The following is a 44,109-nucleotide window of genomic DNA, read 5'->3' as shown; positions in this document are numbered from 1 at the left end:
GCCCGGCTCTCCTTCACCGGCGCCACCAAGGAGCTGACCGGTGGTCAGTTCCCCTCCCCCTACCTGGTCTTCGACCTCGGCGGCGGCAAGCACGGCCGCACCGGGCGCCTCGGCGCCCCGGCGGCTGACCAGCAGCAGGTGCTCGGCGCCGCGGCCGGCCAGCCAGCGGGCCACGTGGCCGCCGAGGGCCCCGGTGCCGCCGGTGATCAGCGTGGTGCCGCTCGGCCGCCACGGCTGCTCGGGCGCTCCGGCCGGGGCGGCGGTGACCAGGCGCCGGGCGAGGACCCCGGCGGGGCGCAGCGCGAGCTCCACCTCGCGGTCGGCGGAGGTGTCGGCCAGCAGGGCGGCCAGCTGCTGCCAGGTGCGGGCGTCCGGTTCGGCCGGCAGGTCGGCCAACCCGCCGTGCAGGCCGGGGAGTTCGGCGGCCAGGATGGCGCCGAAGCCCCAGACCAGGGCCTGCTGCGGGTCGGTCACCGGATCGGCCGGGCCGGTGGAGACCGCGCCCCGGGTCAGGTACCAGAGCGGGCTGTGGGCAGCCGCGTCCTCCAGGGCCTGGGCGAGGGTGACCTCGGCGGCGTAGGCCCACGGCACGGCGGGGTGCTCGGGGTGGGCGCCGCCGCGCAGCTGGAGCAGGGAGACCACGCCGTCGAACGGCCCGGCGGCGGTCAGGGTCTCGGCCAGCGCGGCCCGGTCCGTGCCGCCCGGCAGCACCACGGGCACGGCGCCGTGCGCCGCGAGCGTCTCGGCGAGGGCGGCCACCCAGGGGTGGCCGGTCTGCTCGCCGGGGGTGACGATCAGCCAGGTGCCCCGGAGCGTCCCTGCACCGGCCGGGGTGACGGGGCGCCAGGTGATCCGGTGGCGCCAGCCGTCGGCGACGGTGGCCGCCCGCTGCCGGTCCCACCAGGAGGCCAGGGCCGGCAGCACGGGGGCGAGCCGCTCGCCGTCCAGGCCGATGGCCTCGCCGAGTCGCCCGGCGTCGCCCTCGGCCACCAGGCCCCAGAAGGCCTCGTCGGGGGCGCCGCCGGTGCCGGTGAGCTGCTCGGGCGAGCGGCTGGCGTCCAGCCAGTACCGCTGCCGCTGGAACGGGTAGGTGGGCAGCTCGGCGTGGTGCGGGCGGGTGCCGGCGAAGGCGGCCGTCCAGTCCACCGGGACGCCCCGGACGTGGAGTTCGGCCACCGAGGCCAGCCAGCGCTCCCGGCCGCCGTGCTCGCGGCGCAGCGAACCGGCCACCACGGGGTCGGCCATGCCGGCCGCGTCCAGGGTGTCCTCGATCGCGCCGGTGAGCACCGGGTGCGGGCTGACCTCGACGAAGACGGTGTGCCCGTCCTCGGCCAGGCGGCGGGTGGCCTGCTCGAAGCGGACGGTGGAGCGCAGGTTGCGGTACCAGTACTCGGCGTCCAGGGCTGCGGTGTCCTGCCAGTCCCCGGTGACAGTGGAGAGCAGCGGCACCTGCCCGGCGCGCGGGGCGACGGGGGCGAGCAGCTCCAGCAGTTCCTCGCGCAGGGCCTCGGTCTGCACCGAGTGGGAGGCGTAGTCGATGTTGACCGGGCGGGTGCGGACGCCCTCGGCCTCGTACGCGGCGGCCAGTTCGGCCAGTGCGTCCAGGTCGCCGGAGACCACGGTGGACAGCGGGCCGTTGACCACGCCGATCGACAGGCGGCCGGGCCGGGCGGCGATCCGGGCCTCCACCTCGGCGAGCGGCCGGGCCACCGAGAGCATGCCGCCCTTGCCGGAGAGGGTGGCCAGCGCCTGGGCACGGCGGGCCACGATCCGGGCCGCGTCGGCCAGCGTGAGGCCGCCGGCCACGTAGGCGGCCGCCACCTCGCCCTGGCTGTGGCCGACCACGGCGTCGGGGTGCACCCCGTAGGACTTCCAGAGCTCGGCCAGGGCCACCATGACGGCCCAGAGGGTGGGTTGGACCACGTCGACCCGGTCCGGGTCCGGTCCGCCCGGCACTCCGCGCACCACGTCCAGCAGCGACCAGTCGGTGTGCGGGGCGAGCGCCTCGGCGGCCTCGGTGAGCGCGGCGGCGAACACCGGCTCGGCGTCGAGCAGTCCGGCAGCCATGCCGGTCCACTGGGAGCCCTGGCCGGGGAAGACGAAGACCACCCGGCCGGGGGTGGCGGCCCGGCCACGCACCACCTGGGGGGCGGTCAGGTCGGTGAGGGCGTCCGGGCCGCCGATGGCGACGGCGCGCTCCTCCAGGTGGGCCCGGCCGGTGGCCAGGGTGTGGGCCAGGTCCAGCGGTGCGACCCGGTCGACGGTGCGTGCGAGGCGGGCGGCCTGGGCCTCCAGCGCCTCGGGTGTGCGGGCGGAGAGGAGGTAGGGCAGCACCTCGGGCGCCTCGGTGCCGGACTCCCCCGTCTCCTCCTCGGGGGCCTGCTCGACGATGACGTGCGCATTGGTGCCGGAGACGCCGAAGGCGGAGACGGCGGCGCGGCGCGGGCGGTCCAGGGCCGGCCAGTCCTGACGCTCGGTCAGCAGCCGGACGGTGCCCTCGGACCAGTCGACGTGCGGGGAGGGCTCGTCCACGTGCAGGGTGCGCGGGAGCACGCCGTGGCGGATCGCCAGTACCGACTTGATCACGCCGGCCACCCCGGCGGCGGCCTGGGTGTGGCCGATGTTCGACTTCAACGAGCCCAGCCAGAGCGGCCGTTCGGCGTCGTGGGCCTGCCCGTAGGTGGCGATCAGGGCCTGCGCCTCGATCGGGTCGCCCAGGCGGGTGCCGGTGCCGTGCGCCTCGACCAGGTCGACGTCGGCCGGGGTGATCCCGGCGGAGGCCAGCGCCTGGCGGATGACGCGCTGCTGGGAGGTGCCGCTCGGGGCGGTGAGCTGGCTGCTGCGGCCGTCCTGGTTGACGGCCGAGCCGCTGAGCACGGCCAGCACCCGGTGGCCGTTGCGACGGGCGTCGGAGAGCTTCTCCAGCACCAGCAGCCCGGCGCCCTCGCCCCAGCCGGTCCCGTCGGCGGCGGACGCGAAGGCCTTGCAGCGGCCGTCGGGCGCCAGGCCGCGCTGGCGGCTGAACTCGATGAACAGGCCGGGCGCGGAGAGCACGGTGGCACCGCCAGCCAGGGCCAGCGAGCACTCGCCGGAGCGCAGCGCGCTCGCGGCCAGGTGGACCGCGACCAGGGAGGAGGAGCAGGCGGTGTCGACGGTGACGGCCGGTCCCTCCAGGCCCAGGGTGTAGGCGATCCGGCCGGAGGCGACCGAGGTGGTGGTGCCGGTGAGCACGTAGCCGTCGGTCTGCTCGGCGGGCAGGTGGTGCATGGAGGGGCCGTACTCCTGCGCGATGACGCCCGCGAAGACTCCGGTACGGCTGCCGCGCAGCGACTCCGGGTCGATCGCGGCGTGCTCCAGCGCCTCCCATGCCGTCTCCAGCAGCAGGCGCTGCTGGGGCTCGGCGGCGAGCGCCTCGCGCGGCGAGACGCCGAAGAACGCGGCGTCGAACTCGCCCGCCTCGTAGAGGAATCCGCCCTCGCGGGCGTAGCTGCGGCCGGGCCGGTCCGGGTCCGGGTCGTACAGGTGGTCCAGGTCCCAGCCCCGGTCGGAGGGGAAGGGGCCGACCACGTCGCGCTCCTCGGCGACCAGCTGCCACAGGGCGTCCGGGGTGTCGGCACCGCCGGGGAAGCGGCAGGCCATGCCGACGATGGCGATCGGCTCCTCCGGCCCGTCGTCGGACGCGGCCGCGCGGGCCTCGGCGTCCTTCAGTCGCTGGCGGGTCTGGTGCAGCTCGGTGGCCACCTTGTTGAGGTAGTCGCGGAGCTTCTGCTCGTTGCTGCTCATCTCTGCGTTCGCCTCTCAGGAAATTCCGAGCTCGTTGTCGATGAAGTCGAAGATGTCGTCGTTGCTGACTTCGCTGATCCGGTCCGCGATCCCGTCGTCCGCGGCGGTGGCCGCCGAGGCGCCGCCGAGGGTGGCCAGCAGGGCCGCCACCCGGGCTGCCGCATCGGCCCGGCTGCCCGCACCGAGGGCTCCCAGCGAGCGCTCCAGACGGTCGAACTCGGCTTCCAGGTCGAGCGGTTCGGGCTTGGAGGCCGGTTCGACGGGGGCCAACCGCTCCCGCAGGTGCGCGGCCAGGGCGACCGGGGTCGGGTGGTCGAAGACGGCGGTGGTGGGCAGGCGCAGGCCGGTGGCGGCGTTGATCCGGTTCCGCAGCTCGATCACGCCGAGCGAGTCGAAGCCGATGTCCATGAAGCCGCCGACCGGTCCGACCGCCTCCGGGCCCGGGTGGCCGAGCACGGCGGCCGCGGTGGAGCGGACCAGGGTGAGCAGGATCCGCTCCTGCTCACCGGCCGCCTTGCCCGCCAACTGTCCGGCCAGTGCCGCCGGTTCGCCGCTCGCGGCCGGGCGGGGACGGTGCCGGACCAGGCTGCGCAGCACCGGCGACAGCCGGTCCGCGGGCACGGCGGCGGCGTCGATCCGGGCCGCCGCGAGGGCAGCGTACGGGGTGCCGAGGCCGCCGAGCGCGGCGTCGAACAGGGCCAGGCCCTGTTCGTCCGTCATCGGCGCCAGACCGGTCGCGGCCAGCCGCTCGCTCTCCGCCGCGCCGAGCCCGGCCGCCATCCCGCCGCCCTCGGCCCAGACTCCCCAGGCCAGCGAGGCCGCGGGCAGACCGCGCACCCGGCGGTGCTGGGCCAGCGCGTCCAACTGCGCGTTGGCGGCGGCGTAGTTGGCCTGTCCCGGGTTGCCGAGCAGGGCGACGGCCGAGGAGAAGAGCACGAAGGCGGCCAGCTCCAGGTGTTCGGTGGCGCGGTGCAGGTGCCAGGCGCCCTCCGCCTTGGGCCGGGCCACGGTGCGCAGCCGCTCGGGGGTGAGCGAGGTCAGCACCGTGTCGTCCAGCACGCCGGCGGTGTGCACCACCGCGGTCAGCGGGTGCTCCGCCGGGACGGCGGCGACCAGGGCCTCGACCGCCGCCGGGTCGCCGATGTCGGCGGACGTGGCGGTGGCCACGGCTCCCAGGCGGGCGAGCTCGGCCAGCAGCTCCGGCGCGCCGGGGGCGTGGACGCCCTGACGGCTCGCCAGCAGCAGGTGCCGGACGCCGTGGTGGGTGACCAGCCGCCGGGCCACCAGCGCGCCGAGCGCCCCGGTGCCGCCGGTGACCAGCACCGTGCCCTGCTCGGCGAGCGGGCGCGGCAGGGTGAGCGCCAGCTTGCCGGTGTGCCTGGCCTGGCTGAGCCGGCGCAGCGCCTGCGGTGCCTGCCGGACGTCCTGGCTCAGCACCGGCAGCGGGGTCAACTCACCTGCGGCGAAGCGCCCTTCCAGCTCGGCGAAGATCTCGGCGATCCGGTCCGGGTGCACGTCGAACAGGTCGAAGGCCAGGTAGGCGGCCCCGTTGTGCTCGGCGGCCACGGTGGCCGGGTCGCGCTGGTCGGTCTTGCCCATCTCGACGAACCGCCCGCCCGGGGCGAGCAGCCGCAGCGAGGCGTCGGTGAACTCACCCGCGAGGGCGTTGAGCACCACGTCCACGCCGCGCCCCTCCGTCGCGGAGCGGAAGGCCGCCTCGAAGTCCAGCGTCCGGCTGGAGGCGATCCGGGCCTCCTCGACGCCGAGGCCGCGCAGCACCTCCCACTTGGCCGGGCTCGCCGTGCCGTGCACCACCGCACCGCCCTGGCGGGCGAGTTGGACGGCCGCCTGGCCGACGCCGCCGGTGGCGGCGTGCACCAGCACGCTCTCGCCCCGCTTCAGCGCGGCCAGGCCGTACAGCCCGTGGTGCGCGGTGAGGAAGGCCACCGGGACGGTGGCCGCCTCGGCGTCGCTCCAGCCCCGGGGCACCTTGACCAGCAGGCGGTGGTCGGTGACCGCCACCGGCCCGAGGGTGCCCTGCACCAGACCGGCCACCCGGTCGCCGACGGCCAGCCGGGTCACGCCCGGGCCGGTCTCCACGACCGTACCGGCCGCCTCGGCGCCGATCCGGGCGCCGCCCGGGTACATCCCGAGGGTGATCAGCACGTCCCGGAAGTTCAGCCCGGCGGCGCGGACGGCGAGGCGCACCTCGCCCTCGGCGAGCGGGCGCTCCGCCTCGGGAGCGGGCAGCAGCGCCAGGCTCTCCAGGCTGCCGGGGTTAGCGGTGTCCAGCCGCCACGGGCCGTCCGGCACCGCCAGGGTGTCGGCGGGGCGGACCTTGGCGAGCCTGGGGGCCAGGATCTCCCCGGCGCGCAGCGCGAGTTGGGGATCGTCGGCGGCGAGGGCCGCGGAGACCGCCTCCGCCGAGGCCGGGGTGCCGTCCAGGTCCAGCAGCACCAGGCGGCCGGGCTGCTCGGTCTGCGCGGTGCGGACCAGGCCCCAGACGGCCGCGGCGGCCGGGTCCGGGACGTCCTCTCCGGGGTGGGTGGCGACGGCCCGCTCGGTGGCCAGGGCCAGCGTGCCGCCCTCCCCCGCGAGCCAGGCCTGGATCAGGTCGAGCGCCTGCTCGGCGTCCTGGACCGGCGCGAGCGCGTTCTGACCGGCGGCCACCTCCGCAACCGAGGCGAGCACCGGCCATCCGGGCGTCAGGCGCCCGCTGTCCAGCGCGGCCCAGGGCTGACCGTCCGTCGGGCGGCCCGCTCCGTCGGCGGCCGTCAGGGGCTGCCAGTCCAGGCGGTACAGCGAGTCGGCTCCGGCGGTCGCTGCGACGGCCCGCAGGGTGAGCGCGCCGACGGTGGCGACCGGCAGGCCGGCCGGGTCCGTCACCGCCAGGGCGACGGTGTCGGGGCCGGTCGGGGTGATCCGGGCGCGCAGGGCGGTGGGGCCCGGACGATGGACCGTCACCTCCCGCCAGGCGAACGGCAGCACGGTGCGCTCGGCGTCCAGGACCACCGCGTGCAGCACCGCGTCCAGCAGCGCCGGATGCAGCGCGTACTCCGCGCCGTCCGCCGCCGGGGCGACCTCGGCGTACAGCTCCTCACCGACCCGCCAGGCGGCCGTCAGCCCCTGGAAGGCGGGCCCGTAGCGGTAGCCCTGCTCGGCCAGCCGCCCGTACAGACCGTCGAGGTCCACCGTCTGCGCGCCCCGCGGCGGCCACTCGGCAGCCTCGAAGGAGATCTCCGCCGAGGGGTGCACGAGCACGCCGGCGGCGTGCCGGGTCCACTCCTCGTCGCCCTGCTCGGCCTGCGAGCGGATCTGCACCGACCGCCGGCCCTCGCTGTCCTCCCCGCCGACCAGGACCTGGAGCCGGACCCCGCCGCGCTCGGGCAGGATCAGCGGCGCTTCCAGGTCCAGCGACTCCACGGTGCCAGCCCCGGCCCGCGCCGCCGCCTGCGCGGCCAGCTCCAGGAAGGCCGTGCCGGGCAGCAGCACCGAGCCGCCGACGGCGTGCCCGGCCAGCCACGGGTGGGTCCGCAGCGAGATCCGGCCGGCGAGCAACCAGCCCTCCCCGTCGGGGAGTTCGGTGGCACCGGAGAGCAGCGGGTGCCCGGTGGCGGCCAGGCCGCCCGCTCCCGCGTCCGCCGTCCCGGCCGCCTGCTCCAGCCAGTACCGCCGTCGCTCGAAGGGGTAGGTGGGCAGCTCGACCAATCCGGCCGGGCCGGGCAGAGCCGCGTTCCAGTCCACCTCGACGCCGTGCACGTGCAGCCGGGCCAGCGCCTCGGTCAGCGTCTCCCGCTCGGGCCGCCCGGCCCGCAGCACCGCCGCCAGCGCGCGCGGGGTCTCGCCCACGCCGTCCAGGCTCTCCTCGGCCAGCGCGGTGAGCACCGGCCCGGGGCCGAGCTCCAGGTAGGCGGTGACACCGAGTCCGTCCAGCGCCAGCACCCCGTCATGGAACCGGACCGCCTCGCGGATGTGCCGCACCCAGTACTCGGGATCGGTCAGCTCCCCTGCGGTGGCGGGTGCTCCGGTCAGGTTGGAGATCACCGACAGCTGCGGCTCGGCGTAGTCGATCCGCTCCGCCACCGCCCGGAAGTCCGCCAGCACGGCGTCCATCTGCGGCGAGTGGAAGGCCCGGCCGACCGTGAGCAGCTTGGTCCGCCGCCCCTCGGCCCGCCAGCGCTCCGCCAGCCGTCGTACCTCCTCGCCGTCGCCCGAAACCACCACCGAGCGCGGCCCGTTGACGGCCGCGACCGACACCCCGTCACCCAGCTCGGGCAGCACCTCCGCCTCGGTGGCCTGCACGGCGGCCATCGCACCGCCCGCCGGCAGGGCCTCCATCAGCCGCCCGCGCGCCGCGACCAGCCGTACCGCGTCCGCCAGCGAGAACACCCCCGCGAGGTGGGCAGCACTCAACTCGCCCACCGAGTGGCCGATCAGGTGGTCCGGCCGCACCCCGCGCGCTTCGGCGAGGCGGTGCAGCGCCACGTGCAGGGTGAAGAGGGCAGGCTGGGTGTACGCGGTGGTGTCCAGCAGCTCGACCTCCGCGCTGCCCGGCTCGGCGAACAGCACCTGCTTCAGCGGCACGCCGAGCTCGGCGTCGAAGAGCGCCGCGATCTCGTCCACCGCAGCGGCGAACTCCGGTTCCCGCTCGTACAGTTCGTACCCGGCCCCGGCCCGCTGGCTGCCCTGGCCGGAGTACAGGAAGGCCGTCCTGGCCCCTCGCACGGCCGTGCCGCGCAGCACCTCGGGCGTCTCGCGGCCCTCGGCCAGCGCGCGCAGGCCCTCGGTGTGGCCACCGAGCACGGCGGCCCGCTGCTCGAAGTGGGTCCGGCCGGTGGCCAGCGCCTTGGCCAGACCCGACCGGCCTGCCACCTCCGCCAGGTGACCGGCCTGGGCCCGAAGCGCCGGCTCGCTCCGCGCCGAGAGCAGCAGCGGTCCGTGCTCCTCCTCCGCAACGGGCGCCTGCGGCTCCTCGGCCGGCGGCGCCTCCAGGATCAGGTGGGCGTTGGTGCCGCTGATGCCGAAGGAGGAGACGGCGGCCCGGCGCGGGCGGCCGGTCTCCGGCCAGACCGTGGTGCCGGTCGGCACCCGCACCGAGCCCGCGCTCCAGTCCACGTGCGGGGTCGGCGCGTCCAGGTGCAGGGTGCCGGGCAGCTCGCCGTACCGGAAGGCCTGCACCAGCTTGATCACGCCGGTGACCCCGGCGGCGGCCTGGGTGTGGCCGATGTTGGACTTCAACGAGCCGAGCAGCAGCGGCTCCTGACGCCCCTTCCCGTAGGTGGCGATCAGGGCCTGCGCCTCGATCGGGTCGCCGAGCGCGGTGCCGGTGCCGTGCGCCTCCACCGCGTCCACCTCGTGCGCGGCCAGCCCGGCCTGGGCCAGCGCCTGCCGGATCACCCGCTCCTGGGCCGGGCCGTTGGGCGCGGTCAGGCCGTTGGAGGCGCCGTCCTGGTTGACGGCGCTGCCGCGCAGCACCGCCAGCACCCGGTGCCCGTTGCGCCGGGCGTCGGAGAGCCGCTCCAGCAGCACCAGCCCGACGCCCTCGGCCCAGGCGGTGCCGTCGGCGCCCCGCGCGAACGGCTTGCACCGGCCGTCGGCGGCCAAGCCGCGCTGGCGGCTGAACTCGGTGAACATCCCCGGCGTGGACATCACCGTCACACCGCCGGCCAGCGCCAGGTCGCTCTCGCCCGCCCGCAGCGACTGGGCGGCCAGGTGGATCGCCACCAGGGAGGAGGAGCAGGCGGTGTCCACGGTGATGGCCGGGCCTTCGAGGCCCAGCGCGTACGCCAGCCGCCCGCTGGCGACGGAGCCGAGCGTGCCGGTCAGGGCGTGGCCCTCGTAGCCGCTGGGGGTCTCGTGCAGGCGCGGCCCGTACTCCTGCTGCATCGCGCCGACGAAGACGCCGGTGCGGGTGCCCCGCAGGGTGGCCGGGACGATCCCGGCCCGCTCGGTCAGCTCCCAGGCGGACTCCAGCAGCAGGCGCTGCTGCGGGTCCATCGCGGCGGCCTCGCGCGGGGCCAGCCCGAAGAAGGCGCCGTCGAAGGTGTCGGCGTCGTGCAGGAAGCCGCCCTGGCGGGTGTACGAGGTGCCCGGGCGCTCGCCCTCGGGGTCGTAGAGCGCCTCCAGGTCCCAGCCGCGGTTGTCCGGGAACGGACCGATGGCGTCCCGCCCCTCGCGCAGCAGGTCCCAGAGCCGCTCGGGGCTGTCCGCCCCGCCCGGCCACCGGCCGCTGAGGGCGACCACGACCACCGGGTCGTCGTCGACGCCGCCGCGCACGGCTGCTGACGGCGCCTCGGGCTCGCCGGCACCGGCCAGGTAGGCGGCGACCGCGCCGGGGGTCGGCCGGTCGTAGGTGAGGGTGGCGGGCAGGCTCAGGCCGGTGGCCCCGGCCAGCCGGTCGCGGAACTCGACGGCGGCGACCGAGTCGAAGCCCAGCTCCTTGAAGGTGTGCGCCGGGTCGACCGCCTCCGGGCCGCGCTGCCCGAGCACCAGCGCGGCGGCCGAGCGGACGGCGGCCAGCGCCTCGGCCTCGGTCAGCCCACCGGTGGCCTGCTCCACCTCGGCCTCCACCACCGCCCGTTCGGGCAGCGGCGCGGTGGTGCCGTCCAACCAGAGCCGCCGGCGCTGGAAGGCGTAGGTGGGCAGCGCCAGGTGTCCGTCGCCCGGCCCGTACAGCGCGGCCCAGTCCACCGTGCCGCCCCGGACGTGGAGTTCGGCCAGCGAGGTGCGGAACTGCTCCAGCCCGCCGTGGTCGCGGCGCAGCGTGCCGGTGACGGCGGCGTCCGTCCCCTCGGTGGTCTGGCCGAGGCCCAGGGTCAGCACCGGGTGGGCACTGCTCTCCACGAAGCTGCGGTGCCCGTCGGCCAGGGCGGCGCGGACCGCCTGCTCCAGCTGCACGGTGGAGCGCAGGTTGCGGTACCAGTAGGCGGCGGTCAGCTCGGTGGTGTCCAGCCGGCCGCCGGTGACGGTGGAGTAGAAGACGGTGTCGGTGGGGCGCGGACTGATCGCGGCCAGCAGCTCCGGCAGGCGCTCCGCGAGCGGCTCGACCTGAGGCGAGTGCGAGGCGTAGTCCACCGGCACCAGCCGGGCCCGGACCTCGCGCTCCCGGTAGCGCTCGACCAGCTCGGCCACCGCCGCGCGGTCTCCCGAGACCACCGTCGAGGCGGGCCCGTTGACGGCCGCGACACTGATCTTCCCGTCTCCCCTTGCCAGTTCGGCGGCCACCTCGGCGGCGGGCAGCGGCACCGCCGCCATCGCGCCCTGCCCGCTGGTGCCGAGCCCGGCGATGGCCTGCGAACGCAGGGCGACCACGGCGGCGGCGTCCTCCAGCGAGAGCGCCCCGGCGGCGTACGCGGCGGCGATCTCGCCCTGGGAGTGACCGATCACCGCGTCCGGCCGCACGCCCGAGGCGCGCCAGAGCGCGGCCAGGGCGACGTTGACGGCGAACAGCGCGGGCTGCACCACGTCGACCCGCTCCAGGTCGGCCGCGCCGCGCTCGCCGCGCAGCACGTCCGTCAGCTTCCAGTCCACGTACGGCGCGAGTGCCCGCTCCACCGCGGCGATCTCGGCGGCGAACGCCGGTGCGGTGTCCAGCAGTTCGCGGGCCATGCCCTCCCACTGCGACCCCTGGCCGGGGAACACCAGCACGGTGCCACCGCCTCGGTGGGCCCGACCCTGCACCAGGCCGGTGGCCTGCTCCCCGCCCTCCAACGCCGCGAGGGCGGTGAGCAGTTCGGACCGGTCCGCACCGCTGACCACGGCACGGTGTTCGAAGTGGCTGCGGGTGGTGGCCAGCGCCCGGCCGACCACCGACGGGTGCGCCCCGTGCTCGTCCTGCGCGAACTCCCGCAGCCGGGCGGCCTGCTGACGCAGCGCCGCGGCCGAGCGGGCGGACAGCGGCCAGAAGCCCCGCCCGTCCCCACCCTCCGGCCGGTCCGCCCGCAGGGGCGCGGCCCCGAGCACCACGTGCGCGTTGGTTCCGCCGACGCCGAAGGAGCTGACACCCGCCAGTGGTGCGTCCTCGGGCCAGGCGGCGGCCTCGACGGCGACCGCGAGGCCGAGCCGCTCGAACGGGATGTCGGGGTTCGGCGTCTCGAAGTCGAGGCTGGCGGGCACCGTCCGGTGGTGCACCGCGAGCACGGTCTTGAGCAGGCCGACGATGCCGGCCGCGCCCTCCAGGTGGCCGACGTTGGTCTTGGCCGAGCCGACCAGCAACGGGGCGCCCTCCGGCCGGCCGGCCCCGAGCGCCGCGCCGAGCCCGGCCGCCTCGATCGGGTCGCCGACCCTGGTCCCGGTGCCGTGCAGCTCGACGTACCCGATCCGCCCGGGGGCGACGCCCGCCCGCCGCACCGCCTTCCGGACCACCTCGGCCTGGGCTCCGGCACTCGGAACGGTCAGGCCCTCGGTGGCGCCGTCGCTGTTCACCGCGCTGCCGTGCAGCACCGCGTAGACCCGGTCCCCGTCCGCGAGCGCCCGCACCAGGGGCTTGAGCACCAGCAGCACGCCGCCCTCGCCGCGCGCGTAGCCGTTGGCCCGGGCGTCGAAGGTGAAGCAGCGGTCGTCCGGCGAGAGGGCGCCGAAGCGCTCGACGGTGAGGGTGGAGTCCGGCGCCAGGTTGAGGTTCACCCCGGCGGCCAGGGCGTACTCCGACTCGCCCGACCGCAGGCTCTCCACCGCCAGGTGGACGGCCACCAGGGAGGAGGACTGCGCGGTGTCCACGGTCAGGCTCGGGCCGCGCAGGTCGAGCGCGTAGGAGACCCGGTTGGCGATGACGCCCTTGTTGAGGCCGGTCAGGGTGTGCCGGGAGACCTCGCCGGTCCGGGCCACCAGGGCCGCGTAGTCGGCGCCGATCGCGCCGACGAACACCCCGGTCCGGGTGCCGCCGAGCGCGGCGGGCAGCACGCCGGCGTCCTCCAGCGCCTCCCAGGCGAGTTCCAGCACCAGGCGCTGCTGCGGGTCGGCGGCGGCCGCCTCCGCGGGCGAGATGCCGAAGAACTCCGGGTCGAAGGCACCGACTTCGTCCAGGTACCCACCCGCCCGCGGCCGCTCACCCTCCGCGAACCGCCCCGGCGGGAACACCCCGACGGCGCTGCCGCCCTCCGCCAGCAGGCGCCAGAACGCCGCCGGGTTCGCCGCCCCCGGCAGCCGGCAGGCGGCACCCACCACGGCCACCGCGTCCGGCGAGGCGGTGTCGGGCACTGCGCCGTCGGGCGCGGAGGGGTCGAACGGTTCCAGGCGAGGCATGGTCGGTCACTCCTGTGGGGAGGCTGTTTCCTTGCCCCTCACCCTTCCGCCCGCCCCGCCCCGCCGGGCCCCTAGGCAACCCCTGTCGTACCCCTAGAGCTCCCCCACGAGCGCGCTGCTGCCGCACGCGCACGCCAGGTGTGCCGGAGGAACACCGGACACCCGTACCGGATGTCCCAGCAGTCCCAACTCCGGCCCATCGGGGATGAGTTACGCCGGATTCCATCCTCGGGACGGCCCTCCGAGCGGTACGGTGACTGACCCGCGACCGGCGCGGGTGCAGGGGGGTAGGCATGACGTCCGGACATCGCTCCATCCAGGAGAAGTACTCGATCAACCTCGGCTGCCGCGTGAGCGTGCAGCCCGGGCTCACCGCCACCAGGATCGACTGGAGCATCGCCACCCTGACCGGCGAGGACCCGAACCGGCCCCGGCAGGGCAGCGCCGCCGCGAACTTCACCTGCCCGCGCTGCCGGCGCGGGTTCCGCGTCACCGTGGAGAACAGCGCCAGGGCGCGCACCAAGCGGTGGATCTACGTCGTGGTGGGGGTGGTGCTGCTGCTCTCGCTGCTCTACGTCGTCCCGCAGATCATCTCGATCGGCGGCCAGACGGTCGACGAGAACGACCCGAACGCCACGGACGGGCTCGGACTCCTGCTGCTCTACGCCGTCTTCGCGTTCATCGCGGGTCTGACCTACGCCCGCTACGGCTGGTCCTACGTCGGCATCAAGAAGTTCCGCCGGGTGGCCGCCGACGGCAAGAACTCGGTCCTGGCGAAGGGGCACCGGCTGTTCTGACGCCCGTTCAGGACGCCACCGGCCGCCCGGTCGGGCGACCGGGCGGCCGGGCTGCGCGCGGTCCGGGGACGTCAGGCCGGCCGGGCCTTCGCCTCGGTCGGCTCCGCCGCGCCACCGGCCGCCGGGACCACCCGGGCCAGGTCGGCCCGGCGGCGGACGCCGAGCTTGCGGTAGACCCGGGTCAGGTGCTGCTCCACGGTGCTGACGGTGATGTAGAGCCTGCGGGCCACCTCCCGGTTGGACAGCCCCCGGGCGGCCAGTTCGGCCACCCGGCGCTCGGCCTCCGAGAGGCCTTCCAGCGGGGCGGCGTCCTGCACCACCGACAGGGTCGGCGTGGCGCGCAGCCGCCGGTCGGTCTCCCGGGCCCGGCCCGGATCGCCGTCCGTCCCGTGGGCCTCGCTCAACTGGGCCAGCGCCCCGGCGAGTTCGTGCTCCGCCCCGGCCTCCTCCAGCAGGCCGACGGCCCGCTCCAGCAACGGGGTGCGTTCCGCCCGCTCCCCGGCCGCCGCACGGACCAGCAGCGCGAGACCGCGGATCCGGGCGTGCCCGGCCGGACCGATCCGGGCCAGCTGCCGGTCCGCCAGGTGGGCCGCGGCGCCCGGGCGGCCGAGCGCCAGCTGCGCCCGGGCCGCACCGATCCGCCAGGGTGCCAGGGCCGGCAGGTGGTCCAGCCCCCAACGGGCCGTCAACTCACCGCAGCCCCGGTACTCCGCCAGCGCCTCCTCGGCCCGGCCGGTCGCCAGCAGGTGCCCGGCCCGGGCGTGCCGGTGGTGCAGCCCGGCCGGGGTCAGCTCCATCCCCTCGGGGGCGGCCAGCCCCAGGTAGTGCGCGGCGTCCTCGTGCCGGCCCAGGGCGGTGCGGGCGGCGGCCAGCGTGGAGAGCGGCAGCCCCACCGCCACGCCCCAGGCCTCCGGCCGGACCTGGGCGAAGGCTGCCCGCGCCTGCTCGTCGGCGGTGCGCAGGTCACCCAGCCGCAGCGCGGTCTCGGCCCGCAGCGCCGAGAACAACGCCTGCCAGGTCGGGTTCCCCCGCGCGCCCGAACGCTCGGCGACCGGGCCGCACCAGCGAGCCGCACGGTCCGCCCGGTCGGTGTAGAGGAGCACGGTCAGCGCGGAGGTCAGCGCGTCCATCGGCACGCCTCCCAGTCCACCGGCGCGCAGCACCGCTTCCGCCCGCAGCACCGCCTCGGCGGGCTCGACCGTACCGGCGAGCAGCGCCTCCAACAGCCGCAGCCCGTCCGCCCGGTAGGCGCTCCGATCCGGTCCGGCGGCGGAACCGTCCCGCTCGCCCGGGTACCAGTACGCCAGCCAGGAGCGCAGCCTGGCCGCGCCCTGCGGGTCGGCTCCGCCGCGCTCGAACCGGGCCAGGGCGTCCTGGCCCTCCGTCAGGCGGCCGTGCCAGTACAGGTAACGGATCGAGCGGAGCTCGTGCCGGACCGTGGAGGCGCGGTCGGTCACCGTGCCGGGCAGTGAGGGCACGCACTCGATCCTGTCCTCGCAGGCCGGGGCCGGCGACCCGAGCGGGTCCGGGGCAGCGGCTCCGAGGTCCTGCTCGACCTCGGGGAAGCCGACGGGGGCCGCCCCGGCGGGCGGCGGAGTCGCCGCGTTCGGGATCGCCGTCGCGCCGCCCGGATCCCCGGGTGCGAGCTTCAGGGCGGGTGCCGGGGCCGCGGTCGGCACGGGGGCCGGGACCGGGGCGGGAGCTGGGACCGGAGCGGGAGTTGGGGTCGGGTGCGGGTCCTGGTCCGGGTCCGGGGCCGGCACGGGGGTCGGGGCCGGGGAGGCGGTCGGCCCGGCCACCGGGGCGGGCACGGCCCACGGACTGCGCAGGTGGCCCTCGGCCGCACGGAACTGTTCGGCCACCGCGCCCTCCGCGGCGCCGCGCCGCCGCAGCAGCTCGCCCGCCCGCCGGTGCAGCGCGGCCAGTTCGCTCGGCCGGACGGCGGCCAGCAGGTCACCCCCGGCCGTCGGGTGTCGGAAGCCGTCGCCCCGGAACAGCCCGGCCGCGTTCAGCAGGTAGAGCGCCCGGGCGACGGAGTCCGGCACCAGCAGCAGGAGTTCGGCCAGCAGCTCCGGCCCCGCACCGGGGCCGAGCACCGCCACCCCACGTGCGCAGCGCAGCGCCAGCGGATCGATCCGGTGCAGGCAGTGCATCAGCCCGCGCCGGTAGCCCTCCCCCACCACGAGCCGCCCGCCCGTCCCCGGGCCGCCTGCCACCGATCCCGCTGCCACCGATCCCGCTGCCGCCGGTCCGGCTGCCGCGGCCCGCTCCTGGTCGTCCATCAGCGCGTGCACCAGCAGCGGGTTCCCGCCCGTCAGCGCGTGCGCCTCGGCCGCCAGCCGGTCGGCGGCGCCGCTGCCCAGCCGCTCGCGGAACAGCTCCGCGACCACCTCCACCGGCAGCAGCTCCAACCGGACCTGGTGGTGGTGCGGCTGGCGGGCCAGCTCGACCTCGAAGAAGGGGTTGGGCGGGGTCATGGTCTCGCGCGAGCCGAGCACGGTGAGCACCGGCGCGTTCCTGGTCCGGCGCACCAGGTAGAGCAGGAACTCCAGCGACTGCGGGTCGACGTCCTGCCGGTCGTCCACCGCCACCAGGACGGGGCCCCGGCCCGCCAGGCCCCGGACCAGGCCGAACAGGCCCTCCAGGGTCCGCTGGGTGAGCTGGCCGGGGCCACCGTCGGCGGCCGCCGGGCCGGAGCTCTCCGCCACGCCCTGGGCGAGCAGCCGCTCGGCGCTCTCGGCCTCCGCGTGGTCCAGGTCGGCGCTCTGGAACAGCTGTCGGGCCAGCCCGAGCGGGAACTCGCGCTCCAGCGGCGAGCCGGTGCCCAGCAGGACCTGCGCGCCCTGACGGCTCGCCAGATCGGTGAAGGAGTACAGCAGTTCGGTGCGACCGCTGCCGACCGAGCCGTGCAGCGCCGTCACGCCGCCCGCCCCGGCGGTGCAGCGCTCCAGGCCCCGGACGAGGCGGGCGAACTCGTTCTCGCGCCCGGTGGGCCGGGCTCTGGGCGGATCCAGCGGGGCGGGCGGGAGGGAGAGGTGCGTGGGCATCGGGTACTCCTGGAGCAGGCGGCGCGCCGGACGGGCAGGCGGATTGCCCTCCGCGTGCGCGGTTCAGGGAACGCGGGGTGCGGCGAACACACGGGCCGGCGAACACGGGGTTCGGCGAACGCGGGGTTCGGGGACAGCAGGGGAAAGCGTCTTCCATCGGCCCGCCGCACGTGTCTGCTGCTGCGCGGGGCCGACCGCCCTCAGCGACAGAGCGAGCTGGCGCGGCGGTGCAGGTCCACGTCGAGCCTGGCGACCAGACGCAGGCGCGCGGCACCACGGCCGACCGTCACCTGCTCCACTGCCATCCCCGCTTCCGTTCCCCCGGTCCACCACACCAGGGGCGTGGGGCGTGACGCCGTGTCACCGGACACCACCGGGACACCTGCTCGGCGGTCCTCCCGGCCCGGTCGCGTTCGGCCCACGGCCACGGCCCGGCACCTGACGGAGTCCACCTGCGATCGAGTCTATGAACCCCCTAGTGACGGAGTCAATCGGCGTCCACGCCGACGCTGCGGGAGCCCGTTCTGCTCCGTGGCCGCACCATCGTGGTCGGCTGAGCTGCGCAACTGCCCGGGGGCCCGGCGGGCTGACGGCTCGTCAACCCGCCGGGCCGTCTAACCCACCGTGATCATCAGCTCGGCGACGTCCGGATCCGGATGGCCCCGCCATGCGGCGAGCTCCTCGCTCCACCACTCCGGAGTCCGGAGACGACCGGTGATCCACCCGACCAGCCGGGCCGCGAGCACGACGCCCTCCGCCGACCCGCGGGCGCGCAACTGGTCGAGCACGGCCCGCAGCGCGAGCTCCGGCAGCTCGTCGCCCCAGCGGAGACCGAGGCCCTCCGGCAGTCCCGTCCAGCGCAGCGGATGGCCTTCGAGCAGGTCCAGGATCCGGCTCCAGCGCTCTGCGGCCGGATCGCCCCCGACCAGCGCCCGCACCGCCGGGACCATCGCCGTCCGTACGGCCGCCCCGCCGAGCCCGACGGCCGCGAGCCGGTCCGCCAGGACGTCCAGCAGGACAGGCGCGCCGACCTCGGGGCCGAACTGGCCTCCGGCCAGGGCCGCGAGCCGGGTCCGGGCCTGCTCCGCGACCGACCCGTCGTCGGCGCTCGGACCGCCCTGCGCCAGCAGCGCCAGACGGTCCACCACGCGGGTCCAGACCTCGACGTGGGCAGGGCCGTCCTCCACTCCGGCGATCAGCCGGACCGCCGACCGCCAGATCCGGCCCTGCTGCCCGAAGGTCAGCAACTCCCGCTCCACAGCGGCGGCTCCGGGTCCGTCGGCACGCATCACGTCGCGCAGGACGGTGAACGCACCGTCGGCGACATCCGGATCCGGGTGCTCCGTCGCCGCGCCCAGGAACCGCTCCAACGCGGGCCGCAGCGCCGCGTCGCGCTCCTGCGCGACGGCCCCGGACACCGCCTCCCAGACGGCCGGTTCCCCCAGGGCGTCCGACAGCCGGGCCGCCACCTCCGGGCGGTCGAGGAATCCCGTGAGCAGGCCCGCCAGCCGGGCCCGCACGTCCCGGTGCAGGCCCGGGGAGTCCCACACCGTCAGGGCCGTGCGGAGCACCACCCGGTCCGACAGGTCCCCCAGGGCGGCGACCAGTTCCTTCCCGGCGCCGACGCCGACCCGGGACACCGTGCCGGTCAGCCATCCGGTCAGCAGCGACTCGGCCTCCCCCTCGGCGCTCCTGGCCAGCAGGTGACGGACCGCCAGGGCGGCCGCCCGTCCGCGCACCCCGCCCCCACCCAGATGGGACACCACCAGCGGCAGCGCCTCCTCGGGCGGCGCCACCTGCGCCACCTGCCACAGCGCGGCGGCCGCCACCGGCTGCGGCCCGCGTTCGACCGCCTCCCTCAGCAGGACGGGATCGGTCAGCACCCGAGCGGCGGCCACCCGTCCGGCCTGCTCGGCCGCGTCGTCGAAGACGTCCGGCCCCACCAGCGCCGTGTGAGCCGCCGCGGCCTGCGGACCCGTCCCGGGCGGCAGCGGCGGCGCCCAGGCGACGCCGTGCTCCCGGGCCCGGGTGAAGACGCCCGCCAGCAGGTCGGTCCGACGGCGGGACAGCACCTCCCAACCGGCCTCCGTCGGGACGGAGGCCGGGTCGGCGCCGACCAGCCGGCCACAGCGGACGTCCCGCCCGCCGCCGGCCGGGCGCAGCCACAGCGCGGCCGCCAACTCCCGCGACTCGTCCTGCTGTTGCCCCCGGATCCCGTCCCGATCGGACTGCGCCTGCCCGCCCAGCAGGTACGCCTCCAGGCGGGCATCCACCGTCGGCAGTGGGGGCAGCATCGCGGCCAACCGCAGCCAGCGCCCGGGTCGGCGCATCGCCGGGGTCGCGTGCAGACGGTCCCACACTCCCTCCGCCACCGGCACGGAGAACCCCAGCTCGACCGTGGCGCTCCGCGGAGCACGCGGATGCCCGGCCAACTGGGCCAGCAGACCGGTGAGTTCCGCCGCACGCGGGAGGTCTCCGTCCGCCGCGGCGCGGTGGGTGCTCCGGCGCAGCCAGGCGGCCATCGGCCGCAGGCAGTGCGCCGTGGTGTCCCTGGCCTGGGCCACTGTCAGGGCGGCGTCCCGCAGCACCTCGGCCGGCACCGCGGCCAGCAGGCCCTCCGGTGCCCCGGCGATGCGCCGGAGCGCACGCTGCCGCACCTCGGGATGGTCGTGCCAGGCCCGTGCGGAGAGCCGGACCACCCGGGCGTACTCGGCCGGATCGCCCTGCGCGGTCGCGCAGTCCAGCAAGGCGGCCCACCCGTCGGCCCGTTCGTGGTGGCGCGGCGAGCCCGCCACCTCCGCCAACCGCTCCTCCGCCTCCGCCAGCGGGAGCAGCCGGACCACCCGGAGCAACCTCGCCCCGCGGCGGGCGGGCCGGTCCGCCAGGTAGGAGCGGGCCAGCGCGGCCCGCCGCTCCGCCCCGAGCGCCAGCACCAGGCCGGCCGCCGGGAAGTTCCCGCTCGTGGACTCCTCGATCAACTGCGACGCCACCTCGGCCCGACGGTCGGGCCCCAGCAGGGCGAGCAGCGGCTCGACGAGCAGGCCCTGGTGCAGGTGGGTTCGGCGGGTCGGGCGGCAGACGCGGGCGAGCAGCACCAGCTGCTCTTCCGGCAGACGCCTGAGTGCCCTTGCCGTACTGCTGGTCAACTCGCCTTCCGCCAGCGGGATTTCACCGATCGCACCCGCTCGGACGAGCTCCGCGAGCCGACCGGGCCGATGTGTCAGCAGCTCGGCCGCGGCCTCGCCGGTGAGCAGGTGGGGCGCCGTGGCCAGCAGGTGGAGTCCCGCCTCCGGATCCCGCCGGGTCGCGGTGGTGACCAGGCGCCGGCTCATGCCGCGCCAGGGGGTCCGGTCCGCGGCTCGGCGCGGCCCCCGGAGCTCCGCCCTCTCCTGATCGGCCAGGAACCGGACCACCGCGAGCGGCGCGCTCCTCGCCAGTCCGACCAGCACCCCGTCGGTGAGCCTCACCCGCGACAGCCAGGGGTGGACGGCCTCCGGGGAGCAGGCCGCCAACAGCTGCGCCGCCTCCCGCCGTCCGTACCGGTCGTACACCTCGGGCAGCAGCCGGTCGGCCAGCTCACGCCTGCCGGTCCTGCGCAACTGCCGGTAGAGGGCCAGCCGGTGGGCCTGCGGCGCGGTCCCGGCCACCTCGGCCAGGGCCTCGTCCGGAACGGGCAGTCGTCCGGCCGCGGCCAGGGCACGGGAACGGAGGGCGGGGTCGTGGAGCGCCACCACCACGCGGTCGAGGTCGCGGCGGACGGTCGCCAGGAAGAGCCCCGTGTGCCGGTCCCCGTCGCTCCCGCCGTCCAGGGAGGCGTGCACCTCGCGGTACTCGTCGGGGGTCAGCCGCCGGGCCCACTGCGCGATCGCGCGCTGCCGGGCGGACCGGGGCAGGTCCTGGTGACTCGGGATGCCCCAGCGGTCCTTCTGCTGCTCTGCCACCGCGCTCACCTGCTGGTGAGGCGCGCGGCCTTTCGCTTCGTCGTCATGGCCGGGGATGCTGCCACCCCACCGGCCACGTGCGCAACTCCCTTACCGACCGCGGCCCGGCGCGCAACCATCGGCGGTCTGCCCACGTCCTTGTTCGTGACTGGCCGGGAACGAGCCGAGGAGGCACCCGATGAAACGCCTGGTCGTGATCCCCCTGGTGGCCGTCCTGCTCGGCGGTGGCGTGGCCTCGGCCGCGCCCGCCGCCCCCGCCGCACCGGCGGCAGCAGGCTCGGTGACCTGCCCCACGGGCTGGGGCAGCCTGCCGAGGTCCGCCACCTCCACCAACTCCCAGCCCCTCACCAACGTCCGCGCCGGGGCCCATCCCTGCTTCGACCGCCTCGTCCTCGACGTGCCGGGCACCTCCGCCGCCCACCCGGTCGGCTACCACGTCCAGTACGTCGACACCCTCTACCAGGACGGCTCCGGCCGCCCCATCGCCGTCCGCGGCGGAGCGGTTCTGGAGATCTACGCCGACGCCCCCTCCTACTCACCCGCGACCGGCACCCCCACCTACCCGGGCCGCGCCGGCCAGCCGCTTCCCGGCGTGGACCTCACCGGTTACCGCACCTTCGTGGAGGCCAAGTTCGCCTCCAGCTTCGAGGGCCGCACCCAGCTCGGCCTCGGCGTCCGGGCGCGACTCCCCTTCCAGGTCTTCCAGTTGGACGACCGCCTGGTCATCGACGTCGCCCACAGCTGGACCGCGACCCCCTGACCCGACTCCGCGGCTTCACCCTCGGAGGCGGAGGCCGTCGAGGGCGATGCCGAGGAGCCGTTGGGCCCGCCCGTCCGGCGCGTCGGTCCAGTCGACGCGCCACAGGAAGCCGACCAGGAGCAGCACGTCGGCGGCATCCACGTCGGGCCGCACCTCTCCGGCCTCCCGGCAGGCGGCCAGCAGCCGTTCGATCGCATCGACCACCGGCTGGTAGTGCTCCGCGGACAGGTCGCTCCTTGTGGCCGCGTCCAGCGCCCCGGCCATCCCGTGCTTGACCCGCCCGAACTCCGCCAGCCGGTCGAACCACGACCGCAGCGCCGGCCACGGCTCCTGACGGTCCGACAGCTCCCCGGCCAGCGAGACGAGTTCGGTGACGTCCTGCCGGTAGACCTCGAGCACCAGCGCCTCCCGCGTGGCGTAGTGCCGGTAGAGCGTGCCCTGCCCGACGCCCGCCTCCCCCGCGATCGACTTCAGCGTGACCTCACCCCCGGAGCGCGCCAGCGCACCCCGCGCCACCGCCAGGATGCGCGCACGGTTCTGCTCCGCGTCGGCACGTCGTGCCGCCGGTGAATCCTCAGCCATTCCCAACCCTCCGACCGTCGCCCCCATCATAAGCGGACACGTGTCCGCTACGCTTGCCGCAGTTCCGGACACGTGTCCGGTTCGACTCCAAGGGGGCACACCCATGTCCGGAACCGACGGCATCCGAGGCAAGACCATCGCCATCACCGGTGCGAGCAGCGGCATCGGCGAGGCCACCGCGCTCCTGCTGGCGGAGCGCGGCGCCCGCCTCGTCCTCGGCGCCCGGCGCACCGACCGCCTGCGCGACCTGGCCGCCCGCATCGCCGATCTGGGCGGCGAGGCCGTCTGGGCCGCCACCGACGTCACCCGCCGCGCCGACCTGGCCGCCCTGGTGGCGCTCGCCCGGGACCGGTTCGGACGCCTCGACGTCCTGGTCGCCAACGCCGGGATCGGCCCGGTCTCCCCGCTCGACGACCTGCGGGTCGAGGACTGGGACGCGATGGTCGACGTCAACTTCAAGGGCGTCCTCCACGGGATCGCCGCCGCGCTGCCGGTCTTCCGCGCCCAGGGCGGCGGCCAGTTCGTCCACGTCGTCTCCACCGCGGGCCTGAAGGTCGTGCCGAACCAGGCCGTGTACGCCGCGACCAAGAACGCGGTCCGCACCGTCTCCGAGGGCCTGCGCCTGGAGGCCGGGCCGGACGTCCGGGTGACCGTGGTCTCACCCGGTTTCGTCCGGACGGACTTCATCGGCTCCGTCCCCGACGACCGCGTGCGCGCCGAACTCGCCTCCGCGAAGGACGAGTTCGCGATCCCTCCGGCGGCGGTCGGCGAGGCCATCGCCTTCGCGGTCGCCCAGCCCGCCGCCGTGGACGTCAACGACATCGTCGTACGGCCCACCGCCCAGCGGTGAGGCGCCGCGCCAGGGCCGGCCGGCCGCTCGCCCTCAGCCCGGGTAGACGAGCGAGCCCAGCGGCGGACAGGGCAGCAGGGCGTGCGAGACGCCGGGCCGCTCGACGAAGGCCCGGAGCTCGCCCGCCTGGAGGCGGTGCGACTCCAACCCGTCGGCGTACCAGGCGTCACGCCTGGCCCGGCCGTAGTCCCAGGAGTCGTCGATCAGGCTGAGGCTGAAGTTGCCCGAGGCGCGCTGGAGGTCCGCCCGGACGGCGGCGGCCTGGAGCGCGGTCTGGGTGGCGGCCAGGTCGACGCGGGTCATCAGGACGCCGACCGTGTCGGGTTCACGGGTCGGCATCGGGGCCTGCGGAAGCAGGGACACCCCGTTGTCCAGGCGGCCGATGTTGTCGACGCTCGCGTCCCGGGACTGCTTCATCATGATCTGCGCCTCCCGGTGCAGCCAGAACAGCTCGTCCAGGTCCGCCTGGGATATCCGCATCCGCGCGTACAGCGCCTGGAACCGCGGATCGCGGTGCAGCGGGGCCACCACCGGCATGTGGAGCAGCACGCAGTCGTTGTAGCCCCCGTCCACCGCGGCCTCCAGGTGGAACAGGGCCACCTCCGACTGCCCCTGCGCGATGGCCAGCCCGGCGAGGCTCCCCCGCCCGGCGGCAGCCAGCCAGGCGGCCTGCGGCCCCAGCGCCGTCGCGCGCTCGATGACCTCGTGCAGGCCCCGGGTGCCCGCCGTCGCGGCACCCCTGGTCAGCATGTCCGCCAGCACCTCGTGCAGACGGTTCATCACGGTGTTGACGGTGTCGACCACGGGTCACCTCGGGCTTCGGCGGGGAACGGTCACGGAAGTGCCGATCGTGCGGCGCTCCGGTGAAGATGACGGTCCGTCAGAGTGATCAGTTCCGACGGCTCTCCGACTTCCCGCCCGCACCGTCTCCCCGCCCCTGCCGGCCCGGCCCTCGCCGAGCCCCGACCGAGCCCCGACGGAGCCCCGACGGGCCGCCCCGGTACCGCCGAGCGGCTGAGCACGGGAGATGAGTAGCCGTACTCATGGCCGAGCACCCGCTCCGGCCTCACAATCTCCGTCATGACGACCGGTTCACTGCCCTGTCCGGGGTGCGGAGCGCCACTGGCCACCGCCCCCGGAACCGCCCGCTGCCCCGCCTGCCGGCTGCCGCTGCTCGGACAGGACGCTGCCGCGCTCTGGCAGGTGACCGTCGCCCTGAACGCGCTCGACGCCCAACGGCAGGGCCTGATCGTCCGGCGCGACCAGCTCCTCGGCGCCCTGCGCGCCCGACAGGACCTTCCCGACCCGCCGGCGCCGCTGCCATGGTCCCAGCAGCTGTCTGCGGGCCCCGGCGGCCCCGTCGGCCCCAACTGGGCGGCGCCCGCCGCGCCCTGGGGGCGGCCGCCCGTACCCGCAGCCGGCAAGGAGGTCTCCGGGCCGTCGGCGCAGACCGTGCTGCTGGTGCTCGGCGGCCTGATGGTGGCGATCGCCGCGCTGGTCTTCACCGTCGTCAGCTGGGGCAGCCTCGGCATCGGCGGCCGGGCCGCCGTGCTCGCCGGCGTCACCCTGTGCGCGCTCCTCGCCCCGCTGCCGCTGCGCCGCCGCGGCCTGACCGCGACCGCCGAGACCTCCGCCGTGCTCGGCCTGGCCCTGGTCCTGCTGGACTGGCTCGCGGCCCGCACCGTCGGCCTCGCCGGTCTCGACCGCGTCCCCGCCGCCTCCTACTGGGCGGCCGCCACCGCCCTGACCGCCCTCGGCGCGGCGTCCTACGGCACCGTGCTCAAGCTCCGCGGCCCGCGGGCCACCGCCCTGGCCCTGGCCCAACTGCCGCTCTCACTGGCCGCCCTGGCGATCGACACCGACATCGGCGGCTACGCGACGGCCTTCCTGCTCACCGCCCTGCTCGACCTCCTCCTGGCCACCCGCACCTCCCGCCGTGCTCCGCGCGTCCGCACGGACGCCGTCACCGCCACGCCCGTCACCGCCCCCGCCCCCACTGCGGGCCGCCTCGCCCATGCGCTCGTCGCCTGCGGCGTCGGCTTCACCCTGCTCGGCGCCCTCACCTCCGCCACCCAGCTGCTCACGGCGACGTCCCTGACGGAGGCCCGGCTCGCCTGGCCCGCGCTCGCCCTGCTCTCGGCCCTCGGGGTCGCGGTCTCCACCGGGCGTCCGGCCGCCCTGCTCCCCCGCACGGTCGGACACGAACTGCGGTGCGCGGCCGCCGTCCTGGCCGGCGCCGCGCCGCTCGCCGCGATCGGCGCGAGCCTGCGCTTCTCCCTCCCCGCCTCCTGGGTCCCGGCCGGTTACGCCGTCCCCGGTGCGCTCCTGCTGCTCGCCGCCCTCCAGGTCCTGACCTCCGCCACGCCCGAGACCGCCCCGTCCGAGGCCGCCGCCTCCGAGGCCGGCACGCCCGAGGCCGCCACCTCCGAGGCCGGCAGGTCGAGCAGGACGCCCGACGCGGACGGCGGCGCCCTCGGAGGGTCCCCGGCCCAGGGAGCCACCCCGCACCCGGCAGCCACCGACGCCACCGGTCCCGCGACGCCGCCCGCCCCGCCCACCTCCCTCGGCCTGTTCATCGCCGGAGCCGCCGCCGTCCTCCTCGCCCAACTCGCCGTCCTGCCCGCCCTGGCCCGTGCCTTCTTCGGCCCGGTCGAGCGCTGGGCCCTCGCCTGGGACTGGCCCGGTACCGACGCCACCGAGCTCCACACCACCGCCTGGTCGCTCCCCCTCGCCCCCGCCGCCCTGTTCGCGCTGCTGACCGCCCTCCTGGCCACCACCGCGCTCCGCTGCGCCCGCACCGGCCGCACCGCCCCCGCCCACGTCCTGCTCCGCACCGCCCTCGCCACCGGCTCGACGCTCGCCTGCCTGCTCCCCACCCTCTTCGAACTCCCCCTCACCACCGGGGCGTTCTGGGCCCTGGCGCTCACCGCGGCCGCCACCGCCGCCCTCGCCCTCCAGCACCCCACCGACCCCACCTCCCACCTGCTCGTGCTCCTCCCGTCCGCCACCGCCGCCGTGATCTGGGGCGGCACCGACCGGACCGCCACGCTCGTCGTCTGGTCCGCCCTGACGGCCGGCGCCGCGCTCCTCGCCTCCCGGCTCCCGCACCGCTGGGCAGCGCCCTTCGGCGGCTTCGCCGTGGCCTCCCTCGCCGTCACCGCCCTCGCCGCCGGGCAGACCGGCGGTCTGGCGGCGTACGAGCTCGCGTTCCTCCTCCTCGCCGTGACCGCCCTCACCGTCGCGGCGGCCGCCGGCATCGCGCACCGGGGCGACCGCAGCTCGCTCGCCCTGGCCGTGGAGGGGACGGGATACGCCCTCGCGCTCCCCGCCTTCGCCCTGACGGCCGGTCACCCGGGGGCGCTCAGCCTGGCCCTGGCCGTCGGCGGCGTGCTGGCGCTCGCCGTGGCGCTGCGGCCGGACCGCCGCCGGGCGGCGCTGGTCGGCACCGGGCTGCTGGTGCTCTCCTCCTGGGTGCGGCTCGCCCTGGCCGGGGTCACCGTCCCCGAGCCGTACACGCTGAGCGTGGCGGCCGCCGCGCTGACCATCGGTCACCTGCGGCGGCGCCGCAGCCCGGAGCTCTCCTCCACGGCCGCCTACGGCGCCGGGCTCGGCCTCGCCCTGCTCCCCAGCCTGGTCGCGGTCTGGGCCGAGCCGACCTGGCCGCGCCCGCTGCTGCTCGGCACGGCGGCCCTCGCCCTGACCGTCCTGGGCGCCCGGCAGCGGCTCCGCGCCCCGCTGCTCTTCGGTGCCGTCACCCTCACCGCCGTGGCGGTGCACGAGCTCACCCCGCTGGTGACCCAGCTCATCGGCGCCCTGCCCCGCTGGGTCCCGCTGGCGGCGGCGGGTCTGCTCCTGCTGGTCCTCGGGGCCACCTACGAACGCCGCCTGCGCGACGCCCGCCGGGTCCGCGACGGTCTGCGGCGCCTCCACTGAGGGTCCCCGCCGGGCACGGACGGTCCGGTGCCGCCCCGAGCCGACGGGCCGGGGCCGGTACGGAGTTGACGGACCGCTCCGGCGCAGATGACGGCATGTCAGGCGCTTGACGCGGGCGGGGGCGGCTGTGGTTAGGGTGATCCATGACTGTCTCCGCAACGATGATCACGATCGACTGCTCCTCCCCGCGCGAACTGGCCCAGTGGTGGGCCACCGTGCTCGACGCCGAGATCTCCCAGGACTTCGGCGAGTTCGTGATGGTCGGTGCGAAGCCGTTGACGCTCGGGTTCCAGCAGGTGTCCGAACCCAAGCTGAGCAAGAACCGGGTCCACCTGGACCTCACGGCCGACGACCTGGCGGCCGAGGTCCGGCGGTTGGTGGAGCTGGGCGCCACGGTCGTCGGCGAACAGCAGGCGCCCGGCCTGTCCTGGACCGTTCTCCAGGACCCGGCCGGCAACGAGTTCTGCGTCAGCCACGGCCACTGACGGACCGCACGCGCGTACGAGCGCCTCACCGACCAGGCTGGAGCCCCGATGGAATCGAAGATCGTCGACCGCCAAGACCTCTCCCGCTACGAGGTCATAGTCGACGGCGACCGGCTCGCCGGCTTCGCCGAGTACCGCCTCGGGGAGGGCGAGATCGCCTTCACCCACACCGAGGTCAACCCGGCCTTCGAGGGCCAGGGCCTGGCGAGCTCGCTCGCCCGCTTCGCCCTGGACGACGCCCGCGAGCGCGGCCTCGCCGTGCTCCCGTACTGCCCGTACATCAAGGCCTGGATCGCCAAGCACCCGGAGTACGTGGACCTCGTCCCGGTCGACAGCCGCGACTACTTCGAGCTCTGAGCCCCTCCCCGCCCCTCCCCGCCCGTCCGCCGGGGACCCGTGAACCCGGCCGGGGTGCCGCGTACCTGATCGCGCGGCACCCCGGTCGTCCCGCTCTCCGTCCCCCGCCGTTCACCTTCCGCCGCCAGACTCCACGGCGGAGGTGCGGAGTGGACCGGAAGACCAGCACAGCGCAGGGCCATGGGGCGTCCGCCCCCTGGCGGGTACTGGTCGGCGAACGACCCGGGGGCGGCCCCGAGCGGCTGACGGAGGACCACATCGTGGTGCTGCCGGACGCGGTGGTGGTACTCGACGGGGTCTCGACCGTCAGCGACGAGACACCGCTCGGCGGCTGGTACGCGCGGACCCTGGGCGCGCAGCTGTCCGAGCAGCTCCTCGGCCGTCCGGCGCTCCCGCTGCCCGCCCTGCTGGCCTCCGCGATAGCCGCCGTCGCCGCCGAGCACGGCCTCCGGCCGGGCCGCGGCCCGGCCGCCACCGTCGCCGTGGTCCGCCGCAACGGCCCCCGCCTGGAGGCGGCCGTGCTCGGTGACAGCCCGGTGGTGGCCTTCCACCGGGACGGCTCCGCCTCGGTGCTCAGCGACGACCGGCTGGCCGGACTGCTCGACCCCCGCCCGCAGACCACCGAGTACCGCGCCCGGCTCGCCGCCGGGTCCGGCTTCGACCGTCGCCACCGCGAACTGATGGGTGAACTCCGCGAGTTCCAGCACACCGTGATCAACCGCGACGGCGGCTACTGGGTCGCCGAGGCCACCCCCGAGGCCGGACTGCGCGCCGTCACCGCCGCTTGGCCCCTCGCCGAGCTGACCGACGTCCTCCTGCTCACCGACGGCGTCTCCTCCGCCGTCACCGACCACCACCTGCTCGACTGGCCCGCCCTCCTCGCCGACTCCCGCCGCAGCCACCCCCAGCAGGTCGTCGACGCGATCCACCACGCCGAGACCACCGACCCCGACGCCATCGCCTGGCCCCGCCCCAAACCCCACGACGACAAGGCCCTGGCCCACCTCCGCCTCGACTCCTGAACACCTACCGCCCTGAGAGCCCCTGACGGCCCGTCGGGCGGCCTGCGTCAGGAGTTGTCAGGAGTAGTCGTTGCGGCCCAAGCAGAGGCTGAAGGAGGCGCGGCTGCGCTCCTCGCGGTAGGTGGCGATGGTGCCCGGGACCTCGTCGCAGGCGTCCTCGTTCACCAGGTGGATCATCTTGATCACCACGAACTCGGCCTCGGGGGCGGAGCACGGCACCACACTGACCTCCGGGTCCTCGGTGGTGCCGGTGTTGTGCACGCAGTCACCGGCGTCGGCGGTGATCGGGGCGTCGCGGTAGTAGTAGCCGGCCACCACCAGCGCCACCGCGACCAGGGCGACCATCCCGAGCCCCGCCAGGCCGCCCCGCAGCAGACGCCGGGCCCGGCGCCGCGGCGGGACCCACGGCGGCGGTGCGTCCGGGCCCGGGCCCGACGCTGCGGCCGGGTCCCAGGCTCCTCCGGGCCGGTCCGCGGCGTACTGGTCGGCGGTCGGCGGTGTGCTCATCTCGGAATCCCCCCGTGGTCGTTGCGCACTCTCGGCCCCGAGAGACTAGGGCATGACAAAGCGGGCGTGAAGAGCCGTTCCCGGGAAGTGCCTCGGATTTCCGCCGGTCGGACGAGTACTCAAATCCGGTTAATCACCTGCGGAGTGGAGGAATTATGACACAACCCCACGTCAGACACGTGGGTTGTCCTGAAAATGCGTCAACTGGTGTGCGCGGCCCGGCAGGATCGAAGGCGAATCGGAGCGCACTCCGCGACCGCCCCTCCCACGGTGCGCCCGAGAATGACGAGAACGCGTCACCTGCTCCCCTCCGATTCGACCGTGCCATCCGTCCACCGGCTTTTCCGCACTGACGACTTGGGTGATTCGTGAACGCTGTTCCGGCCGTGCACCTGCGGACCACGGCTCTGCCGGAGATCTCCGAACTCCGCGCGCTGCTCGGCGGGGACGCGCTCCTCCAGGAGGAGGGCGAGGTCCGCCCCTACGCCGGGGACCGCGCCGACACGGTCGAACACGAGTTGCCGCTCGCCGTCGCGCTGCCGCAGGACGTCGAACAGGTCCGGCGGATCGCCCGGTGGGCCAGCCGTCACCGCGTGCCGCTGGTACCGCGCGGCGCGGGCAGCGGGCTCGCGGGCGGGGCATCCGCGCTGGCGCGCGGGGTCGTGCTCTCGCTCGAACGGCTCTCCGCGATCCGGGAGTTGAACGCCGCCGACCAGTACGCCGTGGCGGAGGCCGGGGTGGTGAACGGCGCGCTCGGCCGGGCCGCCGCCGCGCAGCGGCTGTTCTACCCGCCGGATCCGGGCAGCGCCGAGGTCTCCACCATCGGCGGGAACGTGGCCACCAACGCCGGGGGACTGCGCTGCGTGAAGTACGGCGTCACCGCCGACAACGTGCTCGGCCTCGAAGTGGTGCTCGCCGACGGCCGGTTGGTCCGCACAGGCGGGCGCACCCTCAAGAACGTCGCCGGGTACGACCTGACCCGGCTGTTCGTCGGTTCGGAGGGCACCCTCGGCATCATCACCGCGGCGACCCTGCGGCTGCGCCCGGTGCCGACCACCGAACCGGCCACCTTCACCGCCGGGTTCGACGGCCTCCGGGCCGCCGGCGCGGCCGTCGCCTCGATCGCCCGGCTGTCCGGACGGCCGTCCATGCTCGAACTGCTCGACCGCGCCGCGCTGGACGCCGTCGAGGCCTACCGGCCGAGCGGCGCCGACACCACCTCCGCGGCCCTGCTCATCGGCCAGGCCGACGGCGGCGACGCCCAGCGGCTGGTGGCCGAGATGGTGCGGCTCTGCCAGGAGCAGGGGGCCACCTCGATGACGATGTCCAGCAGCGCGGACGGGGCCGAGGAGATGCTCTCCGTCCGGCGTTCGGCGGGGGAGGCGCTGCTCGCCTCCGGCGCGGCCACCATCGTGGAGGACGTGGTGGTGCCGCGCAGCCGCCTGGTCGAGATGCTGGGCCACATCGAACGCACCGGCCGGGAGGGCACCGTCCGGATCGCCACCGTCGGCCACGCCGGGGACGGCAACCTGCACCCGGTCCTGATCCTCCCCGACCGCACCCCCGAAACCTTCCGGGAGGCCCACCGGAAGGCCGAGCAGCTCTGGCGCAAGGCCCTCGACCTCGGCGGCTCGATCACCGGCGAACACGGCGTCGGCACCCTCAAGCGCAGCCGGCTCGCCACCGCCCTGGACCCGGCCGTGCTGGACCTCCACCGCAGCGTCAAGCACGCCTTCGACCCGCTGGGGATCCTCAACCCGGGCAAGGCCTTCTGAGCACGGATCAGAGGCCGCCGAGCCCGGGCGGGTGACCGGGCCGGCCGGCGGACTGGGAGAATCGCCCGGTGATCGGCACGAACAGCTTCGGCATCGACATCCGCACCTCCACCAGCACCGGGCCCCGCGGCCTCACCGTCGTCACCGCCGCGGTCCATCCGATCGTCGACGGGCGCGACATCATCGCCGAGGCCTTCGCCCCGGGCCCCGGCCACGAACCGGAGCGGCTGCTGAGCGCGGACCGGGGGCTGCGCGCGGGCGACGAGCCGCGTGAGGTGGAACTGGCGGAGGCCGAGTGCACCTGGGGCTGCTGCGGTGCGCTCTGCACCACCGTCGAACGCGTGGGGGACCACGTGCTGTGGCACGGCTGGCGCGACAGGAACGGGCCGGCCCCCGAGCTGCCCGACTTCCGTTTCGACGCCCGCCGGTACGACGCCGAGGTCGCCCGCGCCGAGCAGGACCACAGCTGGGAGTGGCCCGCCCGGACCACGGCCCGGCTCCTCGGCGAGCGGCTGCGCGCGGACGCCGCAGCGCTGGAGCGGTGGCGGTTCGGCTTGATCAGCGCCTCCTCGTGGCGGCCCGGCACGGTCGACGTCCTGCTCGGCCACCCCACCGCCCGTGCCTCGGGGAGTGCCCCGTGGCTGCAGTTCCGCAAGGAGCTCATCGTGACGGACGAGGACCCGGCGGTGCAGGCGGCGCGGTTCGCGCGGGAGTTGACGGAGCGCGATCCGCGCTCCTACGCCGAGCTCTGCGGCGGCTCGGCCGACTCCGCCCGCGCGCTCGGATTCCCTTGGCCACCACCCCGCGGGTGAGGCGCCCGGCCCGGTGCCGGCGGACGCCGCGCGGCCGGGCTCAACTCACCCGTGTGGAAGGCTTCCTGGCCAGGAAGGCCTCGGCGACGGCGAGGTTGATCAGCCAGCAGGTCCACCCGGCGGCGGCGTAGGCCTGGTCGAAGGGCGCGCCGAGCGCGTCGAAGAGCGGGAGCCAGACCCGGAGGGTGACGGCGGCCAGGATCAGGGCGTAGGAGCGGACGGCCCAGACCCGGTGGCGGTCGAAGCGGCGCTGACGGGCCGTACGGAGGGCTGCGGCGGAGGTGCCCAGGAGCAGCACGGCGAGGAGGCCGAACCCGATCGGGGCGATCGGCGGATAGAGGCCGTACGGGGCGAGGGCCAGACCGCCGAGGCCGGTGACCGCCGCGCTCAGCAGGTAGACCCGCCCGACGAAGCGGTGCACGGCGGGCCGCCGGGTTCTCAGCCGGGCCACGAACTGCCAGGGGCCGAGCAGCAGGGCCACCGTCCCGCCGCCGATGTGGCACAGCAGCGGGACGAGGTGGGCGAGGTAGGTGGCGCGCTGGTCCTCCAGGAAGGTCTCGGGGTCGAGGGTGAAGTAGCGCGCGGAGAGCAGGGCGACCGCCAGTCCGAGGAAGGCGAAGAGGGCGAGCGCGGTGCGGCGCGGGAGGAGGGAGGCGGGGCGGTCGGCCCGGTGGTGCGTGGCGTTGTCCATGGGGCGCAAGGTAGGCGCGGCGGCCCCGGCGGGGCGTCCCCCGCCGGGGGCTGCCGCCATGATCCTCCCCGGGGGTGGCCGGGCGGGTGCGGAGTACCCCCGAAGGGTGATGCGCCGGGGGTGCGGACGCCGATACGGTGCCGCGGACCGACCCCTGCGACCCGTCCGGGAACACCACCACATGACGCGACCGTCCCGCAGCCTCGTGCTCGACCTGCTCCTCGCCGCCGCCTTCCTCGCCGCCATGCTCGTCGAACGGGTTTCGGCGGCACCGGAGTTGGGCGACCGGATGCCGCTCGCCGTGCTGCTCAGCACCGTCCAGGCGGCCGCCGTCGCCGCCCGCCGCTCGACCCCGCTCAGCGCCTACCTGGCGGGCACGGCCGCGCTGTCGGCCGAGTCGCTCTGGGTGCTGACCTCGCCGGTCGCCCCGTACGCCAACATCGTGGTGCTGCACGCGCTCGGCCTGCACGGCACCCGGGCCCGGGCGTGGGCCGGGCCGTTCATCGCGCTGGCCGGGATGGCCGGGTACTTCACCGGCTCGGAGGGGGCCCGCACCTATCCGGCGATTCCGGCCGGGGTGCTCTTCCTCTGGCTGCTCGGCTGGGCGATCGGCTACGGCTCGGCTCGGCGCCTGGAGGAGCGGGAGGCGGCCAGGGCCAGGCTGCACCGGGAGGCGGTCAGCGGCGAACGGGCCCGGATGGCGCGGGAGTTGCACGACCTGGTCGGGCACACGGTGAACGTGATGCTGGTCCAGGCGGGTGCGGCCCGGCGGTTGCTGGAGCGCGAGCCGGAGCGCACCCGCACGGTGCTCACGGAGCTGGAGCAGACCGGCCGGGACGCCCTGGACGAGCTGGACCGGGTGCTGGCCGCGCTCCGGCACCAGCCGGAGCAGGATCCGGACGACCCGTCAGGGCGGCCGGGGCTGGCGGACCTGGGCCGGCTCACCGGGCGGATGGACCGGGCGGGGCTGACGGTCGGCCTGCGGCTGGATCCGGGCGAGGTCGCCCGGCTGCCGCGCAGCATCGACGTCTCGGCCTACCGGATCGTCCAGGAGGCGCTGACCAACACCGTCAAGCACGGCCGGGCCGCGACCGCCGACGTCTCCGTGCGGCGGCTCGGGGACCGCCTGGAGATCGAGGTCAGCGACGACGGCCGGGGACCGGCCGAGGGCTACGTGCCCGGGGGCGGCCTGATCGGGATCTCGGAGCGGGTCTCGATGCTGGGCGGCAGCGTGGAGCACGGGGGAGGTGACCGGGGCGGCTTCCGGCTGCACGCCGTCCTGCCGGTCCGGTGACGGCGGGTCAGGAGGCGCAGGGTCGGGAGGCGCAGGGTCGGGACGCGGAGAGTCCGGAGCGGCGGCGGATCCGGCTGGTCGTGGCCGAGGACGACGCGCTGCTGCGGGCCGGGATCGCCCTGGTGCTGGGCACCGACGAAGGCCTGGAGGTGGTCGGGCAGGCAGCCGACGGCCTGGCGGCGGTCCGGCTCTGCCAGGAGCTGCGGCCGGAGGTGGTGCTGATGGACGTGCGGATGCCGGGGATCGACGGGATCGAGGCCACCCGCCGGATCGTGGCCGGGCCGCATCCGGCCCGGGTGCTGGTGCTGACGGTGTTCCAGCACGACGAGTACGTCTGGGAGGCGCTGCGGGCGGGGGCAAGCGCTTTCCTGCTCAAGCGGGCCTCACCGGAGCGGCTGATCGAGGCCGTCCGCGCGGTCGCCGCCGGCGAGGCCCTGCTGGACCCGGCGGTGACCCGGGCGCTGGTGGACCGGATCGCCTCCGCCGCGCCCGGGCAAGCGCTTTCCCAGCCCGAGGACCCGCGCCTGTCCCGCCTCACCACCCGCGAACGCGAGGTGCTCCGGCTGGCCGCCGAGGGCTGCTCGAACCCGGAGATCGCCACCCGGCTGTTCCTCGCCGAATCCACCGTCAAGACCCACATGAAGCGGGTGCTGGCCAAGCTGGGCGCGCGCGACCGGGCCCAGGCCGTGGCCATCTCCTACCGCGGCGGGCTGATGTCCTCCTGATCCTCCGTCACCGGCTCGGACGCCCGGCCGCGCCGGGCCCTCACCGCCCGGACGGTCCGCGCCACCAGGTACCCGAGCAGCCAGGGCAGCGTGGTGACCAGACCGACGTAGACCCCGAGGTAGCCCTCCAGGAAGTCCTGCCGGCGACGCTCGTCGTCCCAGCGCTCCAGCGGGAAGGCCATCATCACGCCGACCACCGTGACCGGCAGCAGCGGCAGCAGCACCGAGGCCAGCCGGGCCCGCCGGCCCGGGTGCCGGGCGCAGGCCACCCCCATGGCCGTCATCACGAACGGACCGACCGGCAGCCAGAGCAGTGCCGGGTACAGGAAGAGCACCCACCAGTCGTCCGAGTACCCGAACATCATCAGCGGCCCCCTGGAGGTGATCGTCAGGACATCAACGCCACCATCGCCGCGTCGCGGACGAAGGGTCAACGCGATTTCCGACGCCCCGTCAGCAAGCGCTCTCCGCCGGGTCGCCCAGGCCTCTGGCCGCACCGCGACGCCGCCCGTACACTGCTGCCCTGCCCGGCCGTTACCGGGCAGTAGGTACGGAGGAGCGAGATGACCGACGGCCGGGTGCACGCGTTCGGCGACGACGCGCTGGGCGAGCAGGACGCGGTGGCCCTGGCGGCCGCCGTCCGCTCCGGAGCGGTGAGCCCGGCCGAGCTGGCCGCCGCCGCGGCCGGGCGCGCGGCGCGGGTCGAGGCGCTGCGCCCCGTCGCCTTCGCCCTGCACGACGCCCCGCGCTCCGCCCCCGGCGCGCCCGACGGCCCGCTGTACGGCGTGCCCACCTACCTCAAGGACAACGTCGACCTGCTCGGCGTGCCGACCGGCCACGGCAGCGCCGCCTTCCGGGCCCGCCCGGCCCGGCGCAGCGCGCCGTTCACCGAGCTGTTCATGACCAGCGGGGTGACGGTGCTGGGCAAGACCCGGCTGCCGGAGTTCGGGCTGAACGCGACCACCGAGTACGCCGCCGCCGAGCCGGTCCGCAACCCCTGGGACCCCTCGCGCTCCGCCGGCGCCTCCTCCGGCGGTTCGGCCGTGCTGGTGGCCTCCGGCGTGGTGCCGATCGCGCACGCCAACGACGGCGGCGGCTCGATCCGGATCCCGGCGGCGGCCTGCGGCCTGGTCGGCCTCAAGCCCACCCGCGGCCGGCTGGTCCCCAACGAGCAGGGCCGCCAACTCCCGCTGGACATCGTCACCGACGGCGTGGTCACCCGCTCCGTCCGCGACACGGCCGCCTTCTACGCCGCCGCCGAGCAGCAGCACCGCAACCCCGCCCTGCCGCCGATCGGCCTGGTCGAGGGCCCGGGCAGCCGCAAGCTGCGGATCGGCCTGGTGGTGGACTCGCCCATCGCGGTCAGCGACGACCGGACCCGCCGCGCGGTGGAGGAGACCGCCGCCCGGCTGGAGGCGATGGGCCATCAGGTCACCCCCGCCAGCCTGCCCTTCGGCACCGACTTCTCCCGCGACTTCCTCCTCTACTGGGGCTTCATCGCCTTCGTGATCGCCTCCACCGGCCGCCTGGTGGTGGACCGCAGCTTCCGCTCCCGCGACCTCGACCCGCTCACCACCGGCCTGCGGCGCAGCTTCCTGCGCGAGTACCGCCGGGGCCCGGGCGTGCTGCGCCGCCTGCGGCAGGCCGAGCGCACCTACGCCGGCATCTTCCGCGACCACGACGCGATCCTCTCCCCCACCCTGGCCCACACCACCCCGCCGCTCGGCCACCTCAGCCCCACCGTGGAGTTCGAGGAGCTGACGGAGCGTCTGCTGCGCTACGTGGCCTTCACCCCGGTCAACAACGTCACCGGCGGCCCGGCGATCACCCTCCCCACCGGCGCCGCCCCCGACGGCCTGCCGATCGGCGTCCACCTCTCCGCCGCCCACGGCCAGGAGCGCCTGCTCCTCGAACTCGCCTTCGCCCTGGAGGCCGACCGCCCCTGGCGCCGCATCCAGGACTGACGGGCCGCGCCCTCCGCGCACCCGACCGTCCCCCGTCGGTCCGAACTGGCAAGATCGGGCGAGCGAGGAAGAACGGTTGGGAGCGCGGAGGGGCGGTCCCGTCACACGGATGGAGACAGAGCATGGCCAGCAAGGCCGCGAAGCAGCCGCCCGCGTCGCACGTCGCCGACAGTCACGACCTGATCCGGGTCCACGGCGCGCGCGAGAACAACCTCAAGAACGTCAGCGTGGAGATCCCCAAGCGCCGCCTCACGGTGTTCACCGGCGTGTCCGGCTCCGGGAAGAGCTCGCTGGTCTTCGACACCATCGCCGCGGACTCGCAGCGGATGATCAACGAGACCTACAGCGCCTTCCTCCAGGGCTTCATGCCCAACCTGGCCCGCCCCGACGTGGACGTGCTGGAGGGCCTGACCACGGCGATCATCGTGGACCAGCAGCGGATGGGCTCCGACCCGCGCTCCACCGTCGGCACCGCCACCGACGCCAACGCGATGCTGCGGATCCTGTTCAGCCGCCTGGGCAAGCCGCACATCGGCTCGCCGCAGGCCTTCTCCTTCAACGTCGCCTCGATCAGCGGCGCGGGCGCGGTGACGGTCGAGAAGGCCGGGAAGACCGTCAAGGAGCGGCGCAGCTTCAGCATCACCGGCGGCATGTGCCCCCACTGCGAGGGCCGGGGCTCCGTCAGCGACCTGGACCTGGCCGAGCTGTTCGACGACTCCAAGTCGATCTCCGAGGGCGCCATCACCATCCCCGGCTACAAGGCGGACAACGTCTGGACGGTCGGCATCTTCGCCAACTCCGGCTTCCTGGACCCGGACAAGCCGATCCGGGAGTTCAGCAAGAAAGAGATGCAGGACTTCCTCTACCGCGAGCCGACCAAGGTCAAGGTCAACGGGGTGAACCTCACCTACGAGGGCCTGATCCCCAAGCTCCGCAAGTCCTTCCTCTCCAAGGACCCGGAGGCGATGCAGCCGCACATCCGGGCCTTCGTGGACCGCGCGGTCACCTTCACCTCCTGCCCGGAGTGCGGCGGCACCCGGCTGAGCGAGGCGGCCCGCTCCTCGAAGATCGGCAAGGTGAGCATCGCCGACGCCTGCGCCATGCAGATCAGCGACCTGGCCGGCTGGGTGCGCGGGCTGAAGGAGCCCTCGGTGGCCCCGCTGCTGGACTCGCTCGGCCACACCCTCGATTCCTTCGTGGAGATCGGCCTCGGCTACCTCTCGCTGGACCGGCCGGCCGGGACGCTCTCCGGCGGCGAGGCCCAGCGGGTCAAGATGATCCGTCACCTCGGCTCCTCCCTCACCGACGTGACCTACGTCTTCGACGAGCCCACCACCGGCCTGCACCCGCACGACATCCAGCGGATGAACGAGCTGCTGCTGCGCCTGCGGGACAAGGGCAACACGGTGCTGGTGGTGGAGCACAAGCCGGAGGTCATCGCGATCGCCGACCACGTGGTCGACCTCGGTCCGGGGGCCGGGACGGCGGGCGGCACGGTCTGCTTCGAGGGCAGCGTCGAGGGGCTGCGCGAGGGCGGCACGGTGACGGGCCGTCACCTGGACGACCGGGCCTCGCTCAAGGCCGAGGTGCGCAAGTACTCCGAGGTGCTGGAGGTCCGCGGCGCGAGCACCCACAACCTGCGGAACGTGGACGTGGACGTCCCGCTCGGGGTGCTGGTGGTGATGACGGGGGTGGCCGGCTCGGGCAAGAGCTCGCTGGTGCACGGGTCGCTGGTCCGCAGCCGGGCCGCCGCCGAGGCGGGCGTGGTGGTCGTGGACCAGACCCCGATCAAGGGCTCCCGGCGGAGCAACCCGGCCACCTACACCGGGCTGCTCGACCCGATCCGCAAGGCCTTCGCCAAGGAGAACGGGGTGAAGCCGGCCCTGTTCAGCGCCAACTCCGAGGGCGCCTGCCCGACCTGCAACGGCGCCGGGGTGATCTACACCGACCTGGCGATGATGGCCGGGGTGGCGACCACCTGCGAGCAGTGCGAGGGCAAGCGCTTCGACGCCTCGGTGCTGGACTACCACCTCGGGGGCAAGGACATCAGCGAGGTGCTGGCGATGTCGGTGACGGAGGCCGAGGAGTTCTTCGGCCCCGCCGGGGCCGGCGCCACTCCGGCCGCGCACCGGGTCCTGGACCGGCTGGCGGACGTCGGCCTCGGCTACCTGACGCTCGGTCAGCCGCTCACCACCCTCTCCGGCGGCGAGCGCCAGCGGCTCAAGCTGGCCACCCACATGGGCGAGAAGGGCGGGCTCTACGTGCTGGACGAGCCGACCACCGGCCTGCACCTGGCCGATGTGCAGCAGCTGCTCGGGCTGCTGGACCGGCTGGTGGACTCCGGCAAGTCGGTGATCGTGGTGGAGCACCACCAGGCCGTGATGGCCCACGCCGACTGGATCGTCGACCTCGGTCCGGGCGCCGGCCACGACGGCGGCACGGTGGTCTTCGAGGGCACCCCGGCCGAACTGGTCGCCGCCCGCTCCACCCTGACGGGCGAGCACCTGGCGGCGTACGTCGGCGCCTGAGCGCTCGGCCGCCCGGCGTACCGCGACCGGAAGGACAAGTAGCACTACTGCTGACCGAAAGGATGAACTCCGACACGACGCGCTGACCGGCGCGTCGTGTCTCGGCACACCGGCGCACGCACCGGCGCACAGTCCTGGGAACTGTTCCTCCAGGAAAGGGCGCTGGTGCTCCGGTGTTCCACAGACGACTGACACGCCTCGCACACGTGCGGAGAGAACCTCCGTCACCAGGACGGAAGAAGGCCCTGGCCGCCGCCACCGTCCTGGCGGTCTGCGGGAGTTACCTGGGCCTCGTCCCCGGCGGCGCGAACGCCGACGCCGGGGACGGTTCGGTGACCGTCCGGGTGGTCCGCGAGGTCAACGGCAACGGCCTGTGGGACGGGACGGCGCTGGAGCCCGGGATGTCCGGGGTGACGGTCAACCTGACCGACGACGCCGGCACCACCGTCACCGGCACCACCACCGCCAACGGCACCCTGACGCTCAGTCCGGCGGGCAGCGCGCTGGTCGGCGGCAAGTACCGGGTGCAGGTCGTCAACCCCAAGCCGGGCGTCCTGTACTCGGCCTTCGCCGACCGCCGGGGGCTCAGCGCCGCGCCGGGCGACCTGAGCAGCACCGAGGAGTTCGTCGACCTCTCGGCCGGGAAGAACGTCTCGTTCACCACGGCGTTCTGGAACCCGGGCGACTACTGCCAGAAGAACGCCACCCTGATGACGGCGTGCATCCGCAACAACGTCTCGGGCGACTCCGGCACCCGGACCTTGGTGAAGTTCCCGTACAACGCGCGCGGCACCAACAACCAGACCACCGACGTCTCGGACAAGGCGACCACCGGCTCGCTCTACGGCATCGGGTACAGCAAGCAGAAGAAGTGGGTCTTCTCCGGTGCCCACGCGCACCGCGGCGCGGCCTACGGCCCGCTCGGCCAGGGCGGGATCTACCTGACCGACATGGCCACCAACACCACCACGCAGTTCACCACCGTGCCGAACGCGGGCAGCGCGACCCACGACTTCACCACCGACATGGACCTGGCCTTCGCCCCCTCGGTGGCGAAGGAGTCGCTGGGTGACGTCGAGGTCTCCGAGGACGGCAACGACCTCTACGTGGTCAACCTGGCGGACCGTCAGCTCTACCGCTACGACGCGACCAAGAAGACTGCGGCCGCCCCCTCGGCGGTCTACCCGATCCCGGGCCCGGACACCCCCTGCCCGGCGGCCGGCGACTGGCGGCCGTACGGCATCGGGATCCAGGACGGCGTGGTCTACCTGGGCGGCGTCTGCTCCGGCGAGTCCACCCGGTCCAAGGCGGACCTGCGGGCGATCGTGCGAACCTTCGACCCGGTCGCGGGCACCTTCGGATCGGTCGTGATGGACCAGCCGCTGAACTACCCGCGCCCGATCACCTACACCGTCGCGCCCTGCAACGGCGACGGCTGGTACCCCTGGTCGGACACCATCCCGCTCACCCAGGACGGGACCACCTGCGGCAACACCTACTCCTCCAATCCCGAGCCGATGCTCGCCGACATCATCGTCGACACCGACGGCTCGCTGATCCTCGGCTTCCGGGACCGCTACGGCGACCAGATCGGCCAGGGCATGCGGGCGGTGGCCGGCGGTGGTCTGATCACCCCCTCCGCGGGCGGCGCGCTGAGCCGTGCCTGCCCGAACTCCGGCGGGATGTTCGTGATGGCCGAGAACCGCGGCTGCGGCAGCACCACCTCGGGAGGGCAGGGCTACTACAACCAGCAGCGCACCGCCTTCCACTTCAACGCCCTGTACGCGGGCGTCGCGCTCTCCAAGGTCGAGACCTCGATCGCGAGTTCGGCCCTCGACCCGGACGACGTGACCACCTTCACCGGCGGCACCGCCTTCACCAACCGGGACGGCACCCGGGCGAGCGGCATGGGCAACCAGCTGACCTCCGGCTTCGGCAAGGGCGGCTCGATGGCCGACCTGGAGGTGCTCTGCGACGAGGCGCCGCTGCAGATCGGCAACCGGGTCTGGTACGACGTCGACAGGGACGGCATCCAGGACCCGGGCGAAAAGCCGGTGCCCGGCGCCACCGTCCGGCTGTACGACTCCACCGGCACCGTGGTCGGCACCATGAGGACCACCGCCCGCGGTGAGTACTACTTCGACGACTCCAACGTCACCGGCGGCCTCAAGCCGCGGACGCAGTACACCATCAAGGTCGACCTGGCGGCCGACTACGAGCCGGGCGGCCCGCTGTACCAGTGGGTGGTCACCCAGGCCGACGCCGGCACCAACGACTTCATCGACAGCGACGGCAAGGTCCCGCCCGGCGGCCGGTTCCCCGAGTACGCCGTCACAACCGGCGGCCCGGGCCAGAACAACCACACCTACGACTTCGGCTACTACCAGCCGGACGGCCAGGTGAGCGTCACCAAGGCCGACCCGACCGGGAAGGTGCTGCCGGGCGCCGTCTTCCAGCTCTGGAAGGACACCAACGGCACCACCGGCCTCCAGACCACGGGCGGCACCCCCGACACTGCCGTCGGCTCCCCCTGCACCACGGACGCCAACGGCCTCTGCTCGGCCACCGTACCGCTGGGCACCTACTACTGGCAGGAGACCAAGGCCCCCGACGGCTACCACCTGCCCGCCAACCCCGTCTTCGGGCCCCTGCTGCTGGATCTGACGAACTACCAGGCCGGGGTCACCGTCACCGCCACCGACCAGCCGATCACCGGCGCGGTCACCGTGACCAAGACCGACCCGAGCGGCCAGGTGCTGGCGGGCGCGGTCTTCCAGCTCTGGCAGGAGAGCAACGGCACCGACGGCCTGCAGGCCGACGACACCGCCGTGGGCACCCCCTGCACCACGCCCGCGAGCGGCGTCTGCACCGCCACCGTGGTACTCGGCACCTACTACTGGCAGGAGACGGCCGCCCCGACCGGCTACCTGCTGCCCAGCCCCGCGGTCTTCGGCCCGCTGGTGCTGACGGCGTCCACCTACCAGGCGGGCGTGAGCACCACGGCCGTGGACCAGCCGATGCGCGGCAACGTCAGCGTCACCAAGACCGACCCGCAGAACCGGCCGCTGGCCGGGGCGGTGTTCCAGCTCTGGCAGGACACCAACGGAACGGCCGGACGCCAGGCGGACGACACCAAGGTCGGCGACCCGTGCACCACCGGCGCCGACGGCGTCTGCACGGCCAACGTCCTGCTGGGTACCTACTACTGGCAGGAGACCACCGCCCCGGCGGGCTACCACCTGCCGGACCCGGCGGACTTCGGCCCGCTGGTGCTCACCGTCGCCAACGCCCAGGCGGGCGTGACCACCACGGCCGTGGACACCCTCATCACCGGCGCCGTGAAGGTGCTCAAGACCGACCCGCAGGACGAGCCGATCGCCGGAGCCGTCTTCCAGCTCTGGCAGGACACCAACGGAACGGCCGGACGCCAGGACGACGACACGAGGATCGGCACCCCCTGCACCACCGGCGCCGACGGGGTCTGCACCGCGACGGTCCCGCTGGGCACCTACTACTGGCAGGAGACGGCGTCCCCCAAGGGCTTCCTGCTGCCGGACCCGGCGGACTTCGGCCCGCTCGTGCTCACCGCCGCCAACTACCGGCAGGGCGTGAGCACCACGGCCGTCGACCACCCGGGCCCCGGCGCGCTGACCATCACCAAGACCGACCCCGACGGCCGGACGCTGGCCGGCGCCGTCTTCCAGCTCTGGCGCGAGACCAACGGCACGGACGGCCTCCAGCAGGACGCCGACACCAAGGTCGGCGACCCGTGCACCACCCCGGCGCACGGCGTCTGTACGGTCCTGGTGCCCGTCGGCACCTACTACTGGCAGGAGGTCTCGGCCCCGCCCGGGTACCTGCTGCCCGACCCGCCGGTCTTCGGTCCGCTGGTGCTCACCCAGCGGAACCACGAGAACGGCCTCACCACCACCGCCGTCGACCGGCCGATGCTCGGCAAGCTGACGGTCCTCAAGACCGACCCCAAGGGCAAGACCCTGGCGGGCGCGGTGTTCCAGCTCTGGAAGGACACCAACGGCACGGCCGGGCGCCAGGACGACGACACCAAGGTCGGCGGCCCCTGCACCACCGGCGCCGACGGCGTCTGCACCTCCACCCAGCCGCTCGGCACCTACTACTGGCAGGAGACCCAGGCCCCGCGAGGCCACCAGCTGCCCACCCCGGCCGACTTCGGCCCGCTCGTGCTGACCGCCGACACCTACCAGGCGGGCGCCACCGTCACCGCCGTGAACCAGCCCGCCCCCGGCAAGGTCTCGGTCACCAAGACCGAGCCCGGCGGCGCACCGCTGGCCGACGCGGTCTTCCAGCTCTGGCGGGAGACCAACGGCGTCGACGGCCTCCAGCAGGACGCCGACACCAAGGTCGGCACCCCCTGCACCACCCCGGGCTCGGGCGTCTGCTCCGCGACCGTGGAGTGGGGCACCTACTACTGGCAGGAGACGGCCGCCCCGGACGGCTACCTGCTCGCCGACCAGCCGGTCCTCGGCCCGCTGGTGCTGACCATCGACAACCACACGGCCGGAGTCTCCACCACGGCCGTCAACCAGCCCAAGCCCGGCCACCTGTACGTCCTCAAGCGGGACGCGAACACCCACGCCCCGCTGGCGGGCGCGGTGTTCCAGCTCTGGAAGGAGACCAACGGAACCGACGGGCTCCAGCAGGACGGTGACACCAGGTCAGGGGACGCCTGCACCACCGGCGCCGACGGCCTCTGCCACTTCGGGCCCGTCCCGGCCGGCCGGTACCACCTCCAGGAGGTGTCCGCGCCGCAGGGTTACCGGCTGCCGAAGGACCCGGTGACCTCGGCCACCGTCACCCTCACCGGCCCGGACTCCTCGGCCACCCTGACCGTCGACAACCAGCCGGTGCCGAAGACCCCGCCGCTGCCGAAGACCGGCTCCGCGCAGACTGGGGGATCTCCTTTGAAATCAGGGCAGTTGGGGCGGATGGCCGCCTCTCTCGTCGGACTGGTACTGCTCGCCGCCACGGCTCCGG

23 protein-coding genes are annotated in these 44,109 nt (G+C 75.1%); 14 read left to right on the top strand and 9 right to left on the bottom strand.

Features of this window, described 5'->3' with window-relative positions; genetic code table 11:
• A partial coding sequence (locus tag ACWEPF_RS31300; RefSeq protein WP_452175203.1) for a type I polyketide synthase occupies positions 1–3,783 on the bottom strand: 3,783 nt, incomplete at its 3' end.
• 15 nt (positions 3,784–3,798) lie between these two features.
• Positions 3,799–13,026 (bottom strand): type I polyketide synthase, encoded by a 9,228-nt coding sequence (locus tag ACWEPF_RS31295; RefSeq protein ID WP_452175202.1) that lies wholly within the window; start codon positions 13,024–13,026, stop codon positions 3,799–3,801.
• Between the two features lie 293 nt (positions 13,027–13,319).
• On the opposite strand from ACWEPF_RS31295, the gene ACWEPF_RS31290 reads away from it, so the two are divergent.
• Positions 13,320–13,823 (top strand): hypothetical protein, encoded by a 504-nt coding sequence (locus ACWEPF_RS31290; protein WP_345281762.1) that lies wholly within the window; start codon positions 13,320–13,322, stop codon positions 13,821–13,823.
• Between the two features lie 71 nt (positions 13,824–13,894).
• On the opposite strand, the gene ACWEPF_RS31285 is transcribed toward ACWEPF_RS31290, so the two are convergent.
• Both ACWEPF_RS31285 and ACWEPF_RS31280 read right to left on the bottom strand, forming a co-directional pair.
• Positions 13,895–16,870, bottom strand: coding sequence for an AAA family ATPase (locus ACWEPF_RS31285; RefSeq protein ID WP_452175201.1), 2,976 nt, complete (start codon positions 16,868–16,870; stop codon positions 13,895–13,897).
• Between the two features lie 614 nt (positions 16,871–17,484).
• Complete coding sequence (locus tag ACWEPF_RS31280) at positions 17,485–20,811, bottom strand: hypothetical protein (RefSeq protein ID WP_452175200.1); 3,327 nt, start codon at positions 20,809–20,811, stop codon at positions 17,485–17,487.
• A 178-nt stretch (positions 20,812–20,989) separates the two neighbouring features.
• Between ACWEPF_RS31280 and ACWEPF_RS31275 the strand changes: the two genes are divergently transcribed.
• The gene (locus ACWEPF_RS31275; protein ID WP_452175199.1) at positions 20,990–21,571 is read left to right on the top strand and encodes an AMIN-like domain-containing (lipo)protein; all 582 of its coding nucleotides are present in this window, start codon (positions 20,990–20,992) and stop codon (positions 21,569–21,571) included.
• Positions 21,572–21,586: 15 nt separating this feature from the next.
• Here ACWEPF_RS31275 and ACWEPF_RS31270 read toward each other — a convergent pair whose 3' ends face one another.
• A complete protein-coding gene (locus ACWEPF_RS31270; protein WP_452175198.1) occupies positions 21,587–22,153 on the bottom strand; it encodes a TetR/AcrR family transcriptional regulator in 567 nt (188 codons plus the stop codon).
• A gap of 103 nt (positions 22,154–22,256) precedes the next feature.
• On the opposite strand from ACWEPF_RS31270, the gene ACWEPF_RS31265 reads away from it, so the two are divergent.
• On the top strand, positions 22,257–23,003 hold the full coding sequence (locus ACWEPF_RS31265; protein ID WP_452175197.1) for an SDR family oxidoreductase: 747 nt from the start codon (positions 22,257–22,259) through the stop codon (positions 23,001–23,003).
• Positions 23,004–23,036: 33 nt separating this feature from the next.
• On the opposite strand, the gene ACWEPF_RS31260 is transcribed toward ACWEPF_RS31265, so the two are convergent.
• Complete coding sequence (locus ACWEPF_RS31260; RefSeq protein ID WP_452175196.1) at positions 23,037–23,807, bottom strand: hypothetical protein; 771 nt, start codon at positions 23,805–23,807, stop codon at positions 23,037–23,039.
• A gap of 276 nt (positions 23,808–24,083) precedes the next feature.
• Here ACWEPF_RS31260 and ACWEPF_RS31255 point away from each other — a divergent pair, with 276 nt between their 5' ends.
• From ACWEPF_RS31255 to ACWEPF_RS31240, 4 genes are all read left to right on the top strand, one after another.
• Positions 24,084–26,936: an SCO7613 C-terminal domain-containing membrane protein gene (locus ACWEPF_RS31255; protein WP_452175195.1), complete on the top strand. Its 2,853-nt coding sequence runs from the start codon at positions 24,084–24,086 to the stop codon at positions 26,934–26,936.
• 143 nt (positions 26,937–27,079) lie between these two features.
• A complete protein-coding gene (locus tag ACWEPF_RS31250; protein ID WP_345281744.1) occupies positions 27,080–27,421 on the top strand; it encodes a VOC family protein in 342 nt (113 codons plus the stop codon).
• 48 nt (positions 27,422–27,469) lie between these two features.
• A complete protein-coding gene (locus ACWEPF_RS31245) occupies positions 27,470–27,778 on the top strand; it encodes a GNAT family N-acetyltransferase (RefSeq protein ID WP_345281742.1) in 309 nt (102 codons plus the stop codon).
• 149 nt (positions 27,779–27,927) lie between these two features.
• Positions 27,928–28,800: a hypothetical protein gene (locus ACWEPF_RS31240; RefSeq protein WP_452175194.1), complete on the top strand. Its 873-nt coding sequence runs from the start codon at positions 27,928–27,930 to the stop codon at positions 28,798–28,800.
• 57 nt (positions 28,801–28,857) lie between these two features.
• Here ACWEPF_RS31240 and ACWEPF_RS31235 read toward each other — a convergent pair whose 3' ends face one another.
• Complete coding sequence (locus ACWEPF_RS31235; RefSeq protein ID WP_452175193.1) at positions 28,858–29,307, bottom strand: LppU/SCO3897 family protein; 450 nt, start codon at positions 29,305–29,307, stop codon at positions 28,858–28,860.
• Positions 29,308–29,675: 368 nt separating this feature from the next.
• Between ACWEPF_RS31235 and ACWEPF_RS31230 the strand changes: the two genes are divergently transcribed.
• Both ACWEPF_RS31230 and ACWEPF_RS31225 read left to right on the top strand, forming a co-directional pair.
• Entirely contained in the window at positions 29,676–31,082 is a 1,407-nt protein-coding gene (locus ACWEPF_RS31230) for an FAD-binding oxidoreductase (protein WP_452175192.1), read from the top strand.
• Positions 31,083–31,150: 68 nt separating this feature from the next.
• On the top strand, positions 31,151–31,894 hold the full coding sequence (locus ACWEPF_RS31225; protein ID WP_452175191.1) for a hypothetical protein: 744 nt from the start codon (positions 31,151–31,153) through the stop codon (positions 31,892–31,894).
• 40 nt (positions 31,895–31,934) lie between these two features.
• Here ACWEPF_RS31225 and ACWEPF_RS31220 read toward each other — a convergent pair whose 3' ends face one another.
• Positions 31,935–32,585, bottom strand: a complete 651-nt coding sequence (locus ACWEPF_RS31220; RefSeq protein WP_452175190.1) for a DUF2306 domain-containing protein — start codon at positions 32,583–32,585, stop codon at positions 31,935–31,937.
• Positions 32,586–32,766: 181 nt separating this feature from the next.
• On the opposite strand from ACWEPF_RS31220, the gene ACWEPF_RS31215 reads away from it, so the two are divergent.
• Complete coding sequence (locus ACWEPF_RS31215; RefSeq protein WP_452175189.1) at positions 32,767–33,879, top strand: sensor histidine kinase; 1,113 nt, start codon at positions 32,767–32,769, stop codon at positions 33,877–33,879.
• Between the two features lie 68 nt (positions 33,880–33,947).
• Positions 33,948–34,604 (top strand): response regulator, encoded by a 657-nt coding sequence (locus tag ACWEPF_RS31210; protein WP_452175204.1) that lies wholly within the window; start codon positions 33,948–33,950, stop codon positions 34,602–34,604.
• Here the strand turns inward: ACWEPF_RS31210 and ACWEPF_RS31205 are convergent.
• Entirely contained in the window at positions 34,577–34,969 is a 393-nt protein-coding gene (locus tag ACWEPF_RS31205; RefSeq protein WP_452175188.1) for a hypothetical protein, read from the bottom strand. The genes ACWEPF_RS31210 and ACWEPF_RS31205 overlap by 28 nt on opposite strands.
• 198 nt (positions 34,970–35,167) lie before the next feature.
• Here ACWEPF_RS31205 and ACWEPF_RS31200 point away from each other — a divergent pair, with 198 nt between their 5' ends.
• The 3 genes from ACWEPF_RS31200 to ACWEPF_RS31190 form a co-directional block, all read left to right on the top strand.
• Positions 35,168–36,568, top strand: a complete 1,401-nt coding sequence (locus tag ACWEPF_RS31200; RefSeq protein ID WP_452175187.1) for an amidase — start codon at positions 35,168–35,170, stop codon at positions 36,566–36,568.
• A 122-nt stretch (positions 36,569–36,690) separates the two neighbouring features.
• Positions 36,691–39,096, top strand: coding sequence for an ATP-binding cassette domain-containing protein (locus ACWEPF_RS31195; protein WP_452175186.1), 2,406 nt, complete (start codon positions 36,691–36,693; stop codon positions 39,094–39,096).
• Positions 39,097–39,302: 206 nt separating this feature from the next.
• The coding region (locus ACWEPF_RS31190) for an MSCRAMM family protein (RefSeq protein ID WP_452175185.1) at positions 39,303–44,109 on the top strand (4,807 nt) is incomplete at its 3' end.

The sequence above is a fragment of the Kitasatospora sp. NPDC004289 genome, assembly GCF_053602875.1.
The sequence above is the reverse complement of the archived record's forward strand: the minus strand, read 5'-3'. Positions and strand labels throughout refer to the sequence as shown.

Coding starts and splice junctions, on each gene's coding strand:
- ACWEPF_RS31235 (WP_452175193.1), bottom strand. CDS start 29,307: ATGAGCACACCGCCGACCGCCGACCAGTACGCCGCGGACCGGCCCGGA.
- ACWEPF_RS31245 (WP_345281742.1), top strand. CDS start 27,470: ATGGAATCGAAGATCGTCGACCGCCAAGACCTCTCCCGCTACGAGGTC.
- ACWEPF_RS31200 (WP_452175187.1), top strand. CDS start 35,168: ATGACCGACGGCCGGGTGCACGCGTTCGGCGACGACGCGCTGGGCGAG.
- ACWEPF_RS31290 (WP_345281762.1), top strand. CDS start 13,320: ATGACGTCCGGACATCGCTCCATCCAGGAGAAGTACTCGATCAACCTC.
- ACWEPF_RS31220 (WP_452175190.1), bottom strand. CDS start 32,585: ATGGACAACGCCACGCACCACCGGGCCGACCGCCCCGCCTCCCTCCTC.
- ACWEPF_RS31295 (WP_452175202.1), bottom strand. CDS start 13,026: ATGCCTCGCCTGGAACCGTTCGACCCCTCCGCGCCCGACGGCGCAGTG.
- ACWEPF_RS31205 (WP_452175188.1), bottom strand. CDS start 34,969: ATGATGTTCGGGTACTCGGACGACTGGTGGGTGCTCTTCCTGTACCCG.
- ACWEPF_RS31285 (WP_452175201.1), bottom strand. CDS start 16,870: ATGCCCACGCACCTCTCCCTCCCGCCCGCCCCGCTGGATCCGCCCAGA.
- ACWEPF_RS31270 (WP_452175198.1), bottom strand. CDS start 22,153: ATGGCTGAGGATTCACCGGCGGCACGACGTGCCGACGCGGAGCAGAAC.
- ACWEPF_RS31195 (WP_452175186.1), top strand. CDS start 36,691: ATGGCCAGCAAGGCCGCGAAGCAGCCGCCCGCGTCGCACGTCGCCGAC.
- ACWEPF_RS31275 (WP_452175199.1), top strand. CDS start 20,990: ATGAAACGCCTGGTCGTGATCCCCCTGGTGGCCGTCCTGCTCGGCGGT.
- ACWEPF_RS31255 (WP_452175195.1), top strand. CDS start 24,084: ATGACGACCGGTTCACTGCCCTGTCCGGGGTGCGGAGCGCCACTGGCC.
- ACWEPF_RS31265 (WP_452175197.1), top strand. CDS start 22,257: ATGTCCGGAACCGACGGCATCCGAGGCAAGACCATCGCCATCACCGGT.
- ACWEPF_RS31250 (WP_345281744.1), top strand. CDS start 27,080: ATGACTGTCTCCGCAACGATGATCACGATCGACTGCTCCTCCCCGCGC.
- ACWEPF_RS31215 (WP_452175189.1), top strand. CDS start 32,767: ATGACGCGACCGTCCCGCAGCCTCGTGCTCGACCTGCTCCTCGCCGCC.